This is a genomic window from Kitasatospora sp. NPDC023120 (genome assembly GCF_055560835.1).
Genome location: NZ_JBVHHY010000006.1, coordinates 1 through 55,009, shown reverse-complemented (window position 1 = coordinate 55,009; position 55,009 = coordinate 1). Strand labels below are relative to the sequence as shown.

General features: G+C 72.9%; 51 protein-coding genes, 2 tRNA genes, 1 other RNA gene and 1 pseudogene (1 of these 55 cut by a window edge). 26 read left to right on the top strand and 29 right to left on the bottom strand.

Annotated elements, in window-relative coordinates; genetic code table 11:
• Both ACZ3TI_RS10675 and ACZ3TI_RS10670 read left to right on the top strand, forming a co-directional pair.
• Positions 1-1,179, top strand: the 3' portion of a protein-coding gene (locus tag ACZ3TI_RS10675; RefSeq protein ID WP_465725593.1) for a PP2C family protein-serine/threonine phosphatase. It extends 30 nt beyond the left edge of the window; only the last 1,179 of its 1,209 coding nucleotides appear in the window; its start codon lies beyond the left edge, outside the window; it ends in the stop codon at positions 1,177-1,179.
• A gap of 209 nt (positions 1,180-1,388) precedes the next feature.
• On the top strand, positions 1,389-1,640 hold the full coding sequence (locus ACZ3TI_RS10670; protein ID WP_465725591.1) for a hypothetical protein: 252 nt from the start codon (positions 1,389-1,391) through the stop codon (positions 1,638-1,640).
• Positions 1,641-1,679: 39 nt separating this feature from the next.
• On the opposite strand, the gene ACZ3TI_RS10665 is transcribed toward ACZ3TI_RS10670, so the two are convergent.
• From ACZ3TI_RS10665 to ACZ3TI_RS10635, 7 genes are all read right to left on the bottom strand, one after another.
• Positions 1,680-2,258, bottom strand: coding sequence for a DUF5994 family protein (locus ACZ3TI_RS10665; protein ID WP_465725589.1), 579 nt, complete (start codon positions 2,256-2,258; stop codon positions 1,680-1,682).
• A gap of 209 nt (positions 2,259-2,467) precedes the next feature.
• A complete protein-coding gene (locus ACZ3TI_RS10660) occupies positions 2,468-3,736 on the bottom strand; it encodes an ATP-binding protein (protein WP_465725587.1) in 1,269 nt (422 codons plus the stop codon).
• Between the two features lie 145 nt (positions 3,737-3,881).
• On the bottom strand, positions 3,882-4,325 hold the full coding sequence (locus ACZ3TI_RS10655; protein ID WP_465725585.1) for a DUF5994 family protein: 444 nt from the start codon (positions 4,323-4,325) through the stop codon (positions 3,882-3,884).
• A 342-nt stretch (positions 4,326-4,667) separates the two neighbouring features.
• Positions 4,668-4,901 carry a DUF6296 family protein gene (locus tag ACZ3TI_RS10650; RefSeq protein WP_465725583.1) on the bottom strand — a complete coding sequence of 78 codons (234 nt, stop codon included), beginning with the start codon at positions 4,899-4,901 and terminating at the stop codon, positions 4,668-4,670.
• A 10-nt stretch (positions 4,902-4,911) separates the two neighbouring features.
• Positions 4,912-5,325, bottom strand: a complete 414-nt coding sequence (locus ACZ3TI_RS10645; protein WP_465725580.1) for an STAS domain-containing protein — start codon at positions 5,323-5,325, stop codon at positions 4,912-4,914.
• 91 nt (positions 5,326-5,416) lie between these two features.
• Positions 5,417-5,773 (bottom strand): MarR family transcriptional regulator, encoded by a 357-nt coding sequence (locus ACZ3TI_RS10640; protein ID WP_465725571.1) that lies wholly within the window; start codon positions 5,771-5,773, stop codon positions 5,417-5,419.
• Between the two features lie 335 nt (positions 5,774-6,108).
• Positions 6,109-6,193: transfer RNA gene (locus ACZ3TI_RS10635), tRNA-Ser, on the bottom strand.
• A gap of 107 nt (positions 6,194-6,300) precedes the next feature.
• On the opposite strand from ACZ3TI_RS10635, the gene ffs reads away from it, so the two are divergent.
• The 10 genes from ffs to ACZ3TI_RS10585 all read left to right on the top strand — a co-directional run bounded on the left by ffs (position 6,301) and on the right by ACZ3TI_RS10585 (position 16,131).
• An RNA gene (gene ffs, locus ACZ3TI_RS10630) (signal recognition particle sRNA small type) lies at positions 6,301-6,397 on the top strand.
• A gap of 56 nt (positions 6,398-6,453) precedes the next feature.
• Entirely contained in the window at positions 6,454-8,610 is a 2,157-nt protein-coding gene (locus ACZ3TI_RS10625) for a DNA polymerase III subunit gamma and tau (RefSeq protein WP_465725567.1), read from the top strand.
• Positions 8,611-8,701: 91 nt separating this feature from the next.
• A complete protein-coding gene (locus tag ACZ3TI_RS10620; RefSeq protein ID WP_465726042.1) occupies positions 8,702-9,040 on the top strand; it encodes a YbaB/EbfC family nucleoid-associated protein in 339 nt (112 codons plus the stop codon).
• Positions 9,041-9,279: 239 nt separating this feature from the next.
• The gene (gene recR, locus ACZ3TI_RS10615) at positions 9,280-9,879 is read left to right on the top strand and encodes a recombination mediator RecR (RefSeq protein WP_465725565.1); all 600 of its coding nucleotides are present in this window, start codon (positions 9,280-9,282) and stop codon (positions 9,877-9,879) included.
• Positions 9,872-10,534: a DUF5063 domain-containing protein gene (locus ACZ3TI_RS10610; protein ID WP_465725564.1), complete on the top strand. Its 663-nt coding sequence runs from the start codon at positions 9,872-9,874 to the stop codon at positions 10,532-10,534. Before recR ends, ACZ3TI_RS10610 begins: the two co-directional genes overlap by 8 nt.
• Before the next feature lie 321 nt (positions 10,535-10,855).
• The gene (locus ACZ3TI_RS10605; protein ID WP_465725562.1) at positions 10,856-12,136 is read left to right on the top strand and encodes an aspartate kinase; all 1,281 of its coding nucleotides are present in this window, start codon (positions 10,856-10,858) and stop codon (positions 12,134-12,136) included.
• 28 nt (positions 12,137-12,164) lie between these two features.
• On the top strand, positions 12,165-13,220 hold the full coding sequence (locus ACZ3TI_RS10600) for an aspartate-semialdehyde dehydrogenase (protein WP_465725560.1): 1,056 nt from the start codon (positions 12,165-12,167) through the stop codon (positions 13,218-13,220).
• A 294-nt stretch (positions 13,221-13,514) separates the two neighbouring features.
• Positions 13,515-14,060 carry a SigE family RNA polymerase sigma factor gene (locus ACZ3TI_RS10595; protein ID WP_465725558.1) on the top strand — a complete coding sequence of 182 codons (546 nt, stop codon included), beginning with the start codon at positions 13,515-13,517 and terminating at the stop codon, positions 14,058-14,060.
• Positions 14,053-15,267 carry a hypothetical protein gene (locus ACZ3TI_RS10590; RefSeq protein ID WP_465725556.1) on the top strand — a complete coding sequence of 405 codons (1,215 nt, stop codon included), beginning with the start codon at positions 14,053-14,055 and terminating at the stop codon, positions 15,265-15,267. The genes ACZ3TI_RS10595 and ACZ3TI_RS10590 overlap by 8 nt, the downstream gene beginning before the upstream one ends.
• A 60-nt stretch (positions 15,268-15,327) precedes the next feature.
• Positions 15,328-16,131, top strand: a complete 804-nt coding sequence (locus ACZ3TI_RS10585; protein ID WP_465725554.1) for an SURF1 family protein — start codon at positions 15,328-15,330, stop codon at positions 16,129-16,131.
• A gap of 146 nt (positions 16,132-16,277) precedes the next feature.
• On the opposite strand, the gene ACZ3TI_RS10580 is transcribed toward ACZ3TI_RS10585, so the two are convergent.
• From ACZ3TI_RS10580 to ACZ3TI_RS10565, 4 genes are all read right to left on the bottom strand, one after another.
• Positions 16,278-16,853, bottom strand: coding sequence for a hypothetical protein (locus ACZ3TI_RS10580; RefSeq protein WP_465725552.1), 576 nt, complete (start codon positions 16,851-16,853; stop codon positions 16,278-16,280).
• Positions 16,850-18,802 carry a S9 family peptidase gene (locus ACZ3TI_RS10575; protein ID WP_465725550.1) on the bottom strand — a complete coding sequence of 651 codons (1,953 nt, stop codon included), beginning with the start codon at positions 18,800-18,802 and terminating at the stop codon, positions 16,850-16,852. The genes ACZ3TI_RS10580 and ACZ3TI_RS10575 overlap by 4 nt, the downstream gene beginning before the upstream one ends.
• Before the next feature lie 159 nt (positions 18,803-18,961).
• Positions 18,962-20,425 (bottom strand): MFS transporter, encoded by a 1,464-nt coding sequence (locus ACZ3TI_RS10570; RefSeq protein ID WP_465725548.1) that lies wholly within the window; start codon positions 20,423-20,425, stop codon positions 18,962-18,964.
• A 167-nt stretch (positions 20,426-20,592) separates the two neighbouring features.
• Entirely contained in the window at positions 20,593-20,970 is a 378-nt protein-coding gene (locus tag ACZ3TI_RS10565) for a nuclear transport factor 2 family protein (protein ID WP_465725546.1), read from the bottom strand.
• Between the two features lie 190 nt (positions 20,971-21,160).
• On the opposite strand from ACZ3TI_RS10565, the gene ACZ3TI_RS10560 reads away from it, so the two are divergent.
• Entirely contained in the window at positions 21,161-23,938 is a 2,778-nt protein-coding gene (locus ACZ3TI_RS10560) for an ATP-binding protein (RefSeq protein WP_465725544.1), read from the top strand.
• Positions 23,939-24,245: 307 nt separating this feature from the next.
• On the opposite strand, the gene ACZ3TI_RS10555 is transcribed toward ACZ3TI_RS10560, so the two are convergent.
• The 4 genes from ACZ3TI_RS10555 to ACZ3TI_RS10540 all read right to left on the bottom strand — a co-directional run bounded on the left by ACZ3TI_RS10555 (position 24,246) and on the right by ACZ3TI_RS10540 (position 26,417).
• A tRNA-Pro gene (locus ACZ3TI_RS10555) sits at positions 24,246-24,319 on the bottom strand.
• Positions 24,320-24,419: 100 nt separating this feature from the next.
• Positions 24,420-25,364: a metallophosphoesterase gene (locus ACZ3TI_RS10550; RefSeq protein ID WP_465725542.1), complete on the bottom strand. Its 945-nt coding sequence runs from the start codon at positions 25,362-25,364 to the stop codon at positions 24,420-24,422.
• Positions 25,364-26,044 carry a CGNR zinc finger domain-containing protein gene (locus ACZ3TI_RS10545; RefSeq protein WP_465725540.1) on the bottom strand — a complete coding sequence of 227 codons (681 nt, stop codon included), beginning with the start codon at positions 26,042-26,044 and terminating at the stop codon, positions 25,364-25,366. The genes ACZ3TI_RS10550 and ACZ3TI_RS10545 overlap by 1 nt, the downstream gene beginning before the upstream one ends.
• A gap of 145 nt (positions 26,045-26,189) precedes the next feature.
• Positions 26,190-26,417: a helix-turn-helix domain-containing protein gene (locus tag ACZ3TI_RS10540; protein WP_465725538.1), complete on the bottom strand. Its 228-nt coding sequence runs from the start codon at positions 26,415-26,417 to the stop codon at positions 26,190-26,192.
• Positions 26,418-26,857: 440 nt separating this feature from the next.
• Here ACZ3TI_RS10540 and ACZ3TI_RS10535 point away from each other — a divergent pair, with 440 nt between their 5' ends.
• Positions 26,858-27,310: a GatB/YqeY domain-containing protein gene (locus tag ACZ3TI_RS10535; protein ID WP_465725536.1), complete on the top strand. Its 453-nt coding sequence runs from the start codon at positions 26,858-26,860 to the stop codon at positions 27,308-27,310.
• Between the two features lie 116 nt (positions 27,311-27,426).
• Here ACZ3TI_RS10535 and ACZ3TI_RS10530 read toward each other — a convergent pair whose 3' ends face one another.
• Positions 27,427-29,682, bottom strand: coding sequence for a transglycosylase domain-containing protein (locus ACZ3TI_RS10530; protein ID WP_465725534.1), 2,256 nt, complete (start codon positions 29,680-29,682; stop codon positions 27,427-27,429).
• Between the two features lie 501 nt (positions 29,683-30,183).
• Between ACZ3TI_RS10530 and ACZ3TI_RS10525 the strand changes: the two genes are divergently transcribed.
• Positions 30,184-30,507, top strand: coding sequence for a WhiB family transcriptional regulator (locus ACZ3TI_RS10525; RefSeq protein ID WP_033333275.1), 324 nt, complete (start codon positions 30,184-30,186; stop codon positions 30,505-30,507).
• A 271-nt stretch (positions 30,508-30,778) separates the two neighbouring features.
• On the opposite strand, the gene bagB is transcribed toward ACZ3TI_RS10525, so the two are convergent.
• Positions 30,779-32,029: an ATPase BagB gene (gene bagB, locus ACZ3TI_RS10520; protein ID WP_465725532.1), complete on the bottom strand. Its 1,251-nt coding sequence runs from the start codon at positions 32,027-32,029 to the stop codon at positions 30,779-30,781.
• Positions 32,026-33,108 carry an ATPase BagA gene (bagA, locus tag ACZ3TI_RS10515; protein ID WP_465725530.1) on the bottom strand — a complete coding sequence of 361 codons (1,083 nt, stop codon included), beginning with the start codon at positions 33,106-33,108 and terminating at the stop codon, positions 32,026-32,028. The genes bagB and bagA overlap by 4 nt, the downstream gene beginning before the upstream one ends.
• A 212-nt stretch (positions 33,109-33,320) precedes the next feature.
• Between bagA and ACZ3TI_RS10510 the strand changes: the two genes are divergently transcribed.
• From ACZ3TI_RS10510 to ACZ3TI_RS10490, 5 genes are all read left to right on the top strand, one after another.
• Positions 33,321-33,479 (top strand): DUF4177 domain-containing protein, encoded by a 159-nt coding sequence (locus ACZ3TI_RS10510; RefSeq protein WP_094743074.1) that lies wholly within the window; start codon positions 33,321-33,323, stop codon positions 33,477-33,479.
• Positions 33,476-33,943: a RidA family protein gene (locus ACZ3TI_RS10505; protein WP_465725528.1), complete on the top strand. Its 468-nt coding sequence runs from the start codon at positions 33,476-33,478 to the stop codon at positions 33,941-33,943. The genes ACZ3TI_RS10510 and ACZ3TI_RS10505 overlap by 4 nt, the downstream gene beginning before the upstream one ends.
• A gap of 63 nt (positions 33,944-34,006) precedes the next feature.
• Positions 34,007-34,873 (top strand): NUDIX hydrolase, encoded by an 867-nt coding sequence (locus ACZ3TI_RS10500; protein ID WP_465725526.1) that lies wholly within the window; start codon positions 34,007-34,009, stop codon positions 34,871-34,873.
• A gap of 77 nt (positions 34,874-34,950) precedes the next feature.
• Positions 34,951-35,124 (top strand): hypothetical protein, encoded by a 174-nt coding sequence (locus ACZ3TI_RS10495; RefSeq protein WP_465725524.1) that lies wholly within the window; start codon positions 34,951-34,953, stop codon positions 35,122-35,124.
• Between the two features lie 150 nt (positions 35,125-35,274).
• Positions 35,275-36,108, top strand: coding sequence for an MBL fold metallo-hydrolase (locus tag ACZ3TI_RS10490; RefSeq protein WP_465725522.1), 834 nt, complete (start codon positions 35,275-35,277; stop codon positions 36,106-36,108).
• A gap of 101 nt (positions 36,109-36,209) precedes the next feature.
• On the opposite strand, the gene ACZ3TI_RS10485 is transcribed toward ACZ3TI_RS10490, so the two are convergent.
• Both ACZ3TI_RS10485 and ACZ3TI_RS10480 read right to left on the bottom strand, forming a co-directional pair.
• A complete protein-coding gene (locus ACZ3TI_RS10485; RefSeq protein WP_030288117.1) occupies positions 36,210-36,884 on the bottom strand; it encodes a Crp/Fnr family transcriptional regulator in 675 nt (224 codons plus the stop codon).
• A 192-nt stretch (positions 36,885-37,076) separates the two neighbouring features.
• Entirely contained in the window at positions 37,077-38,084 is a 1,008-nt protein-coding gene (locus ACZ3TI_RS10480; RefSeq protein ID WP_465725521.1) for an ArsR/SmtB family transcription factor, read from the bottom strand.
• A gap of 113 nt (positions 38,085-38,197) precedes the next feature.
• Between ACZ3TI_RS10480 and ACZ3TI_RS10475 the strand changes: the two genes are divergently transcribed.
• Positions 38,198-39,022 carry an isocitrate lyase/PEP mutase family protein gene (locus ACZ3TI_RS10475; RefSeq protein WP_465725520.1) on the top strand — a complete coding sequence of 275 codons (825 nt, stop codon included), beginning with the start codon at positions 38,198-38,200 and terminating at the stop codon, positions 39,020-39,022.
• A 27-nt stretch (positions 39,023-39,049) separates the two neighbouring features.
• On the opposite strand, the gene ACZ3TI_RS10470 is transcribed toward ACZ3TI_RS10475, so the two are convergent.
• From ACZ3TI_RS10470 to ACZ3TI_RS10460, 3 genes and pseudogenes are all read right to left on the bottom strand, one after another.
• Entirely contained in the window at positions 39,050-39,667 is a 618-nt protein-coding gene (locus ACZ3TI_RS10470; protein WP_465725518.1) for an RraA family protein, read from the bottom strand.
• Between the two features lie 94 nt (positions 39,668-39,761).
• Positions 39,762-40,550 carry an alpha/beta fold hydrolase gene (locus tag ACZ3TI_RS10465; RefSeq protein WP_465725516.1) on the bottom strand — a complete coding sequence of 263 codons (789 nt, stop codon included), beginning with the start codon at positions 40,548-40,550 and terminating at the stop codon, positions 39,762-39,764.
• Positions 40,551-40,778: 228 nt separating this feature from the next.
• Positions 40,779-41,045 (bottom strand): annotated as a pseudogene (locus tag ACZ3TI_RS10460) (ATP-binding cassette domain-containing protein); the annotation flags it as partial.
• Positions 41,046-41,560: 515 nt separating this feature from the next.
• Here ACZ3TI_RS10460 and ACZ3TI_RS10455 point away from each other — a divergent pair.
• The 5 genes from ACZ3TI_RS10455 to ACZ3TI_RS10435 all read left to right on the top strand — a co-directional run bounded on the left by ACZ3TI_RS10455 (position 41,561) and on the right by ACZ3TI_RS10435 (position 45,677).
• Positions 41,561-41,848 carry a hypothetical protein gene (locus ACZ3TI_RS10455; RefSeq protein WP_465725514.1) on the top strand — a complete coding sequence of 96 codons (288 nt, stop codon included), beginning with the start codon at positions 41,561-41,563 and terminating at the stop codon, positions 41,846-41,848.
• Between the two features lie 40 nt (positions 41,849-41,888).
• Positions 41,889-42,806 carry an endonuclease III gene (gene nth, locus ACZ3TI_RS10450; RefSeq protein ID WP_465725512.1) on the top strand — a complete coding sequence of 306 codons (918 nt, stop codon included), beginning with the start codon at positions 41,889-41,891 and terminating at the stop codon, positions 42,804-42,806.
• Positions 42,803-43,537, top strand: coding sequence for an NUDIX hydrolase (locus tag ACZ3TI_RS10445; protein ID WP_465725510.1), 735 nt, complete (start codon positions 42,803-42,805; stop codon positions 43,535-43,537). Before nth ends, ACZ3TI_RS10445 begins: the two co-directional genes overlap by 4 nt.
• 46 nt (positions 43,538-43,583) lie before the next feature.
• Positions 43,584-44,768, top strand: coding sequence for a MarP family serine protease (locus ACZ3TI_RS10440; RefSeq protein WP_465725508.1), 1,185 nt, complete (start codon positions 43,584-43,586; stop codon positions 44,766-44,768).
• Positions 44,769-44,999: 231 nt separating this feature from the next.
• Positions 45,000-45,677 (top strand): metal-dependent hydrolase, encoded by a 678-nt coding sequence (locus ACZ3TI_RS10435; RefSeq protein ID WP_465725506.1) that lies wholly within the window; start codon positions 45,000-45,002, stop codon positions 45,675-45,677.
• A gap of 80 nt (positions 45,678-45,757) precedes the next feature.
• Here the strand turns inward: ACZ3TI_RS10435 and ACZ3TI_RS10430 are convergent, their stop codons facing one another.
• The 6 genes from ACZ3TI_RS10430 to ACZ3TI_RS10405 form a co-directional block, all read right to left on the bottom strand.
• Positions 45,758-45,967 (bottom strand): hypothetical protein, encoded by a 210-nt coding sequence (locus ACZ3TI_RS10430; protein ID WP_465725504.1) that lies wholly within the window; start codon positions 45,965-45,967, stop codon positions 45,758-45,760.
• Positions 45,968-46,154: 187 nt separating this feature from the next.
• Positions 46,155-47,216: an alpha/beta fold hydrolase gene (locus tag ACZ3TI_RS10425; protein ID WP_465725502.1), complete on the bottom strand. Its 1,062-nt coding sequence runs from the start codon at positions 47,214-47,216 to the stop codon at positions 46,155-46,157.
• Positions 47,217-47,362: 146 nt separating this feature from the next.
• Positions 47,363-47,839: a phage holin family protein gene (locus ACZ3TI_RS10420; RefSeq protein ID WP_465725500.1), complete on the bottom strand. Its 477-nt coding sequence runs from the start codon at positions 47,837-47,839 to the stop codon at positions 47,363-47,365.
• A gap of 202 nt (positions 47,840-48,041) precedes the next feature.
• Positions 48,042-49,490, bottom strand: a complete 1,449-nt coding sequence (gene nhaA / locus ACZ3TI_RS10415) for a Na+/H+ antiporter NhaA (protein WP_465725498.1) — start codon at positions 49,488-49,490, stop codon at positions 48,042-48,044.
• Positions 49,491-49,840: 350 nt separating this feature from the next.
• The gene (acs, locus tag ACZ3TI_RS10410) at positions 49,841-51,799 is read right to left on the bottom strand and encodes an acetate--CoA ligase (protein ID WP_465725496.1); all 1,959 of its coding nucleotides are present in this window, start codon (positions 51,797-51,799) and stop codon (positions 49,841-49,843) included.
• A gap of 242 nt (positions 51,800-52,041) precedes the next feature.
• Positions 52,042-54,465: a SulP family inorganic anion transporter gene (locus ACZ3TI_RS10405; RefSeq protein ID WP_465725494.1), complete on the bottom strand. Its 2,424-nt coding sequence runs from the start codon at positions 54,463-54,465 to the stop codon at positions 52,042-52,044.
• Positions 54,466-55,009: the final 544 nt, after the last annotated feature.

Here is a 55,009-nt window from a genome sequence, read left to right as displayed (position 1 = left end):
GAACCCGGCCGGACGCACGGTACCGGCGAAGACCTGCTGTGGGGCCCGCTGCTGGACCGGACCCAGGAACTGCCGCCCCGGATGATCGCTCCACTGGTCGCCGAGGCGGTGCGCCGGTTCGGCGGTCGCGACCCGGTCCTCCTGCTGCAGGACTACGGACAGCTGGTCCTGGCACCCCTGCACGGGCGGGGGCTGACGGCCGGAGAGCCGGTGCCGATCGACGCCTCACCCGCGGGCGAGGCGTTCCTGCGCGGTGTTCCCGTCGAGGAACCGCAGGAGGACGGCGTGCGGATGTACCTGCCCCTGCCGGACGGCGGTGACGAGGTGGGGGTGCTGGCCCTGACCCTGGACGCCGTCGACGAGGACGACCGCCGGCTGCTGCGGGTCTTCTGCGCCCTGGTCGCCGATCTGCTGGTCACGAAGAACGCCTACACCGACCGGATCTTCCAGGCCCGGCGCGTCCAGCCGATGAGCGTGGCCGCCGAGATCCAGTGGTCGCTCCTGCCGCCGCTCTCGATGACGGTCCCCCTGGTCGCCGTGGCGGGCATCCTCGAACCGGCCTACCACGTGGCCGGGGACAGCTTCGACTACGCGCTCAACGACGACCTCCTGCACGTGGCGACCATCGATGCCATGGGCCACGGACTGGACGCCGCCACCATGGCGACCGTCGCCATCGGTGCGTACCGGCACGCCAGGCGCGCCGACATCGGACTGGCGGAGATCTACGCGTTCATGGACCGGGCCATCGCCGAGCAGTTCGGGCCGGACCACTTCGTGACCGCGCAGATGATGCGCCTGGACACCGTTACCGGCCACCTGCAGTGGGTCAACGCCGGTCATCCGGCGCCACTGCTGATCCGCGACCGTCTCGTCGTCGAGCGGCTGGAGAGTGCCACCACCCTGCCGGTCGGGTTCGGTGGCGAGCAGCCCGTGATCAGTGAGCGGCTCCTGCGGCACGGGGACCGGGTGCTGTGCTTCACCGACGGCCTGGTCGAGGAACGCGCGCCCGGCGGGGGTCAGTTCGGCGAGCGTCAGCTCATCGACTGGGTCAACCGCGTCGAGCGCTCGGACTCAGGGCTCCGTACCATGGTGCGTATGCTCTCCCATGTCCTCAAGGAGGAGCGGGGCGGGCGCACGAGCGACGATGCCACCCTGTTCGCGATCGAATGGCGCTGAGCCGTCGGCGTCCCACTGCGACGGACAGACGACCGCCCACCGGATCGGCCAGGCACCGCCTGCGGAGCGCACCGCAGGTCAGGGCACTCCGGGGCCCGGGTGTCCAGGATGTGCTGCTGCCGGTCGGGCGGCGCGGTGGTGGCCAGGCCGTTGAGCGTGAGACTGATGGCGAAGATGTCGGGGCAGGAGCGTTGTCACAGGAGGCCACGATGCGGCGCTACCGGTGGATTCTGGAGACCCAGGACGACGACGGCCGCTGGTCCCGGCAGGACGACACGACGATGCCGAATCCGCTGGAGTACGACGGTCCGCCGCAGCGGGCGGCCAACCACCTGCGGGACGTGTTCGTTCGCACGCTCTCCCGACCCGCGCCGGGCCCCAGGGCGGTCAGGGTCCGACTCTGGGAAGGGACCGGTGTCGACGGCGAACCCCGGGCCGAGACCGAGTGGTCACGCGAGTGACGCAGGCCAGCCCCGGCCCGGGCGGCCCCCGCCAGCCGCCTACACGGATGTCGGCCAGGAGGCGGCCCGGCTCCGGGCGAGATCGGCTCGCCGGTCGGCGTCGCCAAGCCCGGTGGAGGGTGTGACGGGCGACGGCAGGAAGTCGGAACGGGTGTCCGGCGCGGTCGCACCGGCGCTCGGCTCCGCGGCGAGCAGTTCGCTCGCGGTCCTCGTGTTCGCGGGATCGGCGGCCTCGGCCATCAGCCGGGCGGCCTCGACGGCATCCGTCTGGGGCGGGACGACCAGCAGGTTCAGCCGGCGGGGGGCGTAGGAACAGGCCATGATCATGTGCGGGTCCTGTTCGATGGTGAACCAGCCCGCGTGGACGGTGTGCCCGGTGACCGGTATCCGCCGGGGGATGACGGGCCACTGCGCAGGGTTCACGGTGATCCGGGTGATCCGGCCCCACCGCTCGTCGATCTCGGCGGCCAGGGCGGGGAGTTCGAGAAGAAGATTGCGCGAGCGCGGCCACCAGGCTCCGTCCAGCCGGCCGGGCCGCACGCCACCGGGCGTGAGGGAGAGCCGTGCCGTGGAATCCGTGGCGGCGGGCGTCGTCGCACGATCGAGGGTCGTGGTCATGATCAAAGACCTGTCCCCGGACGCGGCCGAGAGGCCGGGTCCGGCATTGCCGTTCGCCGGAGACGACGCCAATATCCGATACCGGCATGCGAAGTGCCTTCGGTGATGTCCAAGCTACTCCGGGTTCGGCCCCGACGCGGCGTCGTCGCGGTGGTCGGGTCCGATGCCCGGCAGCTTCGGACGGACACTCCGCAACGGCGAGGTGTCCATCAGACGCGCCCGTAGCGGACCGCCTGGTCGGCGAACTCCCGGGCCATCTCGTCGGAAACGGTCGGACGGGTGCGGTGGATGGCGTCCAGATAGTCCTGGGTACTGGGCTGGGTCCGCTCCCCCGTGTCGAGCGTGCGCTCGAACGCGCTCTGGGCGACCGCCATGGCGACCTGCCTGATGTCGGCGGGAGTGAAGCCCTCACTGGCCTCGGCGAGGACCGCGGTGTCGGCGGCGGTACCCGTTTTCGCCGTGTAGCCGGCCCACAGCACGTCGCGGGCCACGGGGTCGGGTGGCCCGACCGGCAGGACGTAGTCGAACCGGCCGTGACGCAGGAACGCCGGGTCCAGGCTGGTCACCGAATTGGTGGCGCAGACGAGCAGCCGGCCGTCGCGGTCACGGAACCGCACGATCGACTTGAGGAGTTCGTTGACCACGCCGACCGACGCGGGGACGGCGACGCTGCGCGTACCGGCGACCTCCTCGACCTCGTCGATGAAGAGCAGCACGTGGTCGAGCTGCGCCACCTCCTCGAAACGGCGGCCGAGACCGGTGGCCAGCCCGTCCTCGGACGCGAGTCGGGAGGGGAAGAGCTCGACGAACGGCCAGCCCAACCGGCCGGCCACGGCCTTGGCGAACGTGCTCTTCCCCGTGCCCGGCGGACCGAACAGCACCACCGCGCGGGGCGGTTCCACCCCGTGGGCGTCCGCCAGCTCGGGATTCGCCAGGGGCAGCACCAGGCGACGTTCGATGAGCCGTTTCTCGTCGGCCATGCCCGTGAGCTGCTCCCAGAGGCGGGCTTCGGGCATGACCGCGCCGAGCATCGCCAGGGCCGTCGCGCCCTGAGCACTCACGACCTCCGACTTCTCGAAGTACGTGAGCCCCCGGTGAGGGTGGAATCCGGAGTTGGCCAGTGCGGTGGCTCCGGTCTCCTCGTCGGGCAGCAGCGCCGCGACGATCCTGGCACCGGCGTCCCGCAGACGGTGCTCCAACGCTGACAGCAAGGCGGAACCGATGCCCACGTTCCGCCAGGCGGGGTGTAGGGCGATGCGCAGCACCCATGCCCGGTCCCCGTCCACCCGGCCCACCGCCGCTCCCACGAGATGCCCGTCGGCCACCACGACGACGCTCGGATTCCGTGCCTGCAGAGCGGCGACCACGTCGGAGAGCCGGAAGACGGCGGCCCGGTCCGTGGTGGTGCTCTCGGCGTCGATCCGGACCACCGCTTCGAGGTCGTCCGGTGTGAAGTCCCGGACATGCCACACAGCCATACGCCCCCTCGAACGTCGCGCGCCCCTAGGGCCATCATCGGCCGACCCCGGTGCGGCCGCCTGCCCGGACGGGCGACGGCGGCCGCTTGACGTCGGAGGTCCGGCACAGGCGACAGGCTCCCCCACCCCCCGCCTGCCCGACCGCTCAGCCGAGCAGGAGTTCCGCGGCCGGGGTGTGGTTCCCGGTCGCCGAGGCGCCGGCCATGGCAAAGGCGGCTGTTGCCGGGGCGGTGCCGGGCGGTACCACCAGTAGCAGGAAGTGGTCCTGGAAACCGCGGGTGACGCTGATCGTCGCGTCGCTGCCGGTGAACCAGTTGATCCTGATCGTCACGCCGTTCGCCGCGACGGACCTGGGCACGCCGTCCCAGGCCGAGGTGTCGAGGCCGACCCGGACGATGCGTCCGAAGTGGGCGCCGAGCGCGGTGATGAGGTCCGGCAGTTCGGCGAGGACGCGGTTCGAGCGGGGCCACCAGGCGCCGTCGAAGACGCCCTCCCGCGACATCGTCGGCTCGAGTTCCAGGCGAGGCAGCAGCGGCGCGACGGGCACCCTCCACGGCCCGGAGGAGGTGGGGAAAGGAATCGGCATCATGCGAAGCCGCCCGTCCGGTCCACGAGGGACCCGTCATGACCCAGGGCGACGTCGACGCTGATGCCGGTGTGCGGAATGTCCTCGGTTGTGTCCCAGGCTACTCCGCAGCAGTCTGCTCCGGTCCGCTCGCCACCGGAGTAGGGTCGTAGACATCCAGGGTATCACGCATTCCGGCGGCTACATCCTCGGTGTCCTCACGGCTGACCGTGTCACCAGCCTCTTTGCGGGCAAGGCTGCCTGAGGCTGAGTGCCCGTGTTCGAAGGTCCCGGGCCATTCGCGTCGGTCAGGGCTCGAGCATGGTGGCAGGTTGGGGCCATGCCCGGAGCGAGACTGCGGCGAGGTCAGGACAGCGGGGTGGCGTGCAGGCAGGTGTGCCGTCCCTGTCCGGCCGGCTCGGCAAGCGGTCGGGCCGTCTCCCCGATGATCTCCACGCGGAAGGTGCCGGCACTGTCCGCGTAGACCGGGGCCCCGTCCGCGGTCACCTCGTCCGTGGCATGAACGACGACGACCTCGGGCGGGCTGTGCCTGCCGGGTACGCCCGGCAGGGTCACCGCGTAGCGAGACGGAGTGTCCATGTGAAGCTCCTCATCCGATCTCCCTGGCGCCTGCCAGGGCGGCGCGCACGCTGCTGCGGACGGTGAAGACCTTGTCGGTGCCGGTGATCTCCAGCAGCCGCATGGTCTGGGGCGGCGGGGCCGCCAGTACCATCTCCACCCCTGCGGCCGTCGCGTCCAGGCGGGCGGCGAGCAGGGCATTGAGGCACACGGAGTAGCAGAAGGTCTGGCCGGCCAGGTCGATGACCAGCCGGGGTGGGCGGTCCTGGAGAGCGCGGGAGAGGGCGTTGTCGAGCCTGCGGCGGTCTTCCTGGTCTGCTGCGCCGTCGAGGCGGACGATCACGGCCGTCCCGGGGAGCTTCGTGGTGGTGATCCGCAGGTGCGGGGTGAGAACGCGCAGGGGGTCGGGGCAGTCGTGCCGGGTGGATCCGATGGGGTTGGGCACTGGACTCACCGCCTCAACGGGAGGGGTGGTGGCAGGGCGGCCGGGATGCGCACAAGGTGCGGCGGGGTGCGGGAGACGGGTTGGCGCGGGTTCACGGATGCTCATCATGATGATCACCGGTGGTGGTCGCGGGCTGGCGTCCGGCGTCGGGGGCGAGATCGGCGAACAGGGCCAGCAGCCCGGCGATCTCGTGGCGGCCCTCGGCGGGATGACGGAAGTGCGTGCCGCGGACCACCTGGTAGCGGTTGCGGCGTCCGTGTCGGGTGTGGGTCAGGTAGCCGGCCTTCTCCAGGTCCGTGACGATCGCCCGCGCGGCCCGTTCGGTCATGCCGCACATCGCGGCCAGGTCCCGCAGGCGGACGTCCGCGTCCCGCGCGACCATCAACAGCACACGCGCGTGCTGCGTCAGGAACGTCCAGCTCGTCCGTGGCTCCCGCTCATCCGACATACCACAAGTATGAACGAGGATTCCGCTTTTTCAATGCCTGATCTGAGGTTCCGCTGACGGGCCGCACGGACCGGTGGAGAAGTGTGTCGGGTTTGCGCCCGCGGTTCCGGGCCTCACCTGATCTGTGACCGGACGGCATCTCGGTCGAACGTTGCTCCTGGCAGTTACGTCGCCGCCCGGGTCGTCGTAGGTGCGAGCAGAGCCGGTGAGCGCGCCCGGATTCCTCGGCTCGAAGGTCGGGACACGGTGACCGCAACCAAAACTGCCACCACGAGACGACGAAGGCCCCGACCGCTGAGCGGTCGGGGCCTTTCGTTTGCCCTGGCGGGCGGAGGCGGAGGATACGAGATTCGAACTCGTGAGGGGTTGCCCCCAACACGCTTTCCAAGCGTGCGCCCTAGGCCTCTAGGCGAATCCTCCGTGGGAGAGCTTAGTACATGTTTCGGGGTGGTCGCGACCACCTATCCCGCAGGCCGGGGGTGGGGGTGGCCTGTGGATCGTCGGGGCCGGGATCCGGTACTGTGGGGGTCAGCCCCTCGTGTGGCGTCATCTCTCTGAACCCCCCCAGGGCCGGAAGGCAGCAAGGGTAAGAGGGCTCTGGCGGGTGCACGGGGGGTCTTTGCGTTCCCGGGGGAGTGAGGGCGACGCGTTTGTCGGTCCGTCCCGATATCGTCGGGGGTGTGTCCCTAGCCCTGTACCGCCGCTACCGCCCCGAGACCTTCGCGGAGGTCATCGGGCAGGAGCACGTGACCGCTCCGCTCCAGCAGGCCCTGCGTAACAACCGGGTCAATCACGCGTACCTGTTCAGCGGGCCGCGCGGCTGTGGCAAGACGACGAGTGCGCGCATCCTGGCCCGCTGCCTGAACTGTGAGCAGGGGCCGACGCCGACGCCCTGCGGGGAGTGCCAGTCCTGTCGGGACCTGGCGACCGGCGGGCCCGGCTCGATCGACGTGATCGAGATCGACGCCGCCTCGCACGGTGGTGTGGACGACGCGCGCGAGCTGCGCGAGCGGGCGTTCTTCGCGCCGGTGCACAGCCGGTACAAGATCTTCATCCTGGACGAGGCGCACATGGTGACCTCGGCCGGGTTCAACGCGCTCCTCAAGGTGGTCGAGGAGCCGCCGGAGCACCTCAAGTTCATCTTCGCCACCACCGAGCCGGAGAAGGTGATCGGGACGATCCGGTCCCGGACGCACCACTACCCGTTCCGGCTGGTCCCGCCCGGCACGCTGCGCGACTACCTGGCGGAGGTCTGCGGCCGCGAGGGCATCCAGGTCGAGGACGCGGTGTTCCCGCTGGTGGTCCGGGCCGGGGCGGGCTCGGTGCGTGACTCGATGTCGGTCATGGACCAGCTGCTGGCCGGGGCCGCCGAGGACGGCGTCACGTACCAGATGGCGACCGCGCTGCTCGGGTACACCGACTCCGCGCTGCTGGACGAGGTGGTGGACGCCTTCGCCGCGCACGACGGGGCGACGGTGTTCCAGGTGATCGACCGGGTCGTCGAGGGCGGGCACGACCCGCGCCGCTTCGTCACCGACCTGCTGGAGCGGCTGCGCGACCTGGTGATCCTGGCCACCGTGCCGGACGCCGGGGAGAAGGGGCTGATCGACGCCCCGGCGGACCGGGTCGCAGTGATGCAGGCGCAGGCGGACGCGTTCGGCTCGGCCGAGCTGAGCCGGGCGGCGGACATCGTCAACACCGGGCTGACCGAGATGCGCGGCAACGCGGCACCCCGGCTGCAGCTGGAGCTGATCTGCGCCCGGGTGATGCTGCCCGGCGCGTACAGCGACGAGCTGTCGCTGCAGGCGCGCCTGGACAAGCTGGAGCGGCGGGCGTCGGCGGGCGGGTTCGCCGCGCCGATGGCGGTGCCGGGCGCGGTGCCGATGCCCCCGGCCCCGGCTATGCCGGCGATGGAGCCTCCGGTCGAGGCTCCCGTGCAGGCCGTGCCCGTGGCCGCGCCCGTACAGCCGGCGCCCGTGCAGCCGGCTCCCGTGCAGGCTCCGCCGCCCCCGGCCGCGCCCGCCGGGCCCGCGCCGGGCGCCTGGCCGATCCCGCGCAGCTTCCCGCCTGCCGGTGGAGCCCCCGCCCCGGCTGCCGCGGCGCCCGTCGCGCCGCAGTCGCAGGCCGCCCCGGCCCCGGCCCCCGCCCCGGTGCCTGCTCCCGCACCCGCTCCGGCCCCCGCGGCCGCCCCCGGCGGGCAGCCGTCGGCCTCCGCGCAGCAGGGCGCCGCGCAGGTGCGGCAGCTGTGGCCGCAGATCCTGGAGGCGGTGAAGAACCGCCGCCGCTTCACCTGGATCCTGCTCAGCCAGAACGGCCAGGTGGCCGGGTTCGACGGCAGCGTGCTCCAGGTGTCGTTCATCAACGCCGGCGCCCGGGACAGCTTCGTCGGCAGCAACAGCGACGACGTGCTGCGCGCCGCGCTGACCGACGCGCTGGGCGTGGACTGGCGGATCGAGTGCATCGTCGACCCGTCCGGCGGCGCCGGAGCGGCCCCGAGCGGTGGCGCCCCCGGCGGTCCCCAGGGCGGTGGCGGCTGGGGAGCCCCGGCCCGTCCGGCCGCCCCGCCGGCCACGCCGGCGCCCGCCCCCGCTCCGGCTGCCGCGCCCGCGGTGGCACCGCCGCCGGTGCAGGCCCCGCCCGTACCGGCCGCCCCGGTGCAGGCCCCGCCGCCCGTCGCGGCGATGCCGGCACGTCCGGTGCAGTCGGTGGCGCCGGAGGACGACATCCCGGAGGAGGACGACCCGGACCTCAACGAGGACGCGTTCTCCGGCCAGGAGCTGATCATCCGTGAGCTGGGCGCCACGGTGCTGGAGGAGATCCACCACCGGGGCAACTGAGCCGCCGGGGCACCGGGGCAGCACGCAGCACGTAGGCTCGGCGGTGACGAACGAACTCACCGCAGACAGCCGTGACAGCAAGGAGAGAGCCGTGTTCCCCGGTGGTGGCCAGCCCAACATGCAGCAGCTGCTGAAGCAGGCGCAGAAGATGCAGCAGGATCTCGCGAAGGCCCAGCAGGAGCTGGCCGAGGCGAAGGTGAACGGTACGGCGGGCGGCGGCCTGGTCGAGGCGACGGTGACCGGCGCCGGCGAGCTGGTGGCGCTGACCATCGCCCCGGCCGCGGTCGACCCGGAGGACACCGAGACCCTGGCCGACCTGATCCTGGCGGCGGTCCGGGACGCGAGCCAGACCGCGCAGAAGATGCAGGCCGAGCGCATGGGCCCGCTGACCCAGGGCCTGGGCGGCGGCATCCCCGGCCTGCCCTTCTGAACCGGCTGATCAGGGCCCGCGGTCCCGTCTGAACCTCTCATCAGGGGGCCCGCGGTCCGAACCGTTCGGAACCCGTTCCGGACCGGTCGCTCTGAGCGACAAGGCCGAAAGGGTCTGGAGTTCAGACGGCGGACCCATGTGATTTATGTGGGAGTCGGGCGTCGGGCGCTGTGTCCGACGCCCGATTCGTTGGATGATGGCACCGGAGCACCACCGACCATCCGAGGGAAGGCGCGACGTTGTACGAGGGCGTGGTTCAGGACCTGATCGACGAACTGGGCAGGCTGCCCGGCGTCGGGCCCAAGAGCGCCCAGCGGATCGCCTTCCACGTGCTGCAGGCCGACCCGATCGACGTGCGCCGGCTCGCGCACGCGCTGCTGGAGGTCAAGGACAAGGTCCGCTTCTGCGTGGTCTGCGGCAACGTCGCGGAGGCCGAGCAGTGCCGGGTCTGCCTGGACCCGCGCCGCGACCTCGGCGTCATCTGCGTGGTCGAGGAGCCCAAGGACGTCGTCGCCATCGAGCGCACCCGTGAGTTCCGCGGCCGCTACCACGTGCTGGGCGGCGCGATCAGCCCCATCGAGGGCGTCGGTCCGGACGACCTGCGCATCCGCGAGCTGCTGTCGCGGCTCGCGGACGGCACGGTCACCGAGCTGATCCTGGCCACCGACCCCAACCTGGAGGGGGAGGCGACCGCCACCTACCTGGCCCGGCTCTGCAAGCCGATGGGCCTGAAGGTGACCCGTCTGGCGAGCGGCCTGCCCGTCGGCGGGGATCTGGAGTACGCGGACGAGGTCACCCTCGGCCGCGCCTTCGAAGGGAGACGACTGCTCGATGTCTGACCGGACGATCAACCAGCAGCACACCCACGGGCACGGCTCGGAGCCGGACGACTTCGCCGTGCAGATCGCCGACTCGGTGGAGAGCTTCGTGCTCGCCGTCACCGAGGTCGCCAAGGGCGACGAGCCGGGCAGCGCGGTCTCGCTGCTGCTCCTGGAGGTCTCGCAGCTGCTGCTGGCCGGCGGCCGGCTGGGCGCCATCGAGGACGTCGTCCCGGAGGACCGCTTCGAGCCCGACGCCGGACCGGAGCCGGACGGTGAGCAGCTGCGCGAGCGGCTGGCCGAGCTGCTCGCGCCGATCGACGTCTACCACGAGGTCTTCGACCCGTACGGTCCGCCGGAGAAGCCCAACGCCTTCCGGATCTCGGACGACCTGGCGGGTGTGGTCAGCGAGCTCCAGCACGGGCTGACGCACTACCGCGAGGGCCGGGTCAGCGAGGCGCTGTGGTGGTGGCAGTTCTCCTACCTCTCCAACTGGGGCACGACCTGCACCGCGGTGCTGCGGGCGCTGCAGTCGCTGATCGCGCACGTCCGGCTGGACAGCCCGATCGGTGCGGTGCCGGAGGGCGCGGACACCGACGACGACGGGCTCACCGACGAGCAGCTGGAGCAGCAGGCGGGCGACCTGATGGCGGCCGAGCTGGGGCTGCGGCGGTAGGCCCGCAACGGCGGCAGTCGCGGTCGCGGCACCGGTCGTGCCGACTGTGACGAATGCCTCAGCGGCCCGTTCGGAAAAGAAATCCGGCCGGATCGCCGTCCGTCGGTCCGCTGTTTCTTCGGGCCCGTACCGAATCGCCCGCAGACCTGCCGGTGGGGCCGCCCATCCCGGCGGTCACCTGCTGAAACAGGTGTCTCATCATATGGAAAGCGCCGGTCGGGGCACCCCTGCTCGGTAGACTGGCGCGGACCGCACACCCCCCTCCCCCGGGGGTACGGGGGCCAGGCGCCCCCGGAAAACGACACAAGTCGAGGAGCGCACGTGGGCCTTGTCGTGCAGAAGTACGGCGGCTCATCCGTTGCGGATGCCGAGGGCATCAAGCGCGTGGCCCGTCGAATCGTTGACGCCAAGAAGGCCGGCCATGAGGTCGTCGTCGTGGTGTCCGCGATGGGCGACACGACGGACGAGCTCATCGAACTCGCGGAGCAGGTGTCACCGATCCCTGCCGGCCGTGAGTTCGACATGCTGCTGACCGCTGGAGAGCGCATCTCCATGGCGCTGCTGGCCATGGCGATCAAATCCCTGGGTCACGAGGCCCAGTCCTTCACGGGCAGTCAGGCCGGTGTCATCACCGACTCCGTCCACAACAAGGCGCGCATCATCGACGTGACGCCGGGCCGCATCCGCACCGCCCTGGACGAGGGCAACATCGCGATCGTGGCCGGCTTCCAGGGGGTGTCCCAGAGCAGCAAGGACATCACCACGCTGGGCCGGGGCGGCTCGGACACCACCGCCGTCGCCCTCGCCGCCGCCCTCCGGGCCGAGGTCTGCGAGATCTACACCGACGTGGACGGCGTGTTCACCGCCGACCCGCGCGTGGTGAAGAAGGCCCGCAAGATCGACTGGATCGCCTACGAGGACATGCTGGAGCTGGCGTCCTCCGGCTCCAAGGTGCTGCTCGACCGCTGTGTGGAGTACGCCCGGCGCTACAACATCCCGATTCACGTACGCTCGTCCTTCTCGGGTCTCCCCGGGACGATCGTCAGCAACGACAACCCGAACAAGCCCGAAGGGGGCGAGATGGAGCAGGCCATCATCTCCGGAGTCGCCCACGACACCTCCGAGGCCAAGGTCACCGTCGTCGGCGTGCCCGACAAGCCGGGCGAGGCGGCGCGCATCTTCCGCGCCATCGCCGACGCCGAGGTCAACATCGACATGGTGGTGCAGAACGTCTCCGCCGCGTCGACCGGCCTGACCGACATCTCCTTCACCCTGCCCAAGACCGAGGGCCAGAAGGCCATCGACGCGCTCGGCCGGGTCAAGGAGGGCATCGGCTACGAGTCGCTGCGCTACGACGACGCGATCGGCAAGATCTCGCTGGTCGGCGCCGGCATGCGCTCCAACCCGGGCGTGACCGCGACCTTCTTCGAGGCGCTGTCCGCCGCGGGCGTCAACATCGAGCTGATCTCCACCTCGGAGATCCGCATCTCGGTGGTCACCCGCGCCGAGGACGTGCCGGAGGCCGTCCGCGCCGTGCACAGCGCCTTCGGCCTGGACAGCGAGACGGACGAGGCCGTCGTCTACGGCGGCACCGGGCGATGACCCGGGAGCGGAGCGGGGGCACCGGGCGATGACCCGGCGGCCGAACCTCGCCGTCGTCGGCGCCACCGGCGCGGTCGGCGAGGTGCTGCTCGGCCTGCTCTCGCTCCGTCAGGACGTCTGGGGCGAGGTCCGACTCGTCGCCTCCCCGCGTTCGGCCGGCCGCAAGCCGCTCGTGCGCGGCGAGGCCGTCGAGGTCGTCCCGCTGGCCGAGGAGGCCTTCGCCGGGATCGACGTCGCCGTGTTCGCCGTCCCCGACGAGGTCTCCGCCCAGTGGGCGCCGATCGCGGCGGCCAAGGGCATCGTGGTCGTCGACGACTCGGCCGCCTTCCGCACCGCCGAGGACGTGCCGCTGGTCGTCCCCGAGGTCAACGCGGCCGCGCTGCGGATCCGCCCGCGCGGCATCGTCGCCAGCCCGGCCAGCACCACCCTCGCGATGATCGCGGCGGTCGGCGCGCTGCACGCCGAGTACGGGCTGGCGCAGCTCGTCGTCGCCTCCTACCAGGCCGCCGGCGGCGAGGGCCGCGAGGGCGAGGCGGTGCTGCGCGAGCAGACCGCGCTGGTCGCGGGCACCGAGGTCGGCCGGCAGACCGGCGACCTGCGCGCGGTGATCGCCGACCACGGGCCGTTCGCCGCCCCGCTCGCGCTCAACGCCGTGCCCTGGACCGGCGGGTTGCGCGAGGGCGGCTGGGCCGCCGAGGAGCTGGGCATCCGTGACGAGTCCCGCAAGATCCTCGGCCTGTCCGCGCTGAAGGTCTCCGCGACCTGCGTGCACATCCCGGTCGTCCGCACCCACGCGCTCGCCGTGCACGCGCGGTTCGAACGGGAAGTCACCCAGGAGCACGCGCAGGACATCCTGCGGGACGCGCCCGGCGTGGTCCTCTACGACGACCCGGCGGCTGGCGAGTTCCCGACGCCGAACGACGTGGTCGGCACGGACCCGGTCTGGGTCGGGCGGGTGCGCAGGGCGCTGGACGAGCCGGACGCGCTGGACCTCTTCCTGTGCGGGGACAACCTGCGCAAGGGGGCGGCGCTCAACCTGCTGCAGATCGCGGAGCTGGTGGCGGGTGAGCTGACGGTGGAATAGGGCCCGTTCGCCGTGCTCCCGCCGTACGATCTGCCCGCTTGTGTCCACACCTGTGTCCATACCTGTGTCCGCTCCTCGACACAATCTGTCCGGAATCCCGGGGGAATCCGCTGGAGGCCTCTTCCGCCCATGCGGAAGAATGGGCCCCGGGCTGGGCAACCATGACAGGGGATCGAGTGTCCAACGGGCGTGGCGGACGTGATGGTGGGGGCAAGGGTGGGCATCCCGGCGAGGGCCGCGGTGTCCTTCCCCTCGCGCGCCCCGTGGCCTGCGAGTAGGCCGGAAGACGACCAGATGACGGCGGCCGCACCCGGTGCGGCGGACTCCGGCGCCGGTACCGACGCGGGTACCAGCGAGGACCTGCTCACCGAGACCTACCAGGCGCACTACCGCTCACTGCTGCGGCTCGCCGCGCTGCTCCTTGACGACCTCTCGACCTGCGAGGACGTCGTCCAGGAGGCGTTCATCCGGGTCCACGCAGCCCGGCGGCGGGTGCGCGAGCCCGAGAAGACCCTCGCCTACCTGCGGCAGACGGTCGTCAACCTGTCCCGCTCCACGCTCCGTCGCCGGATCCTCGGGCTGAGGCTGCTGCAGAAGCCCATGCCTGACATGGCCAGTGCAGAAGAAGGTGCCTACGATGCCTTGGAGCGCGACCAGTTGAAGGCCGCGCTGCGTGGTCTGCAACGCCGTCAGCGGGAGGTTCTGGTGCTGCGTTACTTCGTGGACATGACGGAGGCGCAGGTCGCCGACACCCTGGGCATCTCGCTCGGCTCGGTGAAGGCCTACGGATCGCGCGGACTCGCCGCCCTCCGAATCCAGATGGAGGCCGGTCATGGCTGAGGCTGACGGCACCGGGCGGCGGGCGGTGGACGGCCTGGGCCCCGGCAGCCCCGGCGGCGGGCCGTCGGACGCCTCGGAGCTGTCGGGGCTGTCCGGGCTGTCGTCCGACGAACGGGCGGTGCGCGAGCTGATGCACCACGCCGTCGCCGGGATCCAGCCCTCGGCCGGCGGACTGCCCCGGATCCGGCAGGCCGTACCCCGCCGGCGGGCCGCCCGGCGCGGAGCCTGGACCGGAGCCGCCGCGCTCGCGTTCGCCGTCGCGATCGCCCTGCCCGTCCTGCACGAGGGCGAACACCTCGGACTCTCCGGCGGTCCCGGATCGGCCGACGCCAAGAGCCCCGCCGCCACCGCCCCCAGCGGCACCGCCAACGGCAGCAGCGGCATCGGAAGCGCCCCGCCCGCGGGTTCGAGCGGCACCGGGGACGCCTTGCCCGCCTCCGGCCCGGCCACCGCCCCGCACACCCCCGGCACCGGGGCCACCCGCACCGACGGCACCGTCGCGCCCAGCGGGACCACCGGAGCCGGTGACAGCGGCATCGTCCCGCTCTGCACCCGCACCGACCTCGGCGACGGCATCGCGCAGGTCGGCTCGGCCGACGCGGCGGGGCGGATCTACGGCTCGTTCACCGTCTACAACGTCTCCGGGCACAGCTGCCGCGTCGGCGGACCGGGCGCGGTGGCCGTCACCGGCGTCAGCGGCGGCGACCGCAACCGCATCCGCACCGCCGACCACGCCCCGGGCGACCAGGTCGGCGGCCTGACCGCGATGGACGCGGAACCGCCGGTACTCGCGCCGCTCGCCGGGTACCGGGTGCCGTTCGCCTGGATCCCCGACCAGGCTTGCAGCGTCCCCGGCCAACCCACCGGCGCGCCGACCGGCGCCACCAAGGTGTCCCTGACCTCCCAGGCCCCGGCGGCCTCGGGCCTCCCGGCCTCCGGAGCCACCGGCGCCGCCACCGCCAACCCCCAGGCCACCTCGTCCCCCTCGGCGGCCCCCACCTCGGCCCCCAGCCCCACCGCCACCCCGACCGGCAGCCCCACCACCCCGGCCCCCACCGCCACCATCGCCCACACCCCGGCCCCGGGCAGCCCCACGGCCGCCACGGCGACGCTGCCGCTGGCCTGCACCGGCACGCTGTACCGGGGCGGTTTGCAGGCGGTGAGCGGTCCGGTGCCGCAGCCCTCGGGTTCGCCCTCGGCGGGGTGACGGGTCCCGTACCGGCCCCTGGGGGCGGGACGGGTGTGAGGAGTGGTTACCGTGGGGGGTGTGTACCGGTTCCTCCTGACTCCGCGGTGGCTCGGCGGCACGGCCCTGGCCGTGGCGGCCGTGGTGGTGTGCATGGGGCTGGGCTCCTGGCAGCTCGGCCGGTTCGAGGACCGGGTGTCCACCCACAACGAGACCAAGGCGGCGATCACCGCCACGGGTGACGCCCGGCCGATCGACGCGCTGCTCGATCAGGCGACTCCGCAGGTGACCACCGAGACCGTCGGCAAGTCGGTCACGGTGACCGGCAGCTACGACACCGAGCACCAGCTCCTCGTACCCAACCGGGTGGTGGACGGCAAGCAGGGCTACTACGTGCTCACCCCGCTGCGCACCGCCGACGGGCACGCCGTCGCGGTGGTGCGGGGCTGGGTGCCCGGAGCACCGACCGCGGGGGTGACCGGTGGGTCGCTGCCGGGCGGGGCGGCGCCGGGCGGGACGGTGACGGTGTCCGGGCGGCTGCAGGCCAACGAGGCCGTGGGCAGCGGCGGCGCGGTCGCCGGCGGACTGCCGGCCGGGCAGCTCGGCATGATCAACCGGGCCTCGCTGCTGAACGTGCTCGAGTACGACGGCTGGTACGACGGCTGGGTCGCCGCCGACGAGGCGCCCGCCGGGCTGACCCCCGTACCGACTGTGCAGCCGCAGGGCGGGGACGGGCTCACCCTGCGCGCGTTCCAGAACCTGGGCTACACCCTGGAGTGGTTCGTCTTCGGGGGCTTCGTCGTCTTCATGTGGTTCCGGCTGATGCGCCGCGAGGCGGAGGTGGAACAGGACCGGGCCCTGGGACTGGACCCGGTCCTGGACTGACCTGGACCGACCTGAGCGCCGACCGAGGCGCGCGTCGAGGTGGCGACCGGGGCGTCGACCGAGGCGCGGGTCGAGGTGGCGACCGGGGCGTCGACCGAGGCGCGGGTCGAGGTGGCGACCGGGGCGTCGATCGAGGCGCTGGTCGGTCAGCGTTTGGTCGGCAGCGGCGGTACGGCCGTCGGCTTGACCGGCGGCAGTGTCGGCGGCGTCGGCGCTGCGCTCGGCGTCGGGACGGGCGGTTGGACCGACGGTTGGGCAGGTGGGGTCGAGTCGGCGGGCACCGGGGTCGGGTTGCCGGAGCAGTGGCTGTGGCCGCCGCCGTTGCCGTCCGAGTCGTAGTGGTCGATGTGGTGGTGCACGGTGCGGCCGGTCTTCGAGCCCTTCGAACCCTTGGACCCCGAGCCCTTCGAGCCCGAGGAGCCGCCGCTCTTGCCTCCCTTGGCGAGCAGGACCGTGCCGTTCCCGCTCCCGTCGGTCGGCTCGTCCACCTCGTACGCCGCCAACACGACGGACGCGCCCGCGCCGACGGCGCTCGCCCGGGTCGCCGTGGCGAGCGGTGTGGCGGGGACGGCCGGGACGGTCGGCTGGGCCGCCGAGGGGCTCGGCGCCGGCGGGCCGGCCGGGGGCGGGCAGTCGGCGTCGTCGCTGCGCGACCCCGAGCAGCCGGTGAGCACCAGGGCCCCGGCCACCGCCGCCCCCGCGAGCATCAGCACGCGTCTCACACCGACTCCCCGTCCGCGCTGCCCGCAGCGGTGCCGGCCGGGGCAGCGTCCAGGTGCCGTCGGACGAAGTCGATCTCCAGTCGCAGCTGCTTGATCCGCTCCTCCACGACCAGCGATCCGTGCCCGGCGTCATACCGGTACACCTCGTGCGGCTTGCCGAGCTGCTCCAGCCGCTCCACGTAGTTGTCGATCTGCCGGATCGGGCAGCGCGGGTCGTTGACCCCGGCGCTGATGTACACCGGCACCCGGACCTGCTCGACGTAGGTCAGCGGGGAGGAGGCGGTGAAGCGGTCCGGGACCTCCTCGGGGGTACCGCCGAAGAGGGTGCGGTCCAGCGACTTGAGCGCCTCCATCTCGTCGGCGTACGCGGTGTGGTAGTCCGCGACCGGCACGGCGGCGACGCCCAGGGCCCAGGCCTCGGGCTGGACGCCGAGCCCGAGCAGGGTCAGGTAGCCGCCCCAGCTGCCGCCGGTGAGCACCAGCCGGCGCGGGTCGGCGAGGCCGCTGGCGACCGCCCACTCCCGGACCGCCGCGATGTCCTCCAGCTCGATCAGTCCGACCCGCTCGTGCAGGGCGTCGGTCCAGGCCTGGCCGTAGCCGGTCGAGCCGCGGTAGTTGACCCGGACCACCGCGAAGCCGTGGTCCAGCCAGGCGGCCGGGCCGGCGGCGAAGGAGTCGCTGTCGTGGTGGGTCGGACCGCCGTGGATCTCGAACAGGGTCGGGAACGGGCCGTCCTCGGGGGAGCTGCCGGGCGGCCGCTGCACGAGGGCGTGCACCCGTCCGCCGGGTCCGTCCACCCAGACGTCCTCGACCGGCACCGAACCCGGCGGCACCGGGCCGGGCGCCCGCAGTACGACCGTCCCGGCGGTGGAGCGGACCGCGGCCGGCTCCGCGGCGGAGGACCACAGGTACTCGACGGTGCCGTCCGGACGGGCCGTGGCGCCGCCGATGGTGCCGCGCGGGGTGTCCAGGCGGGTGAGCCGTCCGTCGGCGAGCGTGTACGTGAACAGCTCGCTGCGCGCCTCGTACTCGTGCTCCACGAGCAGGGCCTCGGCACCCGGGCGCCACTGCGCGGAGACGTCGCCGGGCAGTTCGCGGCCCTGCTCGTCGCGCAGCGGGAGCGCGGTCTCGACGCCGGTGGCGACGTCCCAGATCATCGGCTCCCAGCGGCCGGTGCGCTGGTGGGCGACCAGCAGGCGGGTGTCGCCCTCGACCGGGGCGAAGCCGAGGCAGGCGACGCCGCGCGGCTCGTCCCGGCCGGTGACCTCGTCCAGTTCGGCGACGGTCTCGACGGTGATGGCCCCGGTGGCGACGGTCCCGGTGGTGTGAGCGCTGCCGGTGGTGTGAGTGCTGCCGGTTGTGTGAGCGCTGCCGGTGCCGGTGATGCGGACGACCCGGATCGCGGAGTGCATCGCGTCGCCGTGCTCGGTGTGGTCGATGGCGAGCAGCGTGCCGTCGTGGCTGAGGTCGCCGACGCCGCCGTACTCCGCGTGCCGGTAGATCTCGACCGGCTCGGCGTCGCCGGGGCGGTGCAGGTGCAGAGTGGTGCCGTCCTCGTCGGTGGAGCGGCCGACGACCACGGTGCCGTCGCGGCCGAGCGCGAGGCCCGCCGAGTAGGAGGGGGCGAGGCCGGGCACGGCCTCCTCGTCCGGGCCGCCCGAGAACGGCTGGCGGCGCCAGACGCCGAACTCGTCGCCGTCGTGGTCGTCGAACCACCAGACCCAGGCGCCGTCGGGGGACAGTTCGCCGTCGGTGGTGCCGTTCGGGCGGTCGGTGACCTGACGGTGGGTGTCGGTGGCGCGGTCCCAGGCGTAGACCTCGTAGGTGCCCGTCGCGTTGGACACGTACAGCGCCCGGTCGGGGGCGTCCTCGGCCCAGTCGGGCAGCCACACCCGGGCGGCCCTGAACCGCTGCTCCCACGCCGGTACGGCGCTCTTCTCCTCGCTCATCCGACCATCCAACCCGATCGGGGGGAGGGAATGGAACGGGCGGGTGGGCCTGGGGCCACCCGCCCGGTGGTTCGGGGGTGTTCGCGTACCGCGGTTGCGGTTGCGGTTGCTGTAGTTGCGGTTGCGGTTGCTGTCGCCGGGGGTCGGCTCTTGCCGGGGTCAGCTCTTGCGGGGCAGGAGCCGGACCAGGGCCACCAGCAGCAGCTCCAGCGCCGTCAGCGCCAGGACGCTGCGGCCGAAGGCGGCGGTCGGGTCGTCGGCGCCGTAGTAGACGAGGCCGAGCAGTGCGATCCCGAGGGCCCCGCCGACCTGCTGCACGGTGGACACCACCCCGGCGGCGGAGCCGGCCAGCCGCGGCTCGACGCCCTCCAGGACGACGGAGGTGACCGGGGCGATCACCAGGCCCATGCCGAGACCGTCCACGAACAGCCCCGGCGCCAGCCACCAGACGCTGCCGTCCGCGGCGTCGTACGTGGCGAGGGCGAGCAGGGCCAGCCCGGCGGCCATCAGCAGTCCGCCGACGGTGATCGTGCGGCGGCCGCCGAGACGGGCGGTGATCCGGTGGGTGGTGTTGGACGTGACCAGGTAGCCGAGGCCGATCGCGGTGAACACCAGCCCGGCGCCGAGCGCGTCCAGGCCGCGGCCGAACTGCAGGTGCAGGGCGAGCACCAGGAAGAAGGAGCCCTGGCCGAGCCAGAAGGCGAGTTGGGCGAGCACGCCGGCGCTGAAGGCGCGGTCGCGGAAGAGGCGGGTGTCGACCAGTGGGGTGGCGGTGGTGATGTCGGTGCTGGTGGCTGCCGCGGTGGTGGCGCGGTGCTGGTGTACGGCGAAGGCGGCGAGCAGAGCGACCGAGGCGCCCAGGCAGAGCACGGTCCACAGCGGCCAGCCCAGTCGGGCGCCCTGGATCAGCGGCAGCACCAGGGCGGTCAGCGCGGTGGTGACCAGCAGCACGCCGACCGGGTCCAGACCGGGCCGCCGCAGGGCGCGGGACTCCGGCAGGCAGCGGCGGACCATCGCGAGGGCGGCCACACCGATCGGCAGGTTGATCAGGAAGCAGCTGCGCCAGCCGAGGCCGAAGAGGTCCGCCCGGATCAGCAGTCCGCCGATCAGCTGGCCGAAGACCGCGCCGACGCCCATCGTCAGCCCGTACCGGGCGAAGGCCCGTGCCTGCTCCGCGCCGCTGAACGCGGTCCGGAGGATCGCCAGCACCTGAGGGCCCATCAGTGCCGCCGCCAGGCCCTGCACCACCCGGGCGCCGACCAGGGCGGCGGCGGTGGGGGCGAGACCGCAGCCCGCCGAGGCGAGGGTGAAGAGGGCGAGGCCGAGGCCGAACACCCGGCGGCGGCCGTACCGGTCGCCGAGGCGGCCCGCGGTGACCAGTCCGGCTGCGAGGGCCAGGCTGAAGCCCGCCATCACCCACTGGACGGCGGACGGGCCGGCGCCGAGCTCGGCCTGGAGGGAGGGGAGGGCGACGTTGACGACGAAGATGTCGAGGGCGGTCATGAAGGTGGCGGTCAGGACGACCGGCAGCAGGCCCTTGGGGGCCGTGGCTGCCGCCACTGTCGCCGTCTCGGGGGCGGGCGGCGCCGGGGTGGGCCGCCGGGCGTCGAGGGCGGTGCTCATCTCGGGCTCTCCTCAGGGGGTCGGCCGGGGGCGGGGCTCGGGGTCGGCGGTCGGGGGTAGTCCGCGGTTGTTCTCGGCGAGGGGTTGTTCTCGGTGAGGGGTCGTTCTCGGTGAGGGGCGGGCCGGCGGGAAGGGCCCGCCCCTCGGTGTGCGTGGGCAGCGGTGGCTCAGGCGCCCGGCACGCGGTCGAGGAAGCCGTACACCGCGCCGATCCGGCCCTCCGGGGTGGCCGTCAGCACGTCGAAGCCGATCACCACCGGCTCCGCACCGGCCGGACCGAGGTTCCAGGTGAAGCGGGCGATGTCGTGGTGCGCGTCCACCGGGCCGAGGGTGAACTCCAGCCCCGGGAACTGGGCCTGGGCCGCGCCGATCAGCGCGTCGATCGCGTCCCGTCCGGCGACGGCGGCCAGCGGGTCGGTGTAGCGGCCGTCCTCGGCCCACGCCTCGTCGATCAGCTTGCGGCGGGCCGCCGGGTCCGTCTCGTTCCACACCGCGATGTAGCGCTCGGCGAGCTGCTGCAGGGCGGCGGTGGTGATCTCGGTCATCGTCATCTCCCGTGTTCCGGTGGGGTTTCGGCCGGTCGTTCCCGGTCCTCACAAAGGTAGGGACGGGCGGGCGGCGGCGAATCCGTCACGTATAGGCATGGGGGTACGTAGCTGTCGGGCGGGGGTACTGGCCCCCGGTTGCCGAGGTTCGCGGTGGGGCGGCGCGGGCCGGATGGGTAGGGTCGAGGGCATGCTGTACGGGAGGGAAAACGAACAGGCCGCCGTGGACGGGCTGTTGGCCGCGGCGCGGGCCGGTCGCAGCGGCGTCCTGCTGCTCCGGGGCGAGGCCGGCATCGGCAAGACCGCGCTGCTGGACGACGCCGTCGCACGGGCGGGGAAGGCGTTCCGGGTGATCCGGGCGGCGGGCGTCGAGTACGAGGCCGAACTGCCGTACGCCGGGCTGAGCCTGCTGCTCGCACCCGGCCTGGACCGGCTGGACGCGCTGCCCGGGCCGCAGCGACGGGCCCTGGAGGCGGCGTTCGGGCTGGCCGACGACGAGGAGTCCCCCGGCAGGCCGGCGGACCGGCTGCTGGTCGGGCTCGCCACGCTCGCCCTGCTCGCCGAACTCGCCGCAGACCGGCCGCTGTTGTGTGTCCTGGACGACGTGCAGTGGCTGGACCGGGCTTCGCTGGACGCGCTGCTGCTCGCCGCCCGGCGGCTCCAGGCCGAGGGGGTGGCGCTGCTGCTCGCCGCCCGTACCGGTGGCGGCACGTCGGTGGACGTCTCCGCCGAGCGCGGGCTCGGCCTCCCCGCGCTGGAGGTGACCGCCCTGGCCGAGGCCGATGCCACCCGGCTGCTGACCCGGCGGGTCGGCCCCGACCTGCCCGCCGCCGTCCGCGACCGGCTGCTCGCCGAGGCCGCCGGCAACCCGCTCGCGCTCACCGAACTCCCCGTCGCCGCCGGGCCGCAGGCGCACGCGCCGGGTGGCCTGGCCTCGGGTGGCCTGGCTTCGGGTGGTCCGGCCTCGGGGGGCCTACCGCTCACCAGCCGGCTGCTGATCGCCTTCCACGGGCAGGTCACCGTCCTGCCCGCGGCCACCCAGACGCTGCTCCTGGTCGCCGCCGCCGAGGAGAGCGGGGAACTCGACGTCGTCCTGCCCGCCGCGGCCACGCTCGGCATCACCGCCGAGCACCTCGCCCCCGCCGAGGAATCAGGGCTGGTGACGGTCACCGCCGACCGCCGGATCGCCTTCCGGCACCCCCTGCTGCGCTCGGCGATCCTCCAACGCGCACCGCACCACCAGAAGTTGACGATCCACCGAGCAGTCGCCGAGGTGCTGCCCGACGGCGACCGCCGCACCTGGCACCTCGCCCTGGCCGCCACCGCCCCCGACGCCGACCTCGCCGACGCGCTGGAACGCGCCGCCGTCCGCGCCGAACGCCACGGCGGCCACGGCGGCGCCGCCGCCTACGAACGCGCGGCCCGGCTCACCCCCGACCGGGACGCCGCCACCCGCCGCCTCGTCCTGGCGGCCGAAGCCGCCACCGAGGAAGGCGAGTTGGTCCGAGCCGAGGCGCTCGCCGACGAGGCCGCCACCCGTACCGACAGCGCCCTGGCGCACGCCCTGCTCGACCAGGTCCGGGCCACCGCGCACTTCTGGCGCGGCTCGTACCCGACCGCCTACCGGCTGCTGCTCGACGCCGCCGGCACCGGCATCGACCCGACCCACGCCGCCCGGATGCTGTTCCAAGCCTTCCACGCCGCCTGGTACGCGGGGGAGGAGCCAGTGATCGCCGTCCTCGACCGCCTCGCCGCCCTGCCGCTGGCCGACGGCCACCCCCTCGCCCCGCTCGCCCGCCACCTGCCCGCCGCCGTCCTCCCGGCCTTCGGCAGGCCCGCCGCACCGCTCCCGCCCGTCCGGGAAGCCGCCGAGGCCGCCCGCCGGGCCGGCGCCGAGAGCCCCGTCGACCTGGTCCAGCTGTGCGGCGCCACCCTGATCCTCGGCCGCGACGAGGAGACCGCCGAACTCGGCGGCGAACTGGCCGCCGAAGCCCGCGCCAAGGGCACCGTCGGGGTGATGCCCACCCTGCAGTTCTTCCTCGCCGAAGCCGAACTCTTCCACGGCCGCCACCGCGACGCCGAACTCACCGCCGCCGAGGCCCTCGACCTCGCCCGCGACACCGGCCAGCACCAGTGGGTCAGCCAACTCACCGCACTGCTCGCCTACTTGGCCGCACTCGACGGCCGCACCGACCACTGCGCCGAACTCGCCGCCACCGCCCTCGCCACCACCGGCCCGCAGACCGCCGCCCCCGCGGCCGGCCTCCCCTGGGCCCAGTGGGCGCTCGCCCTGCTCGACCTCGGCCAGGGCCGTGCCGGCGACGCCGCCGACCGCCTGCACACCCTCACCACCGGCCCGCAGCGCCACCACGTCAGCGCCACCCGGGCCGTCCCCGACCTCGTCGAAGCGGCCGTCCGCCTCGGCACCCCCGAACGCGCCGCCGAACCGTACGAACGCTTCGCCCGCTGGGCCGCCGCCGCCGACCGCCCGTGGGCCGAAGCCCTCCGACTGCGCTGCCAGGCCCTGCTCGGCCCCGACGAACTCGCCGAATCCGCCTACCGCGCCGCCCTCGACCTGCACGAACCCGGCAACCGCCCCTTCGAGCAGGCCCGCACCGCCCTCCTCTACGGCGAATGGCTGCGCCGCACCCGCCGCCGCACCGACGCCCGCCCCCACCTGCGCGCCGCCCTGGAAACCTTCGACCGCCTCGCCGCCCACCCCTGGGCCGCCCGCGCCCGCACCGAACTCTCCGCCACCGGCACCCCCGCCCCCACCCCCACGGGCACCCCGCAGTCCCCCCTCACCCCCCAGGAACTCCAGATCGCCCGCCTCGCCGCCCAGGGCCTCACCAACCGCGACATCGCCGCCCAGCTCTTCCTCAGCCCCCGCACCGTCGCCCACCACCTCTACAAGGCCTACCCGAAGCTCAACATCACCTCCCGCACCGAACTCACCACCGTCCTCTGAGACATCGCCCGGCGGCGGGCGAGGAGGCTGCGGCGAGGGCGGTCACGACGGCGCGGGTGCGGTGGCGAGGTGCGCGGTACCGGCTCGGCCGTCAGCCGGTCGTGGACCTGCGTCGCGGGGATGTCGAGGGAGAAGGTGTCCTTGCCCGGGTCGATGAGCTTCGGCCCGAACGCGGACGCTGTCAGGCCGAGCACGACTGGGACCGGGACGTCCCGGACTTCTCCAGGAGTTCTCCCGAACACCCCGGAGAAAACAGTCAGGGCCGGTGTCCCTTGCGGGACACCGGCCCTGAGCTGGTGTTACTGGGTCGGGGTGGCGGGATTTGAACCCACGGCCTCTTCGTCCCGAACGAAGCGCGCTACCAAGCTGCGCCACACCCCGGTCTTGCGGTTTGTCGCTCCGTCTCCTTCGCGACGAGTAGAACTCTACCGGACGCTCGCCGAGACACGAAATCCGGTTTCGGGCGGGCGTCCGGTGGGGGTCAGCGGGGGGCCGGGGTGAGGGTGAGGAGGGTGGCTTCGGGAGGGCAGGCGAAGCGGACGGGGGTGTAGCGGTTGGTGCCGCAGCCGGCGGAGACGTGGAGGTGGGAGCGGTGGCCGCCGGCGGTGTGGGTGGAGAGGCCCTTCACGCGGCGGGTGTCGATGTCGCAGTTGGTGACGAGGGCGCCGTAGAAGGGGATGCAGAGCTGGCCGCCGTGGGTGTGGCCGGCGAGGATCAGCGGGTAGCGGTCGGCGGTGAAGGCGTCGAGGACGCGCAGGTAGGGCGCGTGGACGACGGCGAGGGAGAGGTCGGCGTCGGGGGAGGGGCCGCCGGAGACCTCGCTGTAGCGGTCGCGGCGGATGTGCGGGTCGTCGAGGCCGGTGAACTCGAGGTCGAGGCCGTTCACGGCGAGGTGGCCGCGGGTGTTGGTGAGGTCGAGCCAGCCGGCCGCGTCGAAGCCGTCGCGGAGCTTCTCCCACGGGTTGTGGACGGCGCCGGTGATGCCGCGGTTGCCGGTGCCGTCGGGGTTGTTCATGCCGTGGACGCCGCTGCGCATGGCCTGGAGGTAGCGGGCCGGGTTCTTGCGGGCCGGGCCGTAGTAGTCGTTGGAGCCGAAGACGTAGACGCCCGGGAACTCCATGAGGGGGCCGAGCGCGTCGAGGGTGGCCGGGACGCCGAGCGGGTCGGACAGGTTGTCGCCGGTGTTGACCACGAGGTCGGGGCGCAGGCCGGCCAGGCTCTTCAGCCAGCGCTGCTTCTTGCCCTGGCCGCTCACCATGTGGATGTCGGACACCTGCAGGATCCGGAGGGGGCGGGCGCCGCGGGGGAGGACGGGGACCTCGACCCGGCGGAGGCGGAAGGCCCGGACCTCGTACCCGGCGGAGTAGGCGAGGCAGGCGGCGCCGGCGGCGGCGAAGCCGAGGGGGACGGAGTACAGCGGTCGCATCAGCCCATGCTCTCAGACGGTGGATCAGCTGGTGGACGCGCGGAGGGGGCCGACGGGGGCGGCTGCTCGGACTCGCGGCGAGCGCGCAGGGCGCGGACCTTGTGGCGGTTGCCGCAGCGTTCCATCGAGCACCAGCGCCGCCGCCCGGGCCTGGAGGTGTCGACGAAGATCAGCTGGCAGTTGTGCGCGCCGCACTCGCGCACCCGGTCCGCGTACGGGCCGGTGAGCAGGGCGATGGCGTCCCGGGCGAGGGTGGAGGCCAACTGGGTGCCGTCGGCGGGCAGCGGGGCGGCCGCGGTGCCGTCCGGGGCGATCCGGGGGACCAGCGGGGGGTGCTCGGCGGCCAGGTTGAGGACGGCGTAGTCCTCGGCCGGGCCGGGCTCGCCGTGGGCGCGGGCGGCGGCGAGGCGCCAGAGCGCGTCGCGCAGGGTGCGGACGGCGGCGAGCTCGGGGGCGGTGACCCGGACGGTGTCGGCGGGCAGCCGCAGGCGGGACAGCGGGAGCCAGGCGGCGAGGTCGTCGGGCCGGTGCAGGACCTCGTAGCGGGCGTACGGGCCCGGGCCGCCGGTGGTGAGCAGCTCGAGGCAGAGGGCGCCGGGGTCGAAGTGGAAGCGGACGCCCGCGGGGGTGGTGAGGACCAGCCCGGGCGGGGTGGGGTCCCGGTCGTCTCCGTCGGTCATGGAGCCAGGATAGGTGTAACCGGGTTAATGGGTTACGGCGCCCTCGTGGGGAGGGGGTGGGCCGGCGGGGTCGGACGGCCGGCTGCTCCGGGCCCGTGCTCACGGCGCCGGTGCCGTGAGCACGGGCGAGGGGATTTCCCCGTGGTCACCCGGCGGCGTGGCTTTCCGTCGGGGGCGGGGGTGGGGCTGCCGCGGAGAGCAGGGCGCCGATCAGGAGTTCCACGGAGCTGCGCCGTGGATTCTTGATGGCGCCGGTTTCCAGATTTCTAATGGTTCTTACACTGACATTGGAATGCTCGGCTAATTTCTCTTGGCTCCACCCGACCATCTTCCGGTGGGTCACCAACATGGAGCGAAGCTGATTGTTGTCCATTCCCCCGTGCCTCCTGCTGTCGTGAGCAGAATCCAAGCCGGAACTTGACACGCTGACCTGCGGCTCAAGCCTAATGCGAACGGGTGTTCTGTGCGGGCCGATTTCGCGAACCTGTCGCTACGTTCGACTTTGCCCCTTTTGGTGTCGGCGGCCGAACGGGGGCCTCCGGCGATTTCCGGCTGTTTAGCCGAAAACATGCGCACACGGCCGGCCAGGGTGGCCGAATCCTGCTGTCCTGTGCCTGCCATGACCGTCCGTCTGCCCGTCCATCCGCCCGTGAGTCCGCCCGTGAGTCCGACCCGAACGGCCCGACGCGTCGTCACTCGACAGCCGGTCGGTCGGCCTCGGCACGGCATACTCGTTCACCTGCGCAAAGCCGCAGTGGATGCCCGGTGGAAACCTGGTTGAGACCGCCCACAGTCGAAGGATAAAAAGAGGAAATGACAACGCTCAAGGAGCAGCTGCAGGAGGACCTCACGGCTGCCATCAGGGACCGGGACGAGCTGCGCGCGTCCACCATCCGGCTCACGCTGGCCGCCGTCACCAGCGAGGAGGTGGCGGGCAAGCAGAAGCGCGAGCTGTCCGACGCCGACGTGCTGAAGGTGATCGGCCGCGAGGCGAAGAAGCGCCGGGAGGCCGCGGAGGCCTTCGACACGGCCGGTCGCACTGACCAGGCCGCGCGGGAGCGGGCCGAGGGCGAGCTGCTGGCGGCCTACCTGCCCAAGCAGCTGTCCGACGAGGAGCTGGCCGGGATCGTCGCGGACGCGGTCGCCGAGAGCGGGGCGAGCGGCCCGCAGGCGATGGGCGCGGTCATGAAGCTGGTGAAGCCCAAGGTGGAGGGCCTGGCCGAGGGCAGCCGGGTCGCCGCCGCCGTCAAGGCCGCGCTGTCCTGAGCCTGAGCATGGGCCGCCGGGCCTGAGCCCGGGCGGCCCTGACCGCCCTGGCGACACGACGAAGGGGCGTCCTCCGCATCGGAGGACGCCCCTTCGTCGCTGTTCCAAGAGCCCGGTCAGCCGTTGTTGCCGCCGTGCTTGCCGCCCTTGCCGCCGCCGATGACGCCGGGCGGGAGGGTGAACCCGCCGCCGATCATCCCGCCGGGGTTGCCGCCGCCCGCGGTGTTGTCGCTGGGCTGCGGCGGCGGGGGGTTGCCGCCGGGCTGCGGGTTGGGGTCGGCCGGCGGCGGGGTGGCGCCCGCCGGGGGAGCGGTGGGCTGCGGGTCCGGGATGTCGGCGGTCTGGATCGGCTCCATCGGCGTGCCCTGGAGCGCCTGGTTCATCGCCATCTGCCAGATCGGACCGGGGCCGTCGGCGCCGAAGACCTCGTCGAAGTGCTTGCCGCCGATGTTGATGTTCTTCATCTTGACGCCGCCGGCCGGGCCGCCGAGCCAGACCGAGGCGGCCAGCGACGGGGTGTAGCCGCTGAACCAGGCGGCCTTCTTCTCGTCGGTGGTACCGGTCTTGCCGGCGATCTTGCGGCCGCCGTCCAGGCCGAGCGCGGCCGCGGTGCCCTTCTCGGTCACGTTCAGCAGGACGGTGTTGAGCTTGTCCGCGGTGTCCTCGGAGAAGGCCTGGCTGCACTGGGTCTGCGGGACCGGCAGTTCCTTGCCGTCCACCGTGCTGATCTTGTTGATCGCGACCGGGGTGCAGTACTTGCCGCGGGCGGCGAAGGTCGCGTAGACGTTCGCCATGGTCAGCGGGGAGAGCTCCAGGGTGCCCAGGACCATCGAGGGCACCTCACGGAAGGCGTCGCCCTTCGCGGACTGGGTGATGCCCAGCTTGTTCGCCATCTGCTTCATCGCGCAGAGCCCGACCTGCTGCTCCATCTGCACGAAGTAGGTGTTGACCGACAGCGCCATGGCCTGCTTGAGCTGGTACGGCCCGACTTCCTTCTCGGACTCGTTCTTCACCGTGGCCTTGCCCTCGCCCGGCGTCGGGACGTTCTTCCAGGTGCCCGAGCAGGTGGACATCTGCGGGTACTCGATCTTGTTCTCGGACGGGAACGACTGGGTGGGCGCCATGCCCGACTCCAGCGCCGCCGCGGCCAGGATCGGCTTGAAGGTCGAACCGGTCTGGAAGCCGTTGCCGCCGCCCATCGAGGCGTCCACGTTGAGGTTGACGACGGTCTGGTTCTTGTTCGGGTCCAGGCCGTACGGGCGGGTCTGGGCCATCGCCACGATCTTGCCGGTGCCCGGCTCCATCATGGTCGCGGCCGCCGACACCTGGTCGGTCACGTTGACCTTCTTGGTGACGGCGTTCTGGGCCGCGGCCTGCTTGTCCGGGTCCAGCGTGGTGTAGATGTTCAGGCCGCCGGTGTCCCAGAGCTTCTTGCGCTCCTCGGCGCTCTTGCCGAACGCCGGGTCCTGCTTGACCACGTGGCGGACGTAGTCGCAGAAGAAGCCCATCCCGGCCTGGGCGGTGATGCAGCCGTTCTGCGGGTCCTTGTACTTCAGGCCCAGCGGGGCGGCCTTCGCCTCCTTCGCCTGGTCCGCGGTGATGTGCTTGTTCTCGAGCATCTTGTCGATCACGACGTTGCGGCGCTTGACCGTGTTCTCGGGGTAGCGCACCGGGTCGTAGGACGACGGGTTCTGCACCATGCCGGCGAGGGTGGCGGCCTCGGCGACGGTCAGGTCCTTGTTGCTCTTGCTGAAGTAGCGCTGGGAGGCCGCCTCGACCCCGTAGGCCTGGTGGCCGTAGAAGGTGATGTTGAGGTAGTTGGTGAGGATCTGATCCTTGCTCAGGTCCTCCTCCAGCTTGATCGCGACCTTGAGCTCCTGGATCTTGCGGCCCAGGGTCTTGCGCTGGGCCTCCAGGACGGCCGCCTGGTCGTCGCCGGCCTTCTCCACGTTGACGTTCTTCACGTACTGCTGGGTCAGCGTCGAGGCGCCCTGGGAGGCGGTGCCGCTCTCGGCGTTCTTGCTGACCGCGCGGAGGATGCCCTTGAGGTCGACGGCGCCGTGCTCGTAGAAGCGGGCGTCCTCGATGTCCACCTGGGCGTGTCGCATGAACGGCGACATCTGGTCGGCGGTGAGGACGGTGCGGTCGCGCTCGTAGACCTTGGCGATCAGGCCGCCCTTGGCGTCGAAGATCTGGGTGGCCTGGGTGAGCGGCGGGGTCTTGAAGTCGTCGGGGATGTTGTCGAAGCTCTCCGCCGTGTCCTTGGCGGTCAGCCCGATGGCGCCGACGGCGGGCAGGGCGAGGCCTGCCAGCAGGACTCCGGAGAGCACGCTGACGCCCAGGAACTTCACGCCGTTGCCGACGTGCTCCAACGGTGATCCGCCGGTCCTGCCGCGCGGAGCTCCGGCGTTGCCTGGGGGCTGGGGGGCCTGTGGGCGCTTCGGTGCCATGGGGAGAACCCTACGTCGCCGATTCCCGTACATCGGGGCAGGTGTTCGCCTAGGCTTGTCACAAGCTTGGTACAGCTTCGGTGCGTCAACATCATTCACTCTTGTGGGTGGAGAGGGTTGCCCGAATTGCCCGGCGATGACCGGATTTTGAGGCGGCTGGGGCCTGCCGTACTCGTGTGAACGGTCGCTCTCCGTGATGACGCCTGTGGCGAGAGTGCGGGCCCCGCCTTTGGCAAGGTGTGCGACCTGCGATCACTCCAACGAGTGAGCTGACCGATACCCATAGTCCAATCGGGTCATTCGAGATTGAGCCCGAAGGGGCTGTTGCAAGCTGTCGTTCTTCCGTAACGTCCTCAACTGGCAACGGTGAATATGCCGTTGCCGCCGTGGGGGAGCCTCGATACGGGAGAGGACGGCGCCGGGATGGGCTGGGTTGACGACTGGAGTGCGCAGGCCGCCTGCCGCACGAGTGATCCGGACGAACTGTTCGTCCAGGGGGCGGCACAGAACCGCGCGAAGGCGGTGTGCAGCGGCTGCCCCGTCCGGACGGAGTGCCTCGCGGACGCCCTGGACAACCGGGTGGAGTTCGGGGTCTGGGGCGGGATGACGGAGCGCGAGCGCCGGGCGCTGCTGCGCCGCCGCCCGACGGTCATGTCGTGGCGGAGGCTGCTGGAGACGGCCCGCACCGAGTACGAGGAGTCCCTCGCGACCGGTGTGATACTGACGGACTACGCCCAGGCGGGCTGAGTCCGGGCGGTTCGCCGATTCACCGAGCCGGCCGAGTCGACCGAGTCGGCCGAACCGGTTGAACCGGTTGAACTGGCTGAACCCGTCGAACTCGCAGGATTCGTCGACTTGTCGAACCGGCCGTACCGGGGGGTCCGGGCCGGTCGGCCCAGGGCGGGCGTCCACACCGCGCCGCCCCGTGCCGTCTCCTGCCGTCCAGCGCGGTGCCGTCCAGCGCGGTGCCGTCCTGAGCCGCGCCGTTCCACTCCGCGCCGTCCTGAGCCGTGCCGTCCTACGCCGCGCCGCTGAGCCGGTCCCCGATGGCCCGCAGCCCGTCCAGGTCGTGCACGTCACCCGGTAGCGCCGGGACTTCCACGATCGGCACGTCCGGGTACACCGAGACGAAGCGGTCCCGGGTGCGGCGCTCCCGCCCCATGATCTGCATCCGTTCGGCGTGCAGCCGCAGCAGCCCGGCCGCGAGCAGCTCCGCCTCCGGTGAGGAGTGCTCCGAGCCGTTCTCCTCCAGCGCCTCCGCCGCCGCCAGCGCCCGCTCCGGCGTGAGCTGCGGCGCGCCCGTGCCGTGCACCCGGTTGAGCACCAGCCCGGCCAGCGGCATCCGGTCCGCGGCGAGCCGGTCCACGAAGTACGCCGCCTCGCGCAGCGCGTCCCGCTCCGGCGCGGCCACCACCAGGAACGCCGTTCCCGGCGCCTTGAGCAGCTGGTACGTGCGGTCGGCGCGCTCGCGGAAGCCGCCGAACATCGAGTCCATCGCGCTGACGAAGGTCTGCACGTCGGTGAGCAGCTGGGCGCCGAAGATCTTGCCCAGGGTGCCGGTGAGCAGGCCCATCCCGGCGTTCAGGAACCGCATCGCGCTGCGTCCGCCGACCTTGGCCGGGGCGGTCAGGATCCGGATCACCCGGCCGTCCAGGAAGGACCCGAGCCGGTTGGGCGCGTCCAGGAAGTCCAGCGCCGAGCGGGACGGCGGGGTGTCCACGACGATCAGGTCCCACTCCTCGGCGGCGCGCAGCTGCCCGAGCTTCTCCATCGCCATGTACTCCTGCGTGCCCGCGAAGCCGGCCGACAGGGACTGGTAGAACGGGTTCTCCATGATCGCCCGGGCCCGTTCGGGCTCCGCGTGGGCCAGCACGACCTCGTCGAAGGTCCGCTTCATGTCCAACATCATGGCCTGGAGCTCTCCTCCCTCCCGTCGCCCACCACCACCCTCGTCCGAGCCGCAGAGCGGCGCCCCCTCCATCGGGGTCACCCCCTTGACCACCCGGGGGGTGTTGTCGAGTTCGGTCAGGCCCATCGACTGGGCGAGCCGGCGGGCCGGGTCGATGGTCAGCACCACGACCTTGCGGCCGCGTTCGGCGGCCCGCAGGCCGATCGCCGCGGCGGTGGTGGTCTTGCCGACCCCGCCGGAGCCGCAGCAGACGATGATCCTGGTCTTCGGGTCGTCGATCAGCTCGTCCACCGCGAGCCGCTTGCCGGTGCTCCGCACGCCGCCGTCGGTCATGCCGTCGGTCACGCCGCCCCTGGTCATGCCGCCCCCTGCCGCTTCAGGTCGCCCGCCAGCCGGTACAGCGCGCCGAGGTCCACGCCCTCGCCCAGCAGCGGCAGTTCGTACGTCGGGATCCGCAGCTGCTGCAGGTCGGCGCGCTGCTCGCGCTCCAGCTCGACGCGCTCGGCGTGCTCCCTGGCCTGCTCCAGCAGCGGGTCGATCAGCGGCTCCACCGCCGCCCGGACCGTCTCCGGCTTGCGCGAGCGGCCGCCGAGCCCGGCCTCCCCGAGCGCCCGGGCGACCTCCTCGCGGTGGTCCCCGTCCACGGCGGCCACCGCGGCCGCGTCCAGCACCGGCGGACGGACCATGTTGACCATCACCCCGCCCACCGGGAGCTTGGCCTCGCGCAGCTCCGCGATGCCGTCGACCGTCTCCTGCACCGGCATCTCCTCCAGCAGGGTGACCAGGTGCACCGCGGTCTCCGGCGACTTCAGCACCCGCATCACGGCCTGGGCCTGGGTGTGTATCGGGCCGATCCGGGCCAGCCCGGCGACTTCGGCGTTGACGTTCAGGAACCGGGTCAACCGCCCGGTCGGCGGGGCGTCCATCACCACCGCGTCGTAGCGGCGCCGTCCGTCCGGGTCCTTGCGCCGGGTCGCCTCGCAGGCCTTGCCGGTGAGCAGGACGTCCCGGACGCCGGGCGCGACGGTGGTGGCGAAGTCGACGAAGCCGACCTTCTGCAGGGCCTTGCCGGCCCGGCCGAGCTTGTAGAACATCTCCAGGTACTCGAGCAGCGCCTGCTCGGTGTCGATGGCCAGCGCGAAGACCTCGCCCGCCGGTGCCGCGGGCGCCTCCGCGGCCGGCAGCCCCAGCTGCCTGCGGGATACCGAGGCGATCCGGCGCTCCTCGTACGGCAGCGCGGCGATGCCGAACAGCTCGGCGATGCCCTGCCGGCCCTCGACCTCGATCAGCAGCACCCGTCCGCCGTCGGCCGCGAGTGCCAGGGCCAGCGCGGCGGCCAGCGTGGTCTTCCCGGTGCCGCCCTTTCCGCTGACCACGTGCAGCCGGACGCCCTCCCAGTCGGGATCGCGCCGGTCCGCCTGGCCGGGGGTGCGTGCCACGCTCCGTCTCCGTCCGTCTCCGTCCTACGGGCGTCCCCTCCTGGCGAGGGTGCCCCTCATCAGGGTGCCCTCTCGCGAGGGTAACCAGGGACCGCACCGGATGCCCGGAGCACCTGGGTTGCCAGGCCTGATCATGCCCTCTTTGTGCCCCACCTCACACGCCGCCCCCGGTGCGGCACGGCTCTGCGGCGCGGCTCGTCTAGAGTCTGGCCATGACCAAGTGGGAATACATGACGGCGCCCCTGCTGGTGCACGCCACCAAGCAGATCCTGGACAACTTCGGCGAGGACGGCTGGGAGCTCGTCCAGGTCGTGCCCGGCCCGAACCCGGAGCAGCTGGTGGCCTACTTCAAGCGGGAGAAGAACGCATGAGCTCCGTCGAGTCGAAGCTCGCCGAGCTGGGCCTGACCCTGCCGCCGGTGGCCGCGCCGGTCGCCGCGTACGTGCCGGCCCTGCAGTCCGGTGAGTTCGTGTTCACCTCCGGCCAGCTCCCGGTCGTCGGCGGCAAGCTGCCGACCACCGGCAAGGTCGGCGCCGAGGTGTCCCCGGAGGAGGCCAAGGAGCTCGCGCAGACCTGCGCGCTGAACGCCCTGGCCGCCGTGAAGTCGGTGATCGGCGACCTCGACCGGATCGAGCGGGTCGTCAAGGTCGTCGGCTTCGTCGCCTCCGCCCCCGACTTCACCGGCCAGCCGGCCGTGATCAACGGGTGCAGCGAGCTGCTCGGCCAGGTGCTCGGCGCCGCCGGCGTGCACGCCCGCAGCGCGGTCGGCGTCGCGGTGCTGCCGCTGGACGCCCCGGTCGAGATCGAGCTCCAGGTGCGCGTCAAGCAGGCCTGAACGTGATCGCGGGGGCGGGGTAGGCCCTGTCCAACCCCGCCCCCGTGCGCTTAGCATCCGGGCATGGACCATCGAGCAACGACGCTCCCGATGCCGCCCGGCTGGCCTGCCCGGATCCGGGCGGTCGACTCCGGCGTGCTGACCCCGCCGGTGCCCAGGCCCGCCGCCACGGTCGTGCTGCTGCGCGACACCGCCGCCGGGCCGGAGGCCTACCTGCTGCGTCGGCGCACCTCGATGGCCTTCGCGGCCGGGATGTACGCCTACCCGGGCGGCGGGGTGGACCCGCGGGACGCCGAGGTCGAGCCGGGCTGGGCCGGCCCCTCGCCCGAGGAGTGGGCGCACCGGCTCGGGGTGGACGTCCGGACGGCCCGGGCGGTGGTCTGCGCGGCCGTCCGCGAGACCTTCGAGGAGGCCGGCGTACTGCTGGCCGGCCCGGACGCGCACAGCGTCGCCGCGCCGCGCGACTGGTCCGCGGAGCGGGCCGCGCTGGAGGCGCACGAGCTGTCCTTCGCCGAGTTCCTCCGCGACCACGGCCTGGTGCTGCGCAGCGACCTGCTGGGCGGCTGGGCCCGCTGGATCACCCCGGAGTTCGAGGAGCGCCGGTACGACACCTGGTTCTTCGTGGCGGCCCTGCCGTCCGGCCAGCGCGCGGCCCTGGAGGTCGGCGAGGCCGACCGGGTCGCCTGGCTGAGCCCGGCCGAGGCGGTCCGGGGCTACGAGGAGGGCCGGTTCGGCATGCTGCCGCCGACCGTGACGGTGCTGCGGGAGCTGTCGCCGGTGCGCACCGCCGCCGAGGCGCTGGCCGCGGCCGCCGACCGCCCGCTGCCGCCGGTCCTGGGCCGGGCCGAGGTCCGCGGGGACCGCATGACGGTCCGCTGGCCGGGGTACGACGAGCTGACCATCGACGGGGAGTTCCCCGAGGACTCCTGAGCCACCCGCACCACCCCAGAGCCACCCGCACCGCCGAAGACTCACCCGCACCACCGCAGAGAAAGGACCGACGCCCGATGACCCACAACGACGTGGCTCGCCGGACGGCACCCGAGATGCCCGCCCGCCGCCTGCCCCCCCGTTCCCCGGCCTGTGACACCCCGGTCCCGTTCGTCGAGGTGGCGCAGCGCGCCCTCGTCCGGGCGCTGCCGCTGCGGGTCCTCCATCGCGACGTCGAGGGCGGCCGGTGAGCGAGCGAAGTGAGCGAATCATCGAGGGGTGCGCGTTGCGCGAAGCGCCTGCCGAGTGCAGTGGGGTGGGCGCATGAGCGAGCGAAGTGAGCGAATCATCGAGGGGTGCGCGTTGCGCGAAGCGCCTGCCGAGTGCAGCGAGGTGGGCGCATGAGCGGACTTCTGCCGGGTGACCCCGCCGCCGTCGTCGGCGGCGAGGCCACCTCCCGGGCGCTGTGCGTGCTGGCGCCGAACCCGTCGCCGATGACGCTGGACGGCACCAACACCTGGCTGCTCTCCGAGCCCGGCTCGGACCTGGCCGTGGTGATCGACCCCGGTCCGCTGCACGAGGAGCACCTGCGCCGGGTGATCGACCTCGCGGAGGAGCGCGGCAAGCGGATCGCGCTGACCCTGCTCACCCACGGCCACGCCGACCACTCCGAGGGGGCGGCCCGCTTCGCCGAGCTCACCCGTACCGAGGTACGGGCCCTGGACCCGGCGCACCGGCTGGGTTCCGAGGGCCTGGTGGGCGGGCAGCGCCTGGACGTCGGCGGCCTGGACCTGCGGGTGGTGGGCACTCCCGGCCACACCTCGGACTCGCTGACCTTCCACCTGCCGGAGGACGGCGCGATCCTCACCGGTGACACCGTGCTCGGCCGCGGCACCACGATGGTCGCCCACCCCGACGGACGGCTCGGCGACTACCTGGACTCGCTGCGCCGGCTGCACACGATGGCCTCCCACCACGGCGTGCGGACCGTGCTGCCCGGCCACGGCCCGGTGCTCGCGGACGCGCTCGGCGCCGTCGACTACTACCTGGCCCACCGGGCCACCCGGCTCGCCCAGGTGGAGACCGCGGTCGAGGCCGGCTGCCGGACCGCCCCCGAGGTGGTGGCGCGGGTGTACGCCGACGTGGACCGGGCGCTCTGGCCGGCCGCGGAGCTGTCGGTGCGGGCCCAGCTGGACTACCTGGAGGAGCACGGGCTGATCCCGGAGCTCGACTGACCGGAGCTCGACTGACCGGCGACCGGCGACGGCCCGGCGGCCGGCCCGTGCACGCCGAAGGGCCCGTCCGTGCGGACGGGCCCTTCGCGGTGCTCGGAGTGTCAGCGCGAGCGGCGCGACAGCCGCTCGACGTCCAGCAGGACCACCGCGCGCGCCTCCAGCTTCAGCCAGCCGCGGCCGGCGAAGTCGGCGAGCGCCTTGTTGACCGTCTCTCGGGAGGCGCCGACCAGCTGGGCCAGCTCCTCCTGGGTGAGGTCGTGGGCGACGTGGATGCCCTCCTCGGACTGCACGCCGAAGCGGCGGGAGAGGTCCAGCAGGGCCTTGGCGACGCGACCGGGCACGTCGGAGAAGACCAGGTCGGACATCACGTCGTTGGTCCGGCGCAGTCGGCGGGCGATGGCCCGCAGCAGCGCGATGGAGACCTCGGGGCGGGCGTGCAGCCAGGGCTGCAGGTCGCCGTGGCCCAGGCCCAGCAGCTTGACCTCGGTCAGCGCGCTGGCGGTCGCGGTGCGCGGGCCCGGGTCGAACAGCGACAGCTCGCCGATCATCTCGCTGGGGCCGAGGACGGCGAGCATGTTCTCGCGGCCGTCCGGCGAGGCGCGGTGCAGCTTGACCTTGCCCTCCGCGACGACGTACAGCCGGTCGCCCGGGTCGCCCTCGTGGAACAGCGACTCCCCGCGGGCGAGGGTGACCTCCGTCATGGAAGCGCGCAGCTCGCCGGCCTGTTCGTCGTCGAGTGCCGCGAAGAGTGCGGCGCGCCGCAGAACGTCGTCCACGTGCTTCCTCCTTCTCGGCCGTCCGGCGGGTGGGCCGTCCGGCGCAAGTTCCGTTCAGTGTTCTGCATCACCAAGCATGGCGCATGTCGCTCCGATCATATGAGGAGGGGGTGTGCCGAGGTGTGCCGTGCGGGGCCATTCGTACCGGCGGGTCATCGGACGGGGCGGGCGGCGGGAGTCCCCGGGCAGGCCCTAGTCGAACACTTGCCCGTCCTGGTCGAACAGGGAATCGCCAATCGCCGTCCGGGCGTGCAGGACGGCGTGTCCCGCACGGTGTGCGCTGGTCAGGCCCGCTGTGCGCAGGGCGGTGAGGTGCTGCGAGACGCCCGCCGGGGACAGCTCGGTGCGGCGGGCCAGCTCGGTGGTCGAGGCCGGGGAGTCCAGCTCGGCCAGCAGCCGGGCGCGGGAGCGGCCGAGGACGCCGGCCAGGGCGTCGGTGCGGGCAGCGGCGTCCGGACGACGCTCCCACAGGGTGGCGGTTCCCCGCGCCGGATAGACCAGCTGCGGCGGGTCGGGCGGCAGCACCCGGGTGAGCACCCGCGGCCAGGCGAAGGCCGAGGGCAGGAGAAGCAGCCCGGCCCCGGCGGTCAGCCGGGTGACCGCGCAGTGCCGCTGCTCCAGCCGCAGCGCGCCGCCGTCCCAGCGGACCGTGTCGTGCAGCTCGCCCAGCATCCGCGCGGTGCCGTGCTCGGCGGCCTGCCGGGAGCGGTGGAAGACGTCCGCCGCGAGCAGCGCGCGGATCCGGGCCCAGGACGGGGCGAGCGCCAGCTCCCAGTACGCCTCCAGGTCGGCGGCCAGCCGGGGCAGCTGCCCGGCGGGGTCGCGGTACAGCGGTGCCAGGACGGCCGGCAGCCGGCCGCCGGCCTCGGCGGCCATGATGTCGAGGTCGGCCCGGACCTGCTCGGCGCCGGTCGCGGTGATCGCGGCGAGCTCCTCGGCGAGCGCGGGGGAGAAGCCGGCCGGGGCGGGGTTGAGGAAGTCCGGCAGGTGGCCGGTGGGCGGCACCAGCGCGGCGAGCCGCTCCCGGGCCGGACCGGCGGCCGCCAGCCGCTCGCGGACCTGCCCCGCCCAGCGCCGGTGCAGCGCCGGGACGGGGGAGTGGGCGAGGGCGCGCAGGCTGGTCACCACCTCCTGCATCGGGGAGACGGCGAACCGGGTCAGTGCCAAGTCCTCGGTGGAGAAGTGCAGTTCGGTTCGCATCCGGGCCCCCTCCGGCGGAAGATTCAGCCTCAGCTTAATCACTGGTACCGGTGGGGGCGGCGGACGCAGGATGCCTCCGTCCCCACCGATCCGTACGAAAGCCGGTGACACCCATGTCCACCACCCCCGAGTCCCGCGAGCGGGCGCTGCGGCTGCGCGAGCTGGTCGCGGACGGCGTGCTCGTCCTGCCCAACGCCTGGGACGCGGGCAGCGCCGCCGTGATCGCCGCGGCCGGCGCCCAGGCGGTCGCCACCACCAGCGGCGGCGTCTCCTGGTCGCTCGGGCGCGGCGACGGGCAGCGGCTCGACCGGGCGGCGGCGGTCGAGGCGGCCCGCCGGATCGTCGCCGCGGTGGACCTGCCGGTCACCGTCGACGCCGAGGGCGGGTACGGGCCGCTGCCCACCGACGTGGCCGAGACCGTGACCGCCCTGGTCGGAGTGGGCGCGGCCGGCGTCAACCTGGAGGACTCGACGGCCGTCGGCGGCCCGCTCTTCCCGGTGGCCGAGCAGGCCGAGCGGCTGCGCGCGGTCCGTACGGCGGCGGCCGCGGCCGGGCTGCCCGAGCTGGTGGTCAACGCCCGCACCGACGTCTTCCTGTTCGGGCTGGGCGGGCTCGACGACGTGCTGGCCCGGGCCGAGGCCTACGCCGGGGCGGGCGCCGACGGCCTGTTCGTCCCCGGGCTGCTGGACCTCGACGCCCTCACCGAGCTGTGCAAGCGCTCGGCGCTGCCGGTCAACGCCATGGCCGTCCCGGGCGGGCCGACCGTCGCCGAACTCGCCGCCACGGGGGTGCGGCGCATCAGCCTCGGCACCGGCCTCGCCCAGCTCGCGTACACCGCGGCCCGCCGCGCCGCCGCCGAACTGCTCGGCGCCGGGACGCTGACGGAGCTCGACGGGGTGGACGGCTTCGGCGAGCTGAACGGGCTGTACCGGGGCTGACGGCCTGCCCGGTGCGGCGTCGGTGGGTCAGCCCTGGAAGCCCAGCTCGGCGAGGGTCCGCTCGATCCGGCCGCGGTGCTCCGCCGCCCACTCGTCCAGGGTCTCGTCGGCCTCCTTCGCCAGCTTCGCCCGGGCCGCCTCCAGCACCCGCTCCCGCTCGGCGGCCGGCACCACCACGACGCCCTCCTCGTCACCCACCACGATGTCGCCGGCCGCCACCAGCACGCCGCCGCAGCGCACCGGGGCGCCGTGCGTGCCCAGCGCCTTCTTCGCCCCGGGGACCGGGATCACTCCGCGGGCGAAGACCGGGAAGCCCGCCTCCCGGACCTCGCCGAGGTCCCGGATCAGACCGTCGGCGACGAAGGCCACCACGCCCCGGCGCTGCGCCACGGCGCACACGTTTCCGCCCGCGAGCGCGTAGTCCAGGTCGCCGGACTCGACCACGATCACCGAGCCGGGCTCCGCCCGGTGGATCGCGGCGTGCAGCATCAGGTTGTCGCCGGGCGGGCACTGCACGGTGAACGCCGGGCCGGCCACCCGGGGCATCCCGGACCAGAGCGGGCGCAGGCCGATGTCCATGACCCGGGCGCGGCCCAGGATGTCGGTCAGGGTGGTGGTGGGGATGTCCTTGAAGTCCGCGTCCATGGCTCCTCGTTCTCCGATCCTCGGTTCGTCCGAAGGCTAGTGACCCTCGGATCGGCGGTCTCGAACGGGAGACCGGCGGCCTCGGACGGGAGGGTCAGGCGAAGAACTTCACCAGCTCCGGCACCAGCGCCTCGGCCGCAACCTCGTGGGTCTGGCCGGCCAGCGTCCGGTACTCGGCGCCCGGCACGGCTGCGGCCACCGCGGCGGAGGGCGCCCGCAGCAGCTCCGGGCTGGCGCCGCCGTCCAGCACCAGGGTCGGGACGGCGATCCGGGCCAGGGCGTCGACCGGGACGGTCGCGCCGGTCCGCGCGCCGAGCGCCGCCGCGTCGTAGGCCAGGCTCGGCGCGACCGCCTCGAACAGCGGCCACACCGGGGCGGCGCGCATCCCGTCCACCATCTCCGCGGGCATCCCGACGAAGGACATGAAGGCCGCGACGGCGTCCCCGCGGCGCCCCTCGGCGAGTGCTGCCTCCAACTCGGTGACGTACACGACGAAGCGGGCGCTCTGCCCGTCCTCGGTGCTGAACGGCGGCTCGTAGACGGCGAGTCGGCGGATGTCGACGCCCGCGGCGGCGGCCCGCAGCGCGAGCGCCGCGCCCGAGGAGATGCCGAAGACCGCGGCCGAGCCGCCGGCCGCCGCAATCACCGCGGCCAGGTCCTCGATCTCGCGCTCCACCGCGAACGGCGCGGTGTCCCCGCTGCCGCCGCGGCCGCGCCGGTCGTAGGCCCACACGGTGTGGTGGGTCGACAACTGCTCGGCGATCGCGACGCCCGGGTCGAAGGCGCGGTGGGTGATCGCCCCGTCCACCAGGACCACCGCGGGGCCGGAGCCGGTGACGGTGCAGGAGAGGGTGGTGCCGTCGGTGGAGACCACGGTGCTCATGGGGTGTTCCTTCGGTCGGAGGATCCGGTCACAGGGGTAGACCGGCGTCCGCCGCAGAACTCATCGCTCCCGCCGGAGATTTCTCGGGCGGTCCACCGCGCGCTCACCGGCGCCCGTCGGTGCCCGTCGGCCCGAGCGCGGCGTGGGCCCGTCCAGGACCTCGGCGAAGGCGCCGTCGGCGAGGAAGTAGACCTGGTCCGCGTAGGAGGCGGCGACCGGGTCGTGGGTCACCACTTGGAAGACGAAGCCGATCCGTTGGCGCCGCAGGATCGTCAGCTCGTTCGGGGTCAGCGCGGACAGGTCCCGGCCGGCCAGCCGGCCCTGTCCGGAGGTCGGCCGGTCGAGCCCGGCGGCGCAGTGCAGGAAGGTGCTCTTCCCCGATCCGGACGGTCCCATCACCGCGGTGAACCCGCCGCGCCGGAACTCCATCGTCACCCCGCGCAGGGCGTGCACGGCGCCGGCCCCCTGCCCGTACACCTTGGTCACTCCGTCCAGCCGGACCGCCGGGCCCGGGTCGGAAACGGAATGGGTCTGTTCCGGATCGCTGGAATCCGCAGTCCGCGAGAAAACGGGAATCCCCTCCTCGTGCGCCGCCCTGCCCCTTATCGGCGCCAGCCTAGCCAAATCCGCCCACCGGCGTAACGGCCGGACCGGCCGACGTGGCCGTCCGGCCGCGAAGGAAGGGGCCGGGGCGGGCCCTGGGATGGGCAATCCACGGCCGGACCCTGCGAATCGCATGGGGCATTCCATGGAGTACGGCGTGGTCAAAGTCCTGTTCGGGTGCAAGGATCGAACTTGTTCGAAGTAATCAAACGCGGACCGCCGGGAACCGGGTCGAGCAACTCTCCTCCGTACCGCCATCCGGAGTTCCTTCGGTGCGGCCGGTGTTCTCGGCCGGGGTTATCCGCCGAGGTTTTCCGCCGATTCATTCCGAGTCATTCGGATCCATTCGACGTTTTTCGGAGAAGTCACGGGGGTGGCGAATGTCCGAGCATTACGACGTGTACTGTATGGCCGATCCGACTTTCTTCGACTCGCCCATCGGGCTGAAGGTCCAGGGCGCCATCGCGGCCGGCTTCGTCGAGGCGCTGGGCGGCATGCAGACCATCGCGGCGGAGGGCACCACGGCGACGACCTCCAGGTCGTCCTCGTACGCGAGGAGCGCCATCAACGCGCTGCGCACCATGCTCATGTCCTCCGCCAACAGGGCCCTGATCATCAGCACTCCACCGGTCAGGCAACCGGCACGCGAAGACTTCATGAGACAACACGCCCTGGCCAAGCCCGCTTCCGCTTGATCACGTCCAATCGATGGTCCGCTCGGCGTAGCCTTCGTGCATGGCAGAGAGCAAGGTCCGGAAAGCGGCGGCGCCGAAGGCCGAGCCGGCGGTGGAGAAGGCGGCGAAGCGGCCCGCCGTGAAGCCGAGGAAGCCCGAGTCGCACCTGGCGATGGTGCGGCGGGCCCGGCGGATCAACCGCGAGCTGGCGGAGCTGTACCCGTACGCGCATCCGGAGCTGGACTTCGAGAACCCCTTCCAACTGCTGGTGGCCACGGTGCTGTCGGCGCAGACCACCGACCTGCGGGTGAACCAGACCACCCCCGCGCTGTTCGCGAAGTACCCGACGCCGGAGGACATGGCGGCGGCGAACCCGGAGGAGCTGGAGGAGATCATCCGCCCGACCGGCTTCTTCCGGAACAAGGCGAAGTCGCTGATCGGCCTCTCGATGGCGCTGCGCGACGAGTTCGGCGGCGAGGTCCCGGGCCGGCTGGACGATCTGGTGACCCTCCCCGGCGTCGGCCGCAAGACCGCCAACGTCGTGCTGGGCAACGCCTTCGGAGTCCCCGGGATCACCGTCGACACCCACTTCGGGCGCCTGGCCCGGCGGTTCGGCTGGACCACCGAGGAGGACCCGGTGAAGGTCGAGGCGGCGGTCGCCGCGATCTTCCCGAAGTCGGAGTGGACGATGCTCTCGCACCGCGTGGTCTTCCACGGCCGCCGGATCTGCCATTCCCAGAAGCCCGCCTGCGGCGCCTGCCCGATCGCGCCGCTCTGCCCCGCGTACGGCGAGGGCGTGACCGACCCGGAGAAGGCGCGCAAGCTGCTCAAGTACGAGATGGGCGGCCAGCCGGGGCAACGGTTGAGGCCCCCCGCGGACTTCCCCGGGGAGGCGGCCGCCCGAGCGGACGCCGCCGCCCACCACGGACAGGTCGCGGACCTGGCGGTGGCTGCGGAGCGAAGCGGGGTGGGCGCGTGATCACGCGCGGGATCGAGCGGGACGACCTCCCGGTCTGGCTGGAGCCGGTCCGGGAGGCGGCCGAGCGGGTGCTGCCGGAGCAGCTGAGCCGCTTCCTGCCGCCGGTCGAGGGCGGCCGGGCGGCGGCCGTGCTGATGCTGTTCGGCGAGGGCCCGCAGGGGCCGGACCTGCTGCTGATCGAGCGGGCCCGGTCGCTGCGCTCGCACGCCGGCCAGCCGTCCTTCCCGGGCGGAGCGCTGGATCCGGAGGACGGCGACCCGGACGGCCCGGGGCCGATCGCGGCGGCGCTGCGCGAGGCCTGGGAGGAGACCGGCCTGGACCCCGACGGGGTGCAGGTGTTCGCGGCGCTGCCGCGGCTGTACATCCCGGTGAGCAGCTTCGTGGTCACCCCGGTGCTCGGCTGGTGGCGCGAGGAGTCGCCGGTGCGCCCGGTGGACCAGGGCGAGACCGGCGCGGTGTTCCGGGTGTCGATCGCTGACCTGGCCGATCCGGCGAACCGGGTGCGGCTGCGCCACCCGTCCGGGCACATCGGCCCGGCCTTCGCGGTCGCCGGGCGGCTGGTCTGGGGCTTCACCGCCGGGGTGATCGACCGGGTGCTGCACCACAGCGGGCTGGAGCTGCCCTGGGACCCGTCCCGGATCGTCGACCTCTCGGACGACGCGCTGGCCCTGGTCCAGGGCGACCTCGAGCACTCCCGCGCGCTGCCGGGCGGCGACGCCGGAGCCTCGTGACCGGCCGTCGGCCCGCACGGCCCATGGACCGTGGGAGGCTGTCGGAGTGAACGTCCTGGATGTGCTGCTGATCCTCGCTGCGGTGGGATTCGCCGTGTCGGGCTACCGGCAGGGCTTCGTGGTCGGTGTCCTGTCGCTGGTCGGCTTCCTCGGCGGCGGTCTGCTGGCCGTCGAGCTGCTGCCGCTGCTGCTCGACCACCTGAGCCCCGGCACCACGGCCTCGGTGGTGGCCGTCGTGGTGGTGATCGTCTTCGCCGCGATCGGCCAGGCGCTCACCGCCCACTTCGGCTGGAAGCTGCGCGGCCACATCGATCGCCGCCCGGCCCGGGTGCTGGACGCGGCCGGCGGCGCGGTGGTGAACGTGGTCTCGATGCTGCTGGTGGCCTGGCTGATCGGCTCGGCGCTGGCCGGGGCCTCGCTGCCGACGGTCTCCAAGCAGGTCCGCTCCTCGGCGATCCTCGGCGGGGTGCAGGACGCGCTGCCCTCGGACGCGCCGAACTGGTTCTCGGACTTCTCCAAGGTGCTCGCCCGCAACGGCTTCCCGCAGGTGTTCAACCCCTTCGAGCACGAGCCGATCACCCAGGTCGACAGCCCCGACCCGGCGCTCGCCGCCAGCCCGGCGGTGGCGCGGGCCAAGCAGAGCCTGGTCAAGGTGGTCGGCACCGCGACCTCCTGCGGCAAGACCCTGGAGGGCAGCGGCTTCGTCTTCGCCCCGCACCGAGTGATGACCAACGCCCACGTGGTCGGCGGGGTCAACGAGCCGACGGTGCAGATCGGCGGCGTCGGCCAGCTCTACGACGCGACGGTGGTCCGTTACGACTGGCAGCGCGACATCGCGGTCCTGGACGTGCCCAAGCTGAACGCGCCCGCGCTGACCTTCGCGGGCGAGGCGAAGACCAACGACAGCGCGATCGTGGCCGGCTTCCCGGAGAACGGCGCCTTCAACGTCCAGCCGGCCCGCATCCGCGGCCGGATCCAGGCCAACGGCCCGGACATCTACCACCGCGGCCAGGTGGTGCGCGACGTCTACTCGGTGCGCTCGATGGTCCGCCAGGGCAACAGCGGAGGCCCGCTGCTCACCCCGGACGGCCAGGTGTACGGCGTGGTGTTCGCCAAGTCCCTGGACAGCGCCGACACCGGCTACGTGCTGACCGCGGCCGAGGTGCGCGAGGACGCCCAGCAGGGCGGCGCGGCGACCGCCCGGGTGGACACCCAGGGCTGCGCGCTCTGACCGAGCCAGTCGCGCGGGGTCGGCGGGATCCAGGCAGGGGGTGAGTGGGACCCGGCGGGTTCGGCGGGATCCGGCGGGGACGCGCCGGGCCGGGCCGTTCCGATATCCGTCGTGCCGTCAGCCCGCCCTGGTAGCGTCGGCCGCGCTCACCCGTTCGGCTCAACCGGGCGCCGTCCCGGAGTGGGTCCGACGGGAGGCCGTGGCAGTCCGATGATGGGTCATTCGCATGCGGTGAGCGGGGCGATGCTGTACGCGGCCTCGGCCCCCTTCCTGCCCCCGCTGCTGCTGCACACCACCCTGCAGCCGGCGGACATACTGATGGGCACGGTGCTGTGCGCGGGCGCCGCCCTGCTGCCGGACCTCGACCACCACGACGGCTCGATCGCCAACTTCCTCGGCCCGGTCTCCAAGGTGCTCTGCCGCTTCGTGGCCTGGGTGTCCGGCGGTCACCGGCACGCCACCCACTCGCTGCTGTTCGTCGGGCTGATGGGCGCCGGCACCTGGGCGGGCGTCGCCTTCCTGGGCCGGAACTTCACGCTCGCGCTGACCTTCTTCCTGCTGGCGCTGGCGATCCGGGCGCTGCGGCTGTGCCCGCCCGGAGACGGTCCGCAGACCTGGATCACCGTCATCGGGCTGTCCGCGCTGGGCACCTTCGGGATGAACACCTGGATGCCCAACTCGCCCGGCTGGCTGCCGTACGCGGTGGCGCTGGGCACGCTGGCGCACCTGTTGGGCGACTGCCTGACCAAGAAGGGCGCGCCGCTGCTCTGGCCGCACAAGGAGCGCTACGAGGTCGTGCTGATCAAGCGCAGCGGCAACAGTGTGGAGACCAAGGTGCTGGTGCCGATCATGTCGGTGGCGACCTTCGTCCTGCTCTGGTTCACCGCGCTGTCGCCGATCACCGGCTGAGCGGCACCACCGGGACCACCGCCGGAGTCACCACCGGGATCACCGCCGGCACCACTGCCGGAGCGACGCGGCGCGAGGCCTCAGGTCTCGCGCCGCAGTCGTGCGCCCACCCAGCGGGCGCGTCGGCCGAGGATGCGCGGGATGCCGAGCTGGCGCCGCTCCGCGGGCTGACGGCGGTCGAGGCCGTCGAAGCCGAGGTCGTCCGCCCGGTCGGGGCGGTGGGCGGAGCGCTGCGGGCTGTTCCGGCGTCGGCCGCGCGGGGCGGCGCCGCGATCGGGCATCCAACTCATACCGGAATGGATGCCCCTGGGCCGGTGGGGGTAACCGCCCGGGGCTTGCCGAAATTGGCCTATGCGCTTGTCATATGAGCGCAACATCAAGAGAGTTGGACCAGGCCATTCCTTCCGCGATGCCGCCCGCCCGGCCCCCTCCCCGGCCTCGCTCCCAGGTCTCACTCCCAGGTCTCACTCCTCGGCCTCACTCCTTGTGGCGCCCGATCCAGTCCAGCAGCTCGGCGGTGAACTCCTCCGGCGCCTCCTCGTGCGGGAAGTGCCCGACGCCCGGCAGCAGCCGCCAGCGGTACGGCGCCGCCACGTACTCGCCGCCGCCGAGCGCGGTGTGCGACAGCAGCACCGGGTCCGCCGCGCCCTGGACGTGCAGGGTCGGCGCGGTGATCGGCTTCTTCATCCGCCGGGCGAACTGGATGCCGTCGGGCCGGGCCATCGACCGCATCAGCCATCGGTACGGCTCGATCGAGCAGTGGGCGGTGCTGGGGATCTGGATCGCCTGCCGGTACGCGTGCACCGCGGTCTCGTCCAGGCCGTTCGGGCCGGTCCAGGAGGCCAGGTAGCGGCCTACCAGCGCGGCGTCGTCGGCCACCAGGCGGCGTTCCGGTATCCACGGCCGCTGGAAGCCCAGCACGTGCTCGAAGGCGGCGAACTGCCGGCGGTCGGTCAGCAGCGCCCGGCGCAGGTCCCTGGGGTGCGCGGCGGAGACCGCGGTCAGGCTCTGGATGACGGACGGCCGCATCACCGCGGCCACCCAGGCCAGGGTGCCGCCCGAGGCGTGCCCGACCAGGTGCGCCCGGCGCTCGCCGAGCGAGCGGATCACCCCGGTGATGTCCAGGGCGAGGTTGCCCGGGTCGTACCCGCGCGGGGTGCGGTCGCTGCCGCCGATGCCCCGCAGGTCGAGCGCCACCGCCCGGTATCCGGCCTCGGCGAGCGCGGTCAGCTGGTGGCGCCAGGCCCACCAGTACTCGGGCCAGCCGTGCACCAGCAGCACCAGCGGGCCCGAGCCCAGTTCGGCGATGTGGAAGCGGGCGCCGTTGGCCGCCAGGTCGCGGTGCGTCCACGGACCGGCCTGCCGGATGCTCCAGGCCTCGGCCTCCGCCGCCCGAGCGGCACCGGAGGCCGCCTCGGCGGTCTCCCGTTCGGCGGCCGGGCCGGGCCCCTCGGGGACCTCGGGGACGAGGCCGGGGCCGGAGTCGGGGCCGGAATCGGCGGACGGCTGCGCGGGCACGGGCTTCTGGTCAAGCGGCATACCGAGAGCGTGTCACATCCGCGCGCCGGACACGTGCCCGGCACTCATTGCCGCGCGCGGGTCCGTTGACGCGGGCGTTGACGCGACTGTTGACACCTCCGTTGACCGTTCGTCGACGGAGTGTCCGGTCACGGCCTGCGGACGGCTTACGGGATGCGGCCCAGGGCCCGGTCGATCTCCTCCTTGGTGGCCGGGCGGGGGCGGGCGTTCTTCAGCACGTCGGCGGTCTTCTGGGCGCCCTCGATGGTGCGGACCGGCTTCTCGATCTTCTTGAACGAGCGGAACGCCAGCAGCCCGAGCAGCACCGCGAGCAGCAGGTAGGCGCCGGCCACGATGAGGAAGGACCAGCCCAGCGACAGGCCGAGCGCGTGGATGCCGAAGGCCGCTGCGGCGCTCAGCATCGGGACCGAGAACAGCGCCACCACGCCGGCGACCGTCAGCGAGACACCGCCGGAGACGCCGCGCTTGACGTCCGCCCGGATCTCGGCCTTGGCGAGCGCGATCTCGTCGTGGACCAGCGCGGACAGGTCGGCGGTGGCCGCCGCGAACAGCTGCCCCACCGAACGCTCGCCCTCGTAGGGCGCCCGGCCGTTGCTGGACGGGTCTGCGGCTCCTGCGGGCATCAGCGGTTCTCCTCTGCGGCTGTGCGGCGTGACGCCACCGCGGGTCTGCGGTTCCGGGTGCCGGTGGGGGGTTCCGGAGGCGTCAGTGGATTGTCGACAGCTCAGAATCATGCCCTTACCGGTCAGTCGCACACCACTCCGGGGCCCCGCCGGAGGTACGTGTCCCGGCTCTGAAGGGCTCCGGAGCCTCCGGGACGGACCGTCAGTCGCCGGTGCCGGAGTTGCCCGAGCTCCCGGAGCTCCCGCAGTTCCCGGAGCTCCCGGAGTTCCCGGAGCTTCCGGAGTTTCCGGACGCCTCGCCCGGCAGCGGCCGCGTCGACTCCGCGACCCGGGCCCGCCAGGCCGGGTCGTCCTGCTGGTAGACGTCCGGGATGCCGTCCCCGTCCAGGTCCCGGTCCTCCTCCTCGCACAGTGCGCGGTAGTGCCGGTTGCGCAGCTTCAGCAGCACGGTGGCGACCGTCGCGCAGAGCAGCGAGCCGACCAGGACGGCGGTCTTGGCAAGGTCGGCGAGCGCCGGGTCGTCCGGGAAGGCCAGCTCGCTGATGAGCAGCGAGACGGTGAAGCCGACGCCCGCGAGCACCGACACGGCGGCCATGTCGGCCCACTTCAGCTGCGGGTTCAGCTCGGCCCGGGTGAACCGGGCGGTCAGCCAGGTGCCGCCGAATATGCCCACCGACTTGCCGACCAGCAGGCCGACCACGATGCCGATCGGGGTGGCCTGGGTGAACACCTCGCGCAGTGCCGGGCCGGAGATCGTCACCCCGGCCGAGAACAGCGCGAACACCGGGACGGCCAGGCCGGCCGAGATCGGGCGGACCAGGTGCTCGATGTGCTCGCCGGGGGAGTGCTGCTCGTCGCCCTCCCGGTGGCAGCGCAGCATCAGGCCCATCGCGACGCCCGCCACCGTGGCGTGGATGCCGCTCTCGTGCATCAGCGTCCAGGTCACCAGGGCCAGCGGCACGAACAGGTACCAGCCGTGCACCCCGCGCCGGTGCAGGAACCAGAACAGCACCAGTCCGGCGAGGGCCAGCCCGAGCGCCCAGAACTTGATGCCGGAGCTGTAGAAGATCGCGATGATCAGGATCGCGATCAGGTCGTCGACGACGGCCAGGGTGAGCAGGAAGGCGCGCAGCGCCGACGGCAGGTGGCTGCCGACCACGGCCAGCACACCCAGCGCGAAGGCGATGTCGGTGGCGGTCGGGATCGCCCAGCCGCTCGGGTGCCCGCCGCTGCCGGAGTTCACCAGGGCGAACAAGATCGCGGGCAGTGCCACCCCGCAGACGGCGGCGATGACGGGCAGCACCGCCGCACTCGGCGTGCGCAGTTCGCCCGCCACGAACTCGCGCTTGAGCTCGATCCCGGCGACGAAGAAGAAGATCGTCAGCAGCCCGTCCTTGGCCCAGGTGGCCAGGGAGAGGTCGAGGTGCAGCGGGGCGGAGGGGCCGATGGTGTAGTCGAGCACGCTCTCGTACGCCTGCGGCCAGACGTTGGCCCAGATCAGCGCGATGACGGCGGCACCGAGGAGCAGCACACCGCCGACGGTCTCGGTGCGCAGGGCGTCGGTGACGAAGGTGCGCTCGGGTAGTGGCAGCCGGCCGAGGAGCTGCCGGCGTCGGGTCGTCGGCTCGTGGACGGGCGGCTGGTCGGTCACGAGGGACCTCCTGAGGGGCTGGGAGCGGCAACGGATGCACGGGTGGTGCAGTTGCCGACCAGACTTCCCGGCGCGCCCTGTGACGCCCGGATCCCGGACAGGCGATCTTGATGCGTCATTGACAGTTTAACGGGGGGTCGGGTGACATCCGGATTGTCCTAAGAAAGGACTTAAGCCCTGCGGGTCGGTTCTGCACTCCGGAGACCCGGCCCCGGCATCCGGACGGCCGGCCCCGGCATCCGGACGGCCTCACCGCTCTGAGCGCCTCGGCGCCTCAGTGCCGTGACGGCAGAACGGCTGTGCCCCGGACGGTGACCACCGTCCGGGGCACAGCCGCTGTGTCAGCCGGCTCAGCCGTTGCCGTTGTCCGAGGGCGGCAGCTGGGCCTGGATCTGGCTCATCACCGAGCTGTCGGCGAGGGTGGTGGTGTCGCCGACCTCGCGGCCCTCGGCGATGTCGCGCAGCAGTCGGCGCATGATCTTGCCGGAGCGGGTCTTCGGCAGTTCGCCGACCACCTTGATCTGCTTCGGCTTGGCGATCGGGCCGAGCGTGCGGCCGACGTGCGCCCGCAGCTCCTCGACCAGCTCCGGGCTCTCGGTGGCGCCGCCGCGCAGGATCACGAAGGCGACGATGGCCTGCCCGGTGGTGGCGTCGGTGGCGCCGACCACCGCGGACTCGGCGACGGACGGGTGGCCGACCAGGGCCGACTCGACCTCGGTGGTGGAGATGTTGTGGCCCGAGACGAGCATGACGTCGTCCACCCGGCCGAGCAGCCAGATGTCGCCGTCCTCGTCCTTCTTGGCGCCGTCGCCGGCGAAGTAGCGGCCCTCGAAGCGCGACCAGTAGGTGTCGATGTAGCGCTGGTCATCGCCCCAGATGGTGCGGAGCATGGACGGCCACGGCTCGGTGAGCACCAGGTAGCCGCCGGAGCCGTTCGGCACCTCGTTGGCCTCGTCGTCCACCACGGTGGCCGAGATGCCCGGCAGGGCGCGCTGGGCCGAGCCCGGCTTGGTCTCGGTGACGCCCGGCAGCGGGCTGATCATCATGGCGCCGGTCTCGGTCTGCCACCAGGTGTCCACGATCGGGGCCTTGCCGGCGCCGATGTGCTCGCGGTACCAGATCCACGCCTCGGGGTTGATCGGCTCGCCGACGCTGCCCAGCACCCGCAGCGAGGACAGGTCGAACTTCGCGGGGATGTCGTCGCCCCACTTCATGAAGGTGCGGATCGCGGTCGGCGCGGTGTAGAGGATGGTCACGCCGTACTTCTGGACGATCTCCCAGAACCGGCCCTGGTGCGGGGTGTCCGGGGTGCCCTCGTAGATGACCTGGGTGGCGCCGTTGGCGAGCGGGCCGTAGACGATGTACGAGTGGCCGGTGACCCAGCCGATGTCGGCGGTGCACCAGTAGACGTCGGTCTCCGGCTTGAGGTCGAAGACCGCGTGGTGGGTGTAGCTGGCCTGGGTGAGGTAGCCGCCCGAGGTGTGCAGGATGCCCTTGGGCTTTCCGGTGGTGCCCGAGGTGTAGAGGATGAACAGCGGGTGCTCGGCGTCGTGCGCCTCGGGGGTGTGCTCGGTGGACTGTCGCGCGGTGATCTCGTGCCACCAGACGTCGCGGCCCTCGGTCCACGGGATGTCCTGCTCGGTGCGGCGGATCACCAGGACGTGTTCGACGCCGTCGACCTTGGTGAGCGCCTCGTCGATGGCCGGCTTCAGCGCGGACGCCTTGCCGCGGCGGTAACCGCCGTCGGCGGTGATGACCAGCTTGGCCTGCGCGTCCTGGATGCGGGAGGCGACGGCGTCGGCGGAGAAGCCGCCGAAGACCACCGAGTGGGTGGCGCCGATCCGGGCGCAGGCCAGGATCGCGACGACCGCCTCGGCGATCATCGGCAGGTAGACCGCCACCCGGTCGCCCTTGCGGACGCCGAGCTCCAGCAGCGCGTTGGCGGCCTGCGAGACCTCGTCCTTGAGCTGGGCGTAGGTGATCGAGCGGCTGTCGCCGGGCTCGCCCTCGAAGTGGATGGCGACCCGCTCGCCCAGGCCCGCCTCGACGTGGCGGTCGACGCAGTTGTACGCCACGTTGAGCTTGCCGTCGGCGAACCACTTGGCGAAGGGCGGGTTGGACCAGTCGAGCGTCTCCGTCGGCTCGACGGCCCAGCTGAGGCGGCGGGCCTGCTCGGCCCAGAAGCCCAGACGGTCCTCGGAGGCCTGCGCGTACGCGGCCGCCGTGACGTTGGCGGCTGCGGCGAGCTCTGCCGGCGGGGCGAAGCGCCGCTCCTCCTTGAGCAGGTTGGCCAGGCTCTCGTTGCTCAACACGCACTCCTCATCGAGTCATGATCGGGGACGATCCCGTGCGTGGGGATTGTCCCGTGTGTCCCAGCGCACAGCTCACCAGGCGAACGGGGCAGTTGACAAGAGGCTCCCTGGAATTGGTGTAGACCTTTGATCGCCAATCGGACAACTGCCCGTACGCCGCACCGGAACGGAGCGGGAAGCCGTACGAGGACTGATGGGCCCGTGCCCCGGCCCGCCCGGCGGGGACACGGGCCCGGCTCTCAGGCGGCCAGTCGGGGGCCCTCCTCGCCGTCACGGGACGGAACCCGACCGTCCTTTCTCACCCGTTCGGCCGATGCCCCGCCGGTCCCGGGAGCGCTGCTGCCCTCGGTACCGGCCTCGGCGCGGGCTTCGGGCCGTTCCCCGCTGCGGGCCTCGACCGGGCTGAACGTCCCGGCGGCGCGGTCCAGCACGTAGGCCTGGGCGGTCGCGAAGTCGAAGTACATCCCGACCAGCCGCAGGGTGCCCTCCTCGACCCGGCGCTCCACCGCCGGATTCGCCATCAGCTGGTCCAGCTGCTGCACCACGTTGGTGATGCAGAGCTGCTCCACCGGGTCCACCACCGGCCGGTCGGCGAACTCGGCGGGCACCCGGCGGAGCCGGTCCAGCGAGCCGCGGCCGTTGCGCAGCCAGCGAGCCAACGGGGTGGGCGGACCGGACAGTTCGTGCACGCCGTCCAGCAGGGCCTTCATCGCGCCGCAGCCGGAGTGGCCGCAGACTGTGATCGAGCGCACCTCCAGCACCTCGACCGCGTACTGCACCGCGGCGGCCACCGAGTCGTCGGCCGCGCCGGGTTCGAAGGGCGCCGGCACCAGGTTGCCCACGTTGCGGACCGTGAAGAGGTCGCCCGGGCCGCTGTTGGTGATCATGCTGGTGACCATCCGCGAGTCCGCACAGGTCAGGAAGAGCTGCGAGGGCGTCTGCCCCTCCCGTGCCAGCCGGGCGAGTTCGGGCCTGATCAGCGGTGCCGTGTGCAGCTGGAACACCCGGACCCCGTCCAGCAGCCGGCCGTGCGGATCCTCCTGCTGCTCGATGCAGTGGTGGCCGACCCAGGGCGTCCAGGCCCGGCAGCGGTGCGGCCCCGGTGAACTGCCCGCGCGCACCGTGCCGTCGGGGTCGAGCACCTCGTCGTCCTGGCGCTTCGTCACCATCGCGACCCGGCCGCCCGCGTCCTGGTGCCCGCTGCGCCAGTTGTGCAGCGTCTCGTACGCGGCGTGGTCCAGGAAGGAGCCGTCGTGGACCACGGTCACCTCGGACCCGGCCGGGATGCCGGCCAGCGCCCGGCTGAGCCGGGGGACGGCGGTGAAGGTGAGCGGGCCGTGCGTCCGGACGGTGACCGAGCCATCGGGCCCGGTCCCGACGTCCACATGGGCGCGGGTCAGCCGGTAGAGCGCGAGCAGGACGGCGGTGCCGGCGCCGATCGCGACGCCCCACAGCACACCGGCCGCCACCACGGCGACCACGGTGAGGAGATAGACCGGGAACTCCCGGTGCCGGTGCACATTGCGGATGTGCGCGAAGCTCACCATCTGCAGCCCGACCACCAGTACCAGCGCGGCGAGCGCGGCCAGCGGGATGCGCCGCAGCCCGCCGGTCAGCGCCAGCGCGGCGGCCAGTACCCAGACGCCGTGCAGCACCGAGGCCCACCTGGTCTGCGCACCGGCCTGCACGTTGGCGGTGCTGCGCACCGCGCCGCCGGCGATCGGCAGCCCGCCGACCAGGCCGCTCACCAGGTTGGCGAGGCCCTGCCCGCGCAGCTCGCGGTCGAGGTCCCCGGTGCGGCGGGACATCCGGTCGATCGCGACGGCGGACAGCAGCGACTCCACACTGGCCACGGCGGTGACGGTGAGGACGGCGGCGACCAGCCCGAGCACCGGACCGTGCGGCAGGGTGGGCACGAAGGAGTGCGGCTGCCAGGCGGGCAGCCGGATGTGGGCGAGCCGCAGGCCCAGGGCGAGTGCCAGGGCGGTGGACAGCGAGACGGCCACCAGCGGACCCGGCACCTTGGCCAGTCGGGCCCCCAACCGGCCTGCCCGGCCCGGGAGCCGACCGAGCCGTGGCCAGCCGAGCAGGACGGCCACGGTCACCGCGCCGACCAGCACCGCGGGCGGGTGTGGACCGGCCAACTGTCCCGGCAGGGCCAGGAGGTTGGCGATCGCGGAGCTCTGTGGCGAGCCGCCGAGCACGACGTGCAGCTGCGCGATGGCGATGGTGAGGCCGACCCCGGCCAGCATGCCGTGCACGATCGCGGGCGAGACCGCGAGCGCCGTCCGGGCCACCCGGCGTACGCCGAGCAGGAGTTGGAGCAGCCCGGCGGCCAGGGTGACGGCACAGGTGGCCTGCCAGCCGTACTGGCCGATCAGCCCGGCGGTGATCACGGTCAGCGCTGCCGAGGGGCCGCTGACCATGAGTGAGGTACCGCCGAACAGCCCGACCACGATGCCGCCCACGGCCGCGGCGGCCAGGCCGGCGGTGAGCGGGGCGCTGGTGGCCAGTGCGATGCCGAGGGAGAACGGCACGGCGATCAGGAAGACCACGAGCGAGGCGGAGAGGTCCTGCGCCCAGCGGATCCGGGCGCGGGGGCCCGGCGGTGCGTGGTCGGTGGTGTCGGAGGCGATGGGAGCACTGGAGATGTCGAGGGTCATTGTCTTCCCGTCTGTCCGGGGGAACGAACGCAGTCAGGTCCGGCGGTGGGTCCGGGGTTGGGGCTCCGGGCGGATCGGCTGTCGTGGGTCGCGACGGTGTGGCGGGATGGCGTGGGCGCGGCGGGGGAGTGCGGGTGTCACCGGCCGGCGTTGACCATCAGGGGCGGACCCCAAGACTCGGTAAACCGAGGGTAATGAAATCTTTGCACAGCGTGGTTACGGGAGGGAAGCGGAAAACCCCCTGATTCACCCCAATGGGTGGTGTTCGAATCGGCAGGAATCTGCTGGTGGCGGTGGTGGGCCGGTCGAACGGGCCGATCGCCGCGAGCGGACCGGACGCGGCGAGCGGACCGGACACGGCGAACGGGCCGCGGCCTCCCCGGGGTGTCGGGAGGCCGCGGCCCGTTCGGGCGCGTCGGCGGCTGGGTCGGGCGACTGTTTCGGGAATGGGTGTCAGACATCCCATGCCGTAGCGGTGTCAAGCTGTGGCTGGGAGGGTTGCGTGGTGTGACCAGGCAGTGGCCTCGTCGTAGAGCGTGCGGGT

Coding starts and splice junctions, on each gene's coding strand:
- bagB (WP_465725532.1), bottom strand. CDS start 32,029: ATGACCAGGGGCGGCGTGACCGACGGCATGACCGACGGCGGCGTGCGG.
- ACZ3TI_RS10610 (WP_465725564.1), top strand. CDS start 9,872: ATGTCTGACCGGACGATCAACCAGCAGCACACCCACGGGCACGGCTCG.
- ACZ3TI_RS10600 (WP_465725560.1), top strand. CDS start 12,165: ATGACCCGGCGGCCGAACCTCGCCGTCGTCGGCGCCACCGGCGCGGTC.
- ACZ3TI_RS10670 (WP_465725591.1), top strand. CDS start 1,389: ATGCGGCGCTACCGGTGGATTCTGGAGACCCAGGACGACGACGGCCGC.
- ACZ3TI_RS10535 (WP_465725536.1), top strand. CDS start 26,858: ATGACAACGCTCAAGGAGCAGCTGCAGGAGGACCTCACGGCTGCCATC.
- ACZ3TI_RS10570 (WP_465725548.1), bottom strand. CDS start 20,425: ATGAGCACCGCCCTCGACGCCCGGCGGCCCACCCCGGCGCCGCCCGCC.
- ACZ3TI_RS10490 (WP_465725522.1), top strand. CDS start 35,275: ATGAGCGGACTTCTGCCGGGTGACCCCGCCGCCGTCGTCGGCGGCGAG.
- ACZ3TI_RS10660 (WP_465725587.1), bottom strand. CDS start 3,736: ATGGCTGTGTGGCATGTCCGGGACTTCACACCGGACGACCTCGAAGCG.
- ACZ3TI_RS10405 (WP_465725494.1), bottom strand. CDS start 54,465: ATGACCCTCGACATCTCCAGTGCTCCCATCGCCTCCGACACCACCGAC.
- ACZ3TI_RS10455 (WP_465725514.1), top strand. CDS start 41,561: ATGGCCGATCCGACTTTCTTCGACTCGCCCATCGGGCTGAAGGTCCAG.
- ACZ3TI_RS10550 (WP_465725542.1), bottom strand. CDS start 25,364: ATGCGACCGCTGTACTCCGTCCCCCTCGGCTTCGCCGCCGCCGGCGCC.
- ACZ3TI_RS10500 (WP_465725526.1), top strand. CDS start 34,007: ATGGACCATCGAGCAACGACGCTCCCGATGCCGCCCGGCTGGCCTGCC.
- nth (WP_465725512.1), top strand. CDS start 41,889: ATGGCAGAGAGCAAGGTCCGGAAAGCGGCGGCGCCGAAGGCCGAGCCG.
- ACZ3TI_RS10425 (WP_465725502.1), bottom strand. CDS start 47,216: ATGCCGCTTGACCAGAAGCCCGTGCCCGCGCAGCCGTCCGCCGATTCC.
- ACZ3TI_RS10560 (WP_465725544.1), top strand. CDS start 21,161: ATGCTGTACGGGAGGGAAAACGAACAGGCCGCCGTGGACGGGCTGTTG.
- ACZ3TI_RS10505 (WP_465725528.1), top strand. CDS start 33,476: ATGAGCTCCGTCGAGTCGAAGCTCGCCGAGCTGGGCCTGACCCTGCCG.
- ACZ3TI_RS10640 (WP_465725571.1), bottom strand. CDS start 5,773: ATGTCGGATGAGCGGGAGCCACGGACGAGCTGGACGTTCCTGACGCAG.
- ACZ3TI_RS10545 (WP_465725540.1), bottom strand. CDS start 26,044: ATGACCGACGGAGACGACCGGGACCCCACCCCGCCCGGGCTGGTCCTC.
- ACZ3TI_RS10525 (WP_033333275.1), top strand. CDS start 30,184: ATGGGCTGGGTTGACGACTGGAGTGCGCAGGCCGCCTGCCGCACGAGT.
- ACZ3TI_RS10465 (WP_465725516.1), bottom strand. CDS start 40,550: ATGAGCACCGTGGTCTCCACCGACGGCACCACCCTCTCCTGCACCGTC.
- ACZ3TI_RS10590 (WP_465725556.1), top strand. CDS start 14,053: ATGGCTGAGGCTGACGGCACCGGGCGGCGGGCGGTGGACGGCCTGGGC.
- ACZ3TI_RS10470 (WP_465725518.1), bottom strand. CDS start 39,667: ATGGACGCGGACTTCAAGGACATCCCCACCACCACCCTGACCGACATC.
- ACZ3TI_RS10575 (WP_465725550.1), bottom strand. CDS start 18,802: ATGAGCGAGGAGAAGAGCGCCGTACCGGCGTGGGAGCAGCGGTTCAGG.
- ACZ3TI_RS10565 (WP_465725546.1), bottom strand. CDS start 20,970: ATGACCGAGATCACCACCGCCGCCCTGCAGCAGCTCGCCGAGCGCTAC.
- ACZ3TI_RS10540 (WP_465725538.1), bottom strand. CDS start 26,417: ATGGACAACAATCAGCTTCGCTCCATGTTGGTGACCCACCGGAAGATG.
- ACZ3TI_RS10475 (WP_465725520.1), top strand. CDS start 38,198: ATGTCCACCACCCCCGAGTCCCGCGAGCGGGCGCTGCGGCTGCGCGAG.
- ACZ3TI_RS10510 (WP_094743074.1), top strand. CDS start 33,321: ATGACCAAGTGGGAATACATGACGGCGCCCCTGCTGGTGCACGCCACC.
- ACZ3TI_RS10665 (WP_465725589.1), bottom strand. CDS start 2,258: ATGACCACGACCCTCGATCGTGCGACGACGCCCGCCGCCACGGATTCC.
- ACZ3TI_RS10650 (WP_465725583.1), bottom strand. CDS start 4,901: ATGGACACTCCGTCTCGCTACGCGGTGACCCTGCCGGGCGTACCCGGC.
- ACZ3TI_RS10495 (WP_465725524.1), top strand. CDS start 34,951: ATGACCCACAACGACGTGGCTCGCCGGACGGCACCCGAGATGCCCGCC.
- ACZ3TI_RS10430 (WP_465725504.1), bottom strand. CDS start 45,967: ATGAGTTGGATGCCCGATCGCGGCGCCGCCCCGCGCGGCCGACGCCGG.
- ACZ3TI_RS10655 (WP_465725585.1), bottom strand. CDS start 4,325: ATGATGCCGATTCCTTTCCCCACCTCCTCCGGGCCGTGGAGGGTGCCC.
- ACZ3TI_RS10595 (WP_465725558.1), top strand. CDS start 13,515: ATGACGGCGGCCGCACCCGGTGCGGCGGACTCCGGCGCCGGTACCGAC.
- ACZ3TI_RS10480 (WP_465725521.1), bottom strand. CDS start 38,084: ATGCGAACCGAACTGCACTTCTCCACCGAGGACTTGGCACTGACCCGG.
- ACZ3TI_RS10420 (WP_465725500.1), bottom strand. CDS start 47,839: ATGCCCGCAGGAGCCGCAGACCCGTCCAGCAACGGCCGGGCGCCCTAC.